Origin of the sequence: Ruegeria sp. R13_0 (assembly GCF_017743995.1) — a bacterium.
Lineage (GTDB): Bacteria > Pseudomonadota > Alphaproteobacteria > Rhodobacterales > Rhodobacteraceae > Ruegeria.
In genome coordinates, this window is the sequence record NZ_JAGHRB010000005.1 from 1 (window position 1) to 57,671 (window position 57,671).

The 57,671-nt window shown below is 59.8% G+C and carries 46 protein-coding genes and 2 tRNA genes (1 of these 48 running past the window's edge); 32 read left to right on the plus strand and 16 right to left on the minus strand.

The window, feature by feature from the left end; genetic code table 11:
• Positions 1-50 precede the first annotated feature (50 nt).
• Positions 51-127 (plus strand) — tRNA-Met (locus J7394_RS07675).
• Positions 128-631: 504 nt separating this feature from the next.
• Positions 632-721 (plus strand) — tRNA-Ser (locus J7394_RS07680).
• 34 nt (positions 722-755) lie between these two features.
• Here the strand turns inward: J7394_RS07680 and J7394_RS07685 are convergent.
• The 9 genes from J7394_RS07685 to J7394_RS07725 all read right to left on the minus strand — a co-directional run bounded on the left by J7394_RS07685 (position 756) and on the right by J7394_RS07725 (position 12,159).
• Complete coding sequence (locus J7394_RS07685) at positions 756-3,941, minus strand: AAA family ATPase (protein WP_209252090.1); 3,186 nt, start codon at positions 3,939-3,941, stop codon at positions 756-758.
• Between the two features lie 146 nt (positions 3,942-4,087).
• Positions 4,088-4,891, minus strand: a complete 804-nt coding sequence (locus J7394_RS07690; RefSeq protein ID WP_209252092.1) for a hypothetical protein — start codon at positions 4,889-4,891, stop codon at positions 4,088-4,090.
• 117 nt (positions 4,892-5,008) lie between these two features.
• Positions 5,009-5,902 (minus strand): RDD family protein, encoded by an 894-nt coding sequence (locus J7394_RS07695; RefSeq protein ID WP_209252095.1) that lies wholly within the window; start codon positions 5,900-5,902, stop codon positions 5,009-5,011.
• The gene (locus J7394_RS07700; protein ID WP_209252098.1) at positions 5,899-6,894 is read right to left on the minus strand and encodes a stage II sporulation protein M; all 996 of its coding nucleotides are present in this window, start codon (positions 6,892-6,894) and stop codon (positions 5,899-5,901) included. Before J7394_RS07700 ends, J7394_RS07695 begins: the two co-directional genes overlap by 4 nt.
• On the minus strand, positions 6,894-8,138 hold the full coding sequence (locus tag J7394_RS07705) for a DUF58 domain-containing protein (protein WP_371811986.1): 1,245 nt from the start codon (positions 8,136-8,138) through the stop codon (positions 6,894-6,896). The genes J7394_RS07700 and J7394_RS07705 overlap by 1 nt, the downstream gene beginning before the upstream one ends.
• Before the next feature lie 35 nt (positions 8,139-8,173).
• On the minus strand, positions 8,174-9,130 hold the full coding sequence (locus J7394_RS07710; protein ID WP_209252101.1) for a MoxR family ATPase: 957 nt from the start codon (positions 9,128-9,130) through the stop codon (positions 8,174-8,176).
• Positions 9,120-10,430, minus strand: coding sequence for a hypothetical protein (locus J7394_RS07715; protein WP_209252104.1), 1,311 nt, complete (start codon positions 10,428-10,430; stop codon positions 9,120-9,122). The genes J7394_RS07710 and J7394_RS07715 overlap by 11 nt, the downstream gene beginning before the upstream one ends.
• Positions 10,427-11,074, minus strand: a complete 648-nt coding sequence (locus J7394_RS07720; protein ID WP_209252106.1) for a DUF4129 domain-containing protein — start codon at positions 11,072-11,074, stop codon at positions 10,427-10,429. The genes J7394_RS07715 and J7394_RS07720 overlap by 4 nt, the downstream gene beginning before the upstream one ends.
• Positions 11,075-11,271: 197 nt before the next feature.
• The gene (locus J7394_RS07725; RefSeq protein WP_170379200.1) at positions 11,272-12,159 is read right to left on the minus strand and encodes a MurR/RpiR family transcriptional regulator; all 888 of its coding nucleotides are present in this window, start codon (positions 12,157-12,159) and stop codon (positions 11,272-11,274) included.
• 137 nt (positions 12,160-12,296) lie between these two features.
• Between J7394_RS07725 and J7394_RS07730 the strand changes: the two genes are divergently transcribed.
• From J7394_RS07730 to J7394_RS07755, 6 genes are read left to right on the plus strand one after another with little or no spacing between them, the layout of a single operon-like run.
• Positions 12,297-13,379 (plus strand): alcohol dehydrogenase family protein, encoded by a 1,083-nt coding sequence (locus J7394_RS07730; RefSeq protein ID WP_247748118.1) that lies wholly within the window; start codon positions 12,297-12,299, stop codon positions 13,377-13,379.
• Entirely contained in the window at positions 13,376-13,954 is a 579-nt protein-coding gene (locus J7394_RS07735) for a dimethylsulfonioproprionate lyase family protein (protein ID WP_209252112.1), read from the plus strand. Before J7394_RS07730 ends, J7394_RS07735 begins: the two co-directional genes overlap by 4 nt.
• Positions 13,951-15,057: a mandelate racemase/muconate lactonizing enzyme family protein gene (locus J7394_RS07740; protein ID WP_209252114.1), complete on the plus strand. Its 1,107-nt coding sequence runs from the start codon at positions 13,951-13,953 to the stop codon at positions 15,055-15,057. The genes J7394_RS07735 and J7394_RS07740 overlap by 4 nt, the downstream gene beginning before the upstream one ends.
• Positions 15,058-15,080: 23 nt before the next feature.
• Positions 15,081-15,338, plus strand: a complete 258-nt coding sequence (locus tag J7394_RS07745) for a cupin domain-containing protein (RefSeq protein WP_209252468.1) — start codon at positions 15,081-15,083, stop codon at positions 15,336-15,338.
• Positions 15,335-16,444 (plus strand): mandelate racemase/muconate lactonizing enzyme family protein, encoded by a 1,110-nt coding sequence (locus J7394_RS07750; protein WP_170707041.1) that lies wholly within the window; start codon positions 15,335-15,337, stop codon positions 16,442-16,444. Before J7394_RS07745 ends, J7394_RS07750 begins: the two co-directional genes overlap by 4 nt.
• A 27-nt stretch (positions 16,445-16,471) precedes the next feature.
• On the plus strand, positions 16,472-17,743 hold the full coding sequence (locus J7394_RS07755; protein ID WP_209252116.1) for an aspartate aminotransferase family protein: 1,272 nt from the start codon (positions 16,472-16,474) through the stop codon (positions 17,741-17,743).
• Between the two features lie 228 nt (positions 17,744-17,971).
• On the opposite strand, the gene hemC is transcribed toward J7394_RS07755, so the two are convergent.
• Positions 17,972-18,934, minus strand: a complete 963-nt coding sequence (gene hemC / locus J7394_RS07760) for a hydroxymethylbilane synthase (RefSeq protein ID WP_209252118.1) — start codon at positions 18,932-18,934, stop codon at positions 17,972-17,974.
• Positions 18,935-19,039: 105 nt separating this feature from the next.
• Here hemC and hemE point away from each other — a divergent pair, with 105 nt between their 5' ends.
• Positions 19,040-20,074 carry a uroporphyrinogen decarboxylase gene (gene hemE, locus J7394_RS07765; protein ID WP_209252120.1) on the plus strand — a complete coding sequence of 345 codons (1,035 nt, stop codon included), beginning with the start codon at positions 19,040-19,042 and terminating at the stop codon, positions 20,072-20,074.
• 56 nt (positions 20,075-20,130) lie between these two features.
• On the opposite strand, the gene J7394_RS07770 is transcribed toward hemE, so the two are convergent.
• Entirely contained in the window at positions 20,131-21,240 is a 1,110-nt protein-coding gene (locus J7394_RS07770; protein WP_209252122.1) for a CaiB/BaiF CoA-transferase family protein, read from the minus strand.
• A gap of 126 nt (positions 21,241-21,366) precedes the next feature.
• Here J7394_RS07770 and J7394_RS07775 point away from each other — a divergent pair, with 126 nt between their 5' ends.
• From J7394_RS07775 to uvrC, 7 genes are all read left to right on the plus strand, one after another.
• The gene (locus J7394_RS07775) at positions 21,367-22,296 is read left to right on the plus strand and encodes an ABC transporter ATP-binding protein (protein WP_209252124.1); all 930 of its coding nucleotides are present in this window, start codon (positions 21,367-21,369) and stop codon (positions 22,294-22,296) included.
• Positions 22,293-23,054, plus strand: a complete 762-nt coding sequence (locus J7394_RS07780; RefSeq protein WP_209252126.1) for an ABC transporter permease — start codon at positions 22,293-22,295, stop codon at positions 23,052-23,054. The genes J7394_RS07775 and J7394_RS07780 overlap by 4 nt, the downstream gene beginning before the upstream one ends.
• Before the next feature lie 104 nt (positions 23,055-23,158).
• Positions 23,159-23,956: a S49 family peptidase gene (locus J7394_RS07785; protein WP_170668301.1), complete on the plus strand. Its 798-nt coding sequence runs from the start codon at positions 23,159-23,161 to the stop codon at positions 23,954-23,956.
• Between the two features lies 1 nt (position 23,957).
• A complete protein-coding gene (locus tag J7394_RS07790) occupies positions 23,958-24,128 on the plus strand; it encodes a hypothetical protein (protein ID WP_209252128.1) in 171 nt (56 codons plus the stop codon).
• Entirely contained in the window at positions 24,125-25,096 is a 972-nt protein-coding gene (locus J7394_RS07795; protein ID WP_209252130.1) for a calcium/sodium antiporter, read from the plus strand. Before J7394_RS07790 ends, J7394_RS07795 begins: the two co-directional genes overlap by 4 nt.
• Before the next feature lie 20 nt (positions 25,097-25,116).
• Positions 25,117-25,896, plus strand: a complete 780-nt coding sequence (locus J7394_RS07800) for an SDR family oxidoreductase (RefSeq protein WP_209252132.1) — start codon at positions 25,117-25,119, stop codon at positions 25,894-25,896.
• A gap of 290 nt (positions 25,897-26,186) precedes the next feature.
• Positions 26,187-28,061 (plus strand): excinuclease ABC subunit UvrC, encoded by a 1,875-nt coding sequence (gene uvrC, locus J7394_RS07805; RefSeq protein ID WP_209252134.1) that lies wholly within the window; start codon positions 26,187-26,189, stop codon positions 28,059-28,061.
• Here the strand turns inward: uvrC and J7394_RS07810 are convergent.
• Complete coding sequence (locus J7394_RS07810; RefSeq protein ID WP_209252136.1) at positions 28,058-28,942, minus strand: DMT family transporter; 885 nt, start codon at positions 28,940-28,942, stop codon at positions 28,058-28,060. The two genes, uvrC and J7394_RS07810, sit on opposite strands and share 4 nt — an antisense overlap.
• A 183-nt stretch (positions 28,943-29,125) precedes the next feature.
• On the opposite strand from J7394_RS07810, the gene pgsA reads away from it, so the two are divergent.
• From pgsA to J7394_RS07825, 3 genes are read left to right on the plus strand one after another with little or no spacing between them, the layout of a single operon-like run.
• Entirely contained in the window at positions 29,126-29,794 is a 669-nt protein-coding gene (gene pgsA / locus J7394_RS07815) for a CDP-diacylglycerol--glycerol-3-phosphate 3-phosphatidyltransferase (RefSeq protein ID WP_170379168.1), read from the plus strand.
• 3 nt (positions 29,795-29,797) lie between these two features.
• Complete coding sequence (gene moaD, locus J7394_RS07820; RefSeq protein WP_170379166.1) at positions 29,798-30,043, plus strand: molybdopterin converting factor subunit 1; 246 nt, start codon at positions 29,798-29,800, stop codon at positions 30,041-30,043.
• 1 nt (position 30,044) lies between these two features.
• Positions 30,045-30,506 carry a molybdenum cofactor biosynthesis protein MoaE gene (locus tag J7394_RS07825; protein ID WP_209252138.1) on the plus strand — a complete coding sequence of 154 codons (462 nt, stop codon included), beginning with the start codon at positions 30,045-30,047 and terminating at the stop codon, positions 30,504-30,506.
• A gap of 167 nt (positions 30,507-30,673) precedes the next feature.
• Here the strand turns inward: J7394_RS07825 and J7394_RS07830 are convergent, their stop codons facing one another.
• The 4 genes from J7394_RS07830 to ubiA all read right to left on the minus strand — a co-directional run bounded on the left by J7394_RS07830 (position 30,674) and on the right by ubiA (position 35,179).
• Entirely contained in the window at positions 30,674-31,573 is a 900-nt protein-coding gene (locus J7394_RS07830; RefSeq protein WP_209252140.1) for a DUF2927 domain-containing protein, read from the minus strand.
• Between the two features lie 349 nt (positions 31,574-31,922).
• Positions 31,923-32,243 (minus strand): hypothetical protein, encoded by a 321-nt coding sequence (locus J7394_RS07835; RefSeq protein WP_209252142.1) that lies wholly within the window; start codon positions 32,241-32,243, stop codon positions 31,923-31,925.
• Between the two features lies 1 nt (position 32,244).
• Complete coding sequence (locus J7394_RS07840) at positions 32,245-34,152, minus strand: OmpA family protein (protein WP_209252144.1); 1,908 nt, start codon at positions 34,150-34,152, stop codon at positions 32,245-32,247.
• 64 nt (positions 34,153-34,216) lie between these two features.
• Positions 34,217-35,179 carry a 4-hydroxybenzoate octaprenyltransferase gene (gene ubiA, locus J7394_RS07845; RefSeq protein ID WP_209252146.1) on the minus strand — a complete coding sequence of 321 codons (963 nt, stop codon included), beginning with the start codon at positions 35,177-35,179 and terminating at the stop codon, positions 34,217-34,219.
• Positions 35,180-35,191: 12 nt separating this feature from the next.
• On the opposite strand from ubiA, the gene J7394_RS07850 reads away from it, so the two are divergent.
• From J7394_RS07850 to pheT, 13 genes are all read left to right on the plus strand, one after another.
• A complete protein-coding gene (locus tag J7394_RS07850) occupies positions 35,192-35,917 on the plus strand; it encodes a 16S rRNA (uracil(1498)-N(3))-methyltransferase (protein ID WP_209252148.1) in 726 nt (241 codons plus the stop codon).
• A gap of 325 nt (positions 35,918-36,242) precedes the next feature.
• The gene (locus tag J7394_RS07855; RefSeq protein ID WP_209252149.1) at positions 36,243-36,977 is read left to right on the plus strand and encodes a helix-turn-helix transcriptional regulator; all 735 of its coding nucleotides are present in this window, start codon (positions 36,243-36,245) and stop codon (positions 36,975-36,977) included.
• Positions 36,978-37,109: 132 nt separating this feature from the next.
• Positions 37,110-46,916 (plus strand): S-layer family protein, encoded by a 9,807-nt coding sequence (locus J7394_RS07860; RefSeq protein WP_209252150.1) that lies wholly within the window; start codon positions 37,110-37,112, stop codon positions 46,914-46,916.
• 17 nt (positions 46,917-46,933) lie between these two features.
• Positions 46,934-47,692: a SapC family protein gene (locus J7394_RS07865; protein ID WP_209252151.1), complete on the plus strand. Its 759-nt coding sequence runs from the start codon at positions 46,934-46,936 to the stop codon at positions 47,690-47,692.
• A complete protein-coding gene (locus J7394_RS07870; protein ID WP_209252152.1) occupies positions 47,689-49,005 on the plus strand; it encodes a TolC family protein in 1,317 nt (438 codons plus the stop codon). Before J7394_RS07865 ends, J7394_RS07870 begins: the two co-directional genes overlap by 4 nt.
• Before the next feature lie 7 nt (positions 49,006-49,012).
• A complete protein-coding gene (locus tag J7394_RS07875; RefSeq protein ID WP_209252153.1) occupies positions 49,013-51,133 on the plus strand; it encodes a type I secretion system permease/ATPase in 2,121 nt (706 codons plus the stop codon).
• Positions 51,134-51,135: 2 nt separating this feature from the next.
• The gene (locus J7394_RS07880) at positions 51,136-52,437 is read left to right on the plus strand and encodes an HlyD family type I secretion periplasmic adaptor subunit (protein WP_209252154.1); all 1,302 of its coding nucleotides are present in this window, start codon (positions 51,136-51,138) and stop codon (positions 52,435-52,437) included.
• A 103-nt stretch (positions 52,438-52,540) separates the two neighbouring features.
• Complete coding sequence (locus J7394_RS07885; RefSeq protein ID WP_209252157.1) at positions 52,541-53,068, plus strand: hypothetical protein; 528 nt, start codon at positions 52,541-52,543, stop codon at positions 53,066-53,068.
• Between the two features lie 65 nt (positions 53,069-53,133).
• On the plus strand, positions 53,134-54,504 hold the full coding sequence (locus tag J7394_RS07890; protein ID WP_209252159.1) for a glutamate--cysteine ligase: 1,371 nt from the start codon (positions 53,134-53,136) through the stop codon (positions 54,502-54,504).
• A 70-nt stretch (positions 54,505-54,574) separates the two neighbouring features.
• The gene (gene pheS, locus J7394_RS07895) at positions 54,575-55,648 is read left to right on the plus strand and encodes a phenylalanine--tRNA ligase subunit alpha (protein WP_170480999.1); all 1,074 of its coding nucleotides are present in this window, start codon (positions 54,575-54,577) and stop codon (positions 55,646-55,648) included.
• Positions 55,645-56,169 carry a hypothetical protein gene (locus tag J7394_RS07900; RefSeq protein ID WP_209252160.1) on the plus strand — a complete coding sequence of 175 codons (525 nt, stop codon included), beginning with the start codon at positions 55,645-55,647 and terminating at the stop codon, positions 56,167-56,169. Before pheS ends, J7394_RS07900 begins: the two co-directional genes overlap by 4 nt.
• A gap of 340 nt (positions 56,170-56,509) precedes the next feature.
• Entirely contained in the window at positions 56,510-57,304 is a 795-nt protein-coding gene (locus J7394_RS07905; RefSeq protein ID WP_209252162.1) for a PHB depolymerase family esterase, read from the plus strand.
• A 78-nt stretch (positions 57,305-57,382) separates the two neighbouring features.
• Positions 57,383-57,671: the 5' portion of a phenylalanine--tRNA ligase subunit beta gene (gene pheT, locus J7394_RS07910; RefSeq protein ID WP_209252164.1), read on the plus strand. It continues 2,108 nt past the right edge of the window; 289 of the gene's 2,397 nt are visible here — the first part of the coding sequence; the start codon lies at positions 57,383-57,385; its stop codon lies off the right edge, out of view.

The following is a 57,671-nucleotide window of genomic DNA, read 5'->3' on the forward strand; positions in this document are numbered from 1 at the left end:
CAACAATCGGTCTCAAGTAGCCGAATAGGCGGTAGACCAAACCAAAGTGTCGCGGGATGGAGCAGCCCGGTAGCTCGTCAGGCTCATAACCTGAAGGTCGTAGGTTCAAATCCTACTCCCGCAACCAGTGCTAGAAAATCCAAACAGCCCGCTCAGACTTCAATTGATCCACTGGATCAATCGCTAAACATTGCCACCTCGTCAGGCTCACAACCTCAAGGTCGGACGTTCAATTCCTAACCCCGAAACCAAACACAATACCAAATAGCTTAAACGCCGCCTCCGGGCGGTGTTCCTATTTGCGCCATCCCCTCTGAAAGCACCGTGGAAGCAATCGGAGTCCAATTGGGCCAGTGGCAACGCTTAAGATAGCTTCGCTATTCTGGCTGCATGCTACCACCGCCGCGTGACCCATAGTCTTAGAGCTGTGCTACATGCAACCGTTTCGCCCAAAAGCTTCAATCCTATTGTTGTTTCGTCATGATCGTGAACAGTACTGCGCAGGTTGAATGTGTCCGTGCTCGTAGCCAAACAACGCTTTTTCAATGGTTTCACGTGGGCCTGCAAAAAATTTCAATCCCTGAAGAAATGGCCTTGTACTTCCATCGCTTGCACGGATATACCCGTCGGCGGAGACGTGGCCGAGTGGTCGAAGGCGCTCCCCTGCTAAGGGAGTAGGCGGGAAACCGTCTCGAGGGTTCGAATCCCTTCGTCTCCGCCATTACCTCAAATTCTGGCGCTTTTCGACCAGATTGCTAGGCCAGCTCAGCCAGTGCCGTGTCGATCCGCGATAGCATCGGGGATTGGCCCGCGGTTTCAACGATGACGCGGGCTTTGCTCAGGTGTTGCACGGCCAATTGCTTCTTCTTGCGCGCTTTGTAGAGCAACCCAAGGATCATGTCGCAGCGGGCGATATAGTGCCCTTTCTCGTCGAATTGGGGGTTGCTGCGGACCTCGTCCAGCATCGCAACCAGTTTCCTTTCGCCAAAGAACAGCACCCAAAGGATCGAGCGGAAGTTCCGAAGAAAGACGCCAGCCGACGCTCCGCCCTCACCGGTCAGGATGGCAAGATACATTTCGCATAGGAACAGACGCGCCCAATCGGCTGACACTTTGGTGCCTTCGTCCGTGCGCTTTTGAACGGCGCGCTCGATCTGCCGCAGCCCGTCTGCGATGCGTCCCTTGAGGGCATAGGCAACCCCCAGCATCGTTGCCGGGCCCATGGTGAACAGGGTCCAGCCGTGTTCGTTGCAATTGTCGATATGGGCCTCGATGATCTCGATCGCGCCTGGTGTTTCCGTGGGCACCATGGCTGATACGCGGGCGGCCTCGGCGATGGCGCGCTCGAACTCGACTTTTGAAGCCTTGTGCGCCTCTTCCGCGATGGCCAGCGCCTTTTCGTGGTCATCGGCGACCATGGCGATCAGGGCTTTCATCGCCGTGCCATAGCCCAAAGCCCTTGGGTCGTTGGTCTTTTTGCCCAGTGCTATCATCTTGTCTGCGGTGGCGTGCGCGCGAGCGACGCGGCCGCGAGTCAGTTCGTTCCAACCGATGGTGGCGAGGTAGAAGTTCTGGATATAGGCGTCGTCGATCTTTTCCAGTTCGGCCTCGATCACGCGCGCTTTGGCTTCGAATTCGGCGTTTGAAATCGGCGAGAAATAGATCGACACCGAAAGCTCATTCACCATGGCATAGGCGCGAGAGGCCGGGTCGCCCAGACGTTCGGCCATGGCTGTCAGATCCTGTTGCACCCAGTGGGCCTCACGGTATTTGCCATTACAGACAAGGCAGGACACGTAGTGGTGCAGGAACAGAGCGTGATGAGAGCTGTCGCCCACCTGCTCCAGAATGGGACGCACGGACCCGGCAAGGTCAATGATCGTTTTGACTCTGAGTGATATGTTCGAACACAGCGCAAAGCTGGCCAGAAACGCGGCGAACTCGGTCTTTGAAGCGCAGTCCGGGTCGCTTTCGTATAGAGCATAGGCCGCCGTGTAGTAATTGTTGGCCTCATCCAGCGAATAGACACCCAGAGACTTGTCCCCGGCCATCGCCGTATACCGGAACGCTTTGTCGGTCTGGTCCGTTTGGCCGTAGTGATACGCCAACATTTCGGCCACTTCCTGCAGGCGGTTCGCGTTGCGCTGGACCAGACACTCGGCGACTTCTAGATGCAGACCCGCGCGGCGGGTGGCCACAAGACTCTGATACACCGCATCGCGCAATAGAACGTGCTTGAACACGTAGTCCGAGGAGTTTTCGTCGCGATACAACACGTCCTGAGCCTGAAGTCGCTGTAGGGCGTCACCGGTTTCAGCAGGGTCTTTGGCCAGTTGTGAGAGCAGACCCGGATCAAACCGCCGCCCAATGACGGCGGCGGCTTGCAGCAGGTCCCGATCCTCGGTCGACAGGCGATCAACGCGGGCGGTCAGCAGGTTCAGCATGCTGGCCGGCAGATCGGCCTGCGCCATGTCGATATCCAGATGCGCTTCGGCCGCGTCGACCCGAAGGCTGCCTTGTTCCAACAAGTAGGTCAGGATTTCTTCGCCAAACAGCGGATTGCCACCGGCACGTTCGGCCAGTTGCCTGTCCAGCCCCACAGGCAGAGTGGTTACGCCCAGCCGGTTGCGCGCCAGGTTGGCGAAATCCTCGGTCACCAGTGGTTTCAGTGCGATGGTCCGAACCTTGTCGTCGTCGCGCCACGCAGGTGTGTATTCCGGGCGGTGCGTCTGGATCAGCAGCAGGTTGGTCAGGTCCGACCGGTTGACGATGCCCTGCAGCAGCTCTTCCGAGGCGCTATCGATCCAGTGGCTGTCTTCGATGAACAGGATCACAGGCTGCTTGGCGCATCGCGCTTTCAGCAATTCCGGCAGCAATTCACGGGTGCGCAGGCCGATCAGAACACCGTCAAGCCCGTCCAATGCGTCCGGAGGGGGCGTCAGGCCAAGCAGGTTCATCAGCAGGCCCAGATTCTGCTGAGAAAAGCACTCCCAAGCCTTCAGGCCGGTCTCGATCTTGTAGGCGATGCGGGTCGGGTTGTCCTGATCCTTGATGCGGAACGCGGTTCGAACAATCTCGAGGATCGGCAGGAAAGGAACCTGCTGCCGATCCGCAAAACAATAGCCGGTCAGGACGTCAATCTGATCGCGCGGCAGGCGGTTGAGGAATTCGAACACAAGCCGGGTTTTGCCCAAGCCCGGCTCGGCCACCAGATCCACCACGGCAACACCGTTGCGCGCCTGCGCCAGCGCATCTGCCAATTGGGTCAGTTCGCTATCACGTCCGACATAAGTGCTGAGGCCGCGCGCGACCGAGGCATCGAACCGAGACGCTCCGGCGCGTACGGATTGCAGTTGCCACAGTTTCTGAGGGGCGGCGAGACCTTTGAGCTGATGCTCTCCGGCAAAGCGCAGCTCACTCACCCATTCGACCAGGCTGCGGGTCTTGTCGCAGATCAGCGTCCCCCCCGAGGGGGCCAGATTTTCGATCCGTGAAGCCATGTTGACCGTGCTGCCCACCGCCGTGGCAGGCCCGTCCGCGCCCTGCACGGCGGCCATCAGAACGGTGCCGGAACTGATGCCGACCCGCATCTGAGGGCGCACGCCAAAGCGGGCCTCGATCTTTTGGGCGGAGGCGTGGAACGCGTGATGGATAGCGTCGGCGGCGCGGCAGGCGCGCTCGGCCGGATCTTCAAGCGCGTCGGGGATGCCGAACAGCGCCATGATGCTGTCCCCGGCAAAATCGCGGACCGTGCCGCCATGCTGTGATACCGCACCCGAGAGGGTGTCGTAGACCAGACGCACAAACTCCAGCGCTTGTTCTTCGTCCAGTTTCGAGACGATCGACGTATAGCCCACCATATCCGCAAACAGGACCGAGACCTGACGCCGCTGCCCCAGATCGCCTTGTTCTTGTGTAGATATGACCCCGCCGTCCTGCATTACCACCGGAGTGATACAGCAGCAAAGCGTGCGCCGCCAGCCGTTGCGGACATGTTGGCGCGATTGGCCTGTCAAATGTACGCGAAAATGTCACGCAGAGACGTGCGGATGCCCGCAGCCCCGTAGTTGGGCTGCGGGTCGTGGGCTTACTTGAACACGTCCACCAAATCCGAAACGCTGACGCCTTCTTTGATCTCTTTCAAGCGGGCAAAGATCAGCGCGATGGTGATGCTGAGCCAACCATAGGCAATCGCGTTGAGTGCGGCCTCGAAGAAGGCCCATGGACCCAAAGATGCCGTTGGATCAGCAATTCCGGAGAACCCGAACGCAGCCGCGAAAACAAATGTGACTACCATGACGACCAGCACAATACATAGACCCATCAGGATCAGCGCGCCGATGATGGGCCAACGGTAGTTCTTGGTCAGAGTCGCGCTGCGTCCCATCGCGCCGAACCCGGCCCTGTCGATCACAATGGCCGGTACGATGACGGAAAACACGGCGTAGATCCAGATACCCGGCACGACCAGAAATACAAGGCCGATAAAATACAAGATCGTAGTCACGATCGACAAAACTGCAATGGCGGGCAGGTTGACGACAGCCGCCGAGAAATAGCTTCCAATGCGCGCAGCGCGCGCCAATTTTGCGTCATAGGCGAACTGTATTATCACGGCCGTGGTGACGGCATATGCGAGCAATGTGATCAGAGCCGACACGATCACGCCAGAATAGAAGGCGGTATTGTCAAAACCGGCGGTGCCAATGTCATCGAAAGATTGCCCCACCGTATAGTTGTTCACAATGACCTCGATCAGCGCCGGAATGAATCCCAGCAGAAGCACAAGGTGGATCTTTTTGAAAAAGATCGAAAACGTCTCGCCGACAATGGCGCCGACGCCAAGAGGCATGTGAGCCTCGGGGTATTCGGGGTTGCCTGTATCTGTCATCTTTTTATCCAAACCATTCTAATGTTCTGTCTCTGATAGAGCCTTGAGAACGGGTTCATCCTCAAGACGAGTTTCAGTTTTCTGCTTCTCGCTTGGGTAAATCTGCAACAGGCGTGGTTAGCCTTGCTTGTCTGCCTCGGCGTGGAATTTATCGGCGCGTTTGTCGCCGAACAACTGGCGCTGTTCCAGAAAAGCGCGTTGTGCTTTGTAGAAGGCCTTGAGAAAGGCAAGCTGGTCTTCGGGGCGGACCGCATCGGCATAGTCGATCTTGCGCCGGACCTGCTCGACAATTGCGGCCATGGTTTCCTTTTTCCGCTTGTGTGCCTCGGGCCCGGTCGAACGCGCTGCGCCGCGCAGAAACCCTTCGAGGGTCTGCAATTCGAACGCGCCGTAGTGTTCTAGTTGATGGGTCAGAAACTGGAACCGGGGCTGGGTGGCGGTGGCGGGTTTGATCGCTTTGGACATATCCGGGAGCAGGATCGGTTTGGGAAGGTGGATCACATAGGTGCCAGCGATAATGTCCCCCAGCCGTTGGCTGCGCTTGTTGAACACCGGCACCGCAATCACGCCCAGTATCCAGGCCAGCGAGATCAGAGACGGGATCAGAGCATCGGCAGTCAGGGTCAGAACCAGCGTACCGGGCAGAAAAATCTCGGCCTCTTTCATCAGGTTGCGCACGACGAGGGATTGCGTTGTCAGCGCTTGACCATCGGCTGAGACCACCTTGATCTTCATCATGCGCTTGCCGATGGTCTGGCCGTTCCACACCAACTCGGACGCAGCGTAGTAGGGGATGCGGATGATGAAGAACAACATCGCAGCAACGGCCACAAGCGCCTCGGGCGGGACAACGTCGATGGCCAGCAAAAGCAGGAAGAGCGCAATGGCACCCACCCCGGTGATCAGGATGTCGGCGAATTGGGCGGCCATGCGCACGCCCACACCCGCAACCCGGAAATAGAGTGGCACACCCTCGGGTGGCAGCAGACGGTCGAGCTTGGGTTGCGTCATGACCGTTTCCTTCCGCCCATGCAGAACCACAGCAACCACAGCGCGCCGATCCCCCAGCCGATGGCGATGCGCGTGGTGCGGTCCTGTACCAACTGCCGGCCGAAGCCTTCCAGCAGCGCGGCAACCACCAGCATCATCGCGGCGATCAGTGCAAGTTTGACGGCATCATGCCCGGCGTCCCGCAATGCCGCGCGGCGTGTGAGCTGGCCGGGGAACAGTACGGCAAGGCCCAGTTTCAACCCGCCCGCGCCTGCGATGCAGATCGCGGACAGCTCGGTCACGCCGTGGATCGACAGCCAGCCGAACAGGTCCCAGCCCAAGCCCCGATCAATGTGCAGCGCGTAAAACACGCCCAAAATGAGGCCGTTATAGAACAGCAAAAGAACCGTTGGCGCGCAGAGGAACGCCCCTAATCCGAACACAAAGATCGCGATGCGTGTGTTGTGCGAGAACAGGTAGGTGGCAAAAGCCCCCAGCCCGGACCCGTCCTCCTCTCCGTAGATGACCGAGCGCAGATAGTCCGTACTGGCGTCCGGCCCGCGCCCTCCGGCCAGTTCGGTGGGCATGAAGACAAAGAACCATTCGGGATTGTCGAAGTAGAAGAAATACCCGGCGATAGCGCCAGCCGCCATGCACAGAAACCCCAGAAGGGTGACGCGCCAGGAGGACCGCATCGCTTGCGGCCCACCGCTGGTCAGGAACTTACGGATGATCCCGCCCAGCCGTTGTTGCGGAGCATAGACACTCAGATAGGCGCGGCTTGTCAGCGCTTCGAGATATTCCAGCAACCCGCGGTCCAATGAGATTTCGCGCGCGATGGACAGGGACGTTGTGGCCTGCCGGTAGAGGTCGGCCAGATCGCGCGCCTCTTGAAAGCTCATGCGGTGCAGGCCCTGACCTTCGGCCTTGTCGACCAGATCGGACAAGCGTCTCCAGTCGCTTTCGCGTTCCTGCCGGAACCGGGCCGAGCGGATCAGATCAGCGTCAGACATCAGATCATCTCTCGCGCTTTGATTTCCAAATAGGTCGAGATCAGCCGCGCCGTGATCTCGCCCGGTTCGGCGTCAATCACGGTCACGCCGATCTGTTGCAGCCGTTCCAGCACGAGGTGACGTTCGCGCAGAAGCTGCCCGGTCGAGACGGTCTCGGCCACCTCATTCATGTCCTGCGGGGCCGTGTTGACCTGTGCTTCGAGGATCGGATCACGCAGGGTGACGAAAACGATAAGGTGCCGCTTGGCCAGCGCGTTGATGTTCTCGACCATCAACTCGGCCGAGGTGGTATCGACGAAATCCGAGAACACGATGATCAGGCTGCGTTTCGGGGTGCGCCCGTTCAGCTCGGTCATGGCGAGGGTGTGGTTGGTCTCGACGCTTTCATATTGCAGCTCGGCGGTGCGACTGCGTAGACGTGTGAACGCCGCGCGGCCCGGTTCGGGGGGCAGAAACATGCGTGGCTTGGCATCATAGGCGTAGAGCCCGACCAGATCGCCACCGATGGCGGCGGCCCAGGCGGTAGCCAGCGCGGCGGTAATCGCGTGGTCGATCTTGGGCAGGCCCGCAATCTCCTCGCGCATTTGGTAGCCATTGTCCAAGGCGATGATGACATGGTGATTGCGCTCGGCCCGGACCTCTTTGGCGACCAAAGACCGATGCCGCGCTGACCGCTTCCAGTCGATCGAGTTCGCATCCATGCCGGGGACGAAATCCCGCAATTGGTGAAACTCGGTACCCTCGCCAATGGCGCGGTTTTCCTTTACGCCGAAAAGGCGAGATTGAACCGTTGTCGAAATCTCACCTGATTGCACGCGGCGGATGTTGGGTACGACCGCTATCTCAAGACCAAAAGCGATTTTCGGGACGAATTCGAATAGTTTGAACCGGGACGACCAGCTGAGCCATAGATGCGAGAGACTCCATGTCCCCCGGCGAATGGCGCGAAACGGAACGCGCACCTGACCGCTGGACAGGTCGAATTTCGCTGGCCCTTCTATCCCTTCGGGCCAGTGTACCTGCCCGGTCATGCCCGAGGTCGCAGGAGTGACGGTCAAGGCGACCTCATCCTGTTCGCCAACGAAGATATCACCCAGCGGCTCTACCGAGACAGAACGGCGGCGCGGCCAGGACAGCAGCAGGTCACCTATGGCAAGCACGCACAGAACCACCCATGGCACTCCGGCCACGGTGCGGGTTGCATCGCCCATGACAACGGCGACCAGTGACAGTCCAAGCGCCACGCAGGCCGCCACCAGCAATATGCGCGAGGGACGGATCAGCGGGGGGCCTCGATCTGGTTGAGGATGTTCTCCAACACCTGCTGTGGCCCGCGCCCTTCGATTTCGGCGGCGGGAGACAGAACGATGCGATGTTGCAGTGCGTGGATGATCAGGGTTTTGACGTCATCAGGAATGGCAAAATCGCGCCCGTTCAAGGCTGCCGTTGCGCGGGTCGCCCCGGCGATGGCATCCGCAGCGCGGGTCGAGGCGCCAAAGGCGATATCCGCGCTTTCCCGTGTGGCGCGCACCAGACGCAGGATATAGGCCAGAATATCGTCATCCAGCACGATCTCATCAATCAACTTCCGGGCCGCTGCCATCGTTGGGGCATCCAGCAGAGGGCGCACAGTTTGCGTCGCACTCAAGGGGTCCAGAGGCGCATTGGCGTGCTGGCGCAGGATCGACAGTTCAACATCCTCGGGCGGGAAAGTCAGGTTCACCTTGAACAGGAAACGGTCCAGCTGCGCCTCGGGCAGCGGGTAGGTGCCTTGTTGTTCAATCGGGTTTTGGGTGGCGACAACGATGAACTCGGACCCTAGCGAATGGTCGGTGCCGTCGATGGTCACCATGCGTTCGTTCATCGCCTGCAGCAAGGCGGCTTGGGTCTTGGGCGGCGCGCGGTTGATCTCATCGGCCAGCAGGATCTGGCTGAAGACGGGGCCTTTGGTCAGAACAAACTCGCTGGTTTGGAAATTGTAGATCGAGGTGCCCAGAACGTCGCCGGGCATAAGGTCAGGCGTGAACTGAATGCGCCCGAACTCAAGGTTCAGTGCCCCTGCAAAGCTGCGCGCCAGCAGCGTCTTGGCGGTACCCGGAGGCCCTTCAAGCAGCACGTGACCGCGCGCAAACAGCGCCGTCAGCAGCAGATCAACCGCCTCTTCCTGGCCTTGCACAACTTTGCCGATCTCAGCCCTGAGGCTTTCGGCATGGGAAAACAATTCATCAAGCGTCATCGGCAAGTTGCTCCAGTATCAACTCAAATTGGTCCACATAGGGAATGGCATGTTCCGGCCCCAGATACGGGGGGAGGGCGCGGATGGATGCGATCAGATCTTCCAGTTTTGCGGTCAGGTCCGGTTTTCGGGCGCGAATATAGGTGAGGTACGCCTCCCCCGGTGTGCCGCGCAGGGCGTGCGAGGTGCCAAAGACCGATGCCGCGCGGGCGCGCAGGCGGGTGTCGATGAAGTCCGAAAGCAGCGCGCCGTCCTGGTCGGTCATCCGCATCAGCCGCGCACGGACCCGATTGGCGGTTCGTTTGCCTGACCCGAGACCCAACGACAGATCCGCAACCGGCCCGCTGCGCACCCCGCCGCGCCAGATCGCGAGGGCCAGCAGAAGCCCCGCGCCGATCCAGAGCGTCAGGAAGGGCGGTTCGAACAGGCGTTTCAGATCGTCCCAGGTGCGTTCGCGCGCGACATGCTGTTGCGGGTCGGTCAGCCAGTTGCGATCGCTATAGTCGATGATGATCCGCTTCTCGCCTGCGATCTCGGGCAGCACCTGCGCCGCGATCCGGGCGTTGTCGCCCAGAACCAGCCCATGGTTGTTCATCAAATCCGGGTCGGACAGAACATGGACCTTCTGCTGCTCACCATCGCCGGGCAGCGGGCAAAGACCGAGAACCATAGCGCCCTGACGGCCCACCAGCGGCTCGCAGCCTTGCCCGTCAAAGACCTGCGCCGCGTAGAGGCGGGCGGTCAGCGCATCGTCAGAGGCCACGTCAAAATCGGTGAACGGAACGCGGGCCGAGCGGATTTTGCCGACATCCGAGCCAACGATCCCATGCAACACGCCCTCGATCCCCTCTTCGGGGGACAACAGGATGGGATGCCCCAACCCGGTCAACCTCAGGCCCGAGCGCCATTTGGGCAAGATCACAAGGCTGGGGGTCGAGAGCGCCTTTTCGCGGATCACATCCAGAGTCTGATCGAACTCATCCGGTTGCAGTAGCAGTTCGTCTTTGGTCTGCGCGCGCGCCCGATCTTTGCCCGGCTGAGTGTCATAGATGGGCTGGATCAAAAGGCCGATGGTGCTGCGGTCCAGCGGCCAGCCTCCGGTAAAGGTTTGCGCGGTGTGGCCTTGATCGCGCAGCCACAGCTCTAGCCCGTCGAACCCAGTCGAGGAGTCGCGCAGCGCATATTGTCGACCGGCCATCACATAAAGGAATATGCCGATGCACAGTGCGCCGATGATGCCAAAGATGATCCAGTCGACCCGGACCCGCTCGGTTGCTGCAATATTGGCCGTATCGCTCATGCGCGAACCTCGCGCAGGATGGGGCGGATGCGCGCCAGCAGCGCGTTGAAGTCGGGGTCGCTGATGGAGCGATGGCCGAAATGCACCCGTTCACTTTCCAGCACCAGCGCGCGCAAGTCGGCGATGTACCAGAGGCTCTGCGGCAGGCTGCGCAGCGCCTCGCGATGGGTCCAGCTTCGCTTGAACAGAACCTCATTGGCCGTCAGGCAGCGGGTCAGGACCAGTTGCGCCAGCCCGACGACGGCCTGGTTGCGATCCTCCTGCCTCAGGATGGCGTCCAGATCGGGCAATTCCTCATACGTCTCGGGTGTGTCCACTGACGGCTTTCCGGCGCGCTTTGCGTTGCCTGCCCCCGACCCGAAAGAAACCGACGTGCGGCCAACGCTGAGGTACAGGATCCAGGCCAACAGGGCCAGAACCAGCGCCGAGACAATCCCCATCGTCCAGTTGGTATCAAGCGAGACGGTCTGAGACTCTTCGTCAGGTGTGGGTGAGAATTTGGTGTCCAGCGGAGGGGCCGGTTGGGTGGGATCGAAATACACCACATCCGTGTCGATCCCGCGATAGCGAACGGCCTTTAGATAGTCCTGTCCCGAAGGGCTAAGTTCAGTCGGCGAAAGCGCTTTTTCTTGCGCTGTCACCATTATGGGAGCGCAGAAAAGAAACGATAGAAATAAGGCCGTCAAAAAACGCATTGGGCTATCGTTAGTTCACTCTCGTCATGCATGCAATCGGCAGAATGCGCTTCGCGCATGGATTGACCATGGCGGGCACGCGACCCGTGTTTGTCGCGCCCATGTGGCGATTTCATGACAGGTTTTTAGAGCGGGGTCGGGTGTGACTATTCGGGCTCTTCCGCATAGAGGCCAAGCTCATGCCTGCGCTGGTGGAACCGCGCGACGCGATCGACAATCTCATCGCTGGAAACAGCGATCACGAAGGACAAAAGCGTCTCAAGCAATGCAATGGTCGATACTGACGAAGGGAAGAACTGCGGCGTGTCCGCAGACAGAACAAACCCGTGCTGCGCGTTCAGGATCACCGGACTGGCCGGGCTGTCCGAGATGCCAACGACCGTCATACCTTGCTGGCGCGCCAGCTTGATCGCCTCGATCACTTCGGTCCGATAGGGATGGCAGGTGATTGCGATCAGGACGTCCTGTTCGTCCGCCCAGGCCAGATCGTCCACAGGGGTCGAGCCGGACCGGGGGATGGCGTGAAACTGCTTCATGCCGGTCGAGGCGAGATAGGTGAAGTTGCGGGCGTTCGAATTGTTCACCCCGACACCAAGAGTAAAGATCTGGCGGCAGTTCCAGATATCCTCGGCGGCGGCCTGCAGTTGTTTGGCGTCGATCCTGGCAAAGGTCTCTTCGATATTGCGGATCGCCGCGCCGATCATATCGGCATAAAGCCCGCCCAGCTCACCGGACTTGCCGATATCCTGAAGCCACCGGGCGCGGTCAGGAAATGAGACCGATCCCTGTCGGATCGCCTGTCGGAACGGGGCGCGAAAATCCTCGTAGCCTTCAAAGCCGACTTGTCGGGCCATGCGGACAAAGGTGTTTGGTTTGACATTGGCAGCTTCGGCAATTTCACGCACGGTCGAAACGCCGACATCAGTGGGGTTCTCCAACACATAGCGCGCGGCCTTTTGGGCCTCGGGCGTCAGAGCCTCCCACTCCTCGGCCAGACGGTCGAGAACGATTGATGATACATTTGTGTCATTCATTGTTGACCGTGGTACACTTGTGAAATTAGCCTGTCGAGCAGATTCGCACACTGGGAGCAGCAAGCTGATCGAAAACGCCGGTATGTGGCCCCCGAAACACCTCTGCCGACCTGCGGCGCATTTGAGGAGACTACTGGATGAGTTTGCCTGACACAATGAAGGCGATGGTGACCATGGGTCACGGCGGGTTGGAGCAAATGGTGCTGCATGAAAACTGGCCCCGCCCCGAGCCTGCTGCGGGTGAAGTGTTGATCAAGGTTGCCGCTTGCGGGTTGAACAACACGGACGTGAACACGCGCTCGGGCTGGTACTCCAAGACCGTCACAGATGCGACCACGGGCGGTGCGTTTGAAGAGGTGGGTGAGGATGACCCGACCTGGGGCGGCGCGCCGATTACCTTTCCTCGCATTCAGGGTGCCGATATCTGCGGTGAAATCGTTGCCGTCGGTGCAGGCGTGGATGCAGCGCGGATTGGCCAAAGGGTGATCACCGATGGCTGGCTGCGCGACCCGGACGATCCCGAAAACATGGACAAAACGGGTTACTACGGGTCCGAACGGGATGGCGGTTTTGCTGAATACGCAACGACGCTGGCCGTCAACGCGGTGCCGATCACATCGAACCTGTCGGATGCCGAACTGGCGACCTTCTCGTGCTCCTATTCCACGGCCGAAGGCATGCTGACCCGCGCAAATGTCACGGACAAAGACACGGTTCTGGTGCCGGGGGCCTCGGGTGGTGTTGGTGGCGCGCTTGTGCAGTTGGCCAAGCGGCGTGGTGCGCGGGTGATCGCTTTGGCGTCCGAGGCCAAACACGCCGATGTTGCCGCTCTGGGTCCAGACATGATCCTGCCGCGCGCGCCAGAAAACTTGCGTGCTGCGCTGGGCGATGAGAAGATCACTGTGGTGGCCGACGTGGTCGGTGGGCCCTACTGGGCGAAGCTGATCGACATTCTGGAACGGGGCGGGCGTTATACCTGTTCAGGTGCCATCGCTGGCCCCATGGTCGAGTTTGACCTGCGAACCTTCTACCTGCGCGATCTGACCTTCACAGGCTCGACTGTGATTGACCCGCAGGTCATGCAGAACCTCGTGAAGTACATTGAAGCGGGTGAGATCAAACCCGCACTTGCAGCCACCTATCCGCTTGAGGAGCTTCGGGAAGCGCAAGCTGCGTTCATTGCCAAACAACACACCGGCAATATCGTGGTGATCCCATGACCTTGGATGATGTGCTGCGGGCCGCACAGTTGGTGCATCAAACGCACCACGATCTGTCCGCCTTTGGCGAATGGCCGTCGGACCTGTCGGCGGTAGAACTGGAACCGAACCATATCCCTGCTGCGGATCAGGTGCGCGAGTTGACCCTCTCAGGAAGTGCCGGGACGCAGGCCTTGGTCGAGGCGATCAAGGCGACCACGCATTTGGCCCAGTGGAAACACACCTACACGGAAGAGGAGGTCGGTGCCGAGTTCCTCAGCCGCTATGGCTATTACGAACTATTCGTCCCGACCGGTCATTTTCATTCGACCCAGCTGCGTGGTTATGTCGGCTATTGGGGGCCGGGTCTGGCCTATGACTGGCACAGCCATCAGGCGGAGGAGCTTTACCTGACGCTGGCCGGGGGGGCTCTGTTCAAGGTCGACGGAGAGGAGGCGTTTGTCGGTCAAGGCCAGACACGCAGTCATGAAAGTTGGCAAAGTCATGCGATGACGACAACGGATCAGCCGATCCTGACATTTGTGCTTTGGCGTGGCGAAGGGATGGGCGATCTGCCCAGAATGGACGCGGCATGAAGATCACTCGGATCCGTGTATATCAGACCGGGCTGCCCTATGTTGGTGGCGCCTATGTCTGGGGCGCGGGGAACGCCATCGAAACGGCCACAGCCTCGGTCGTGGTCCTAGACACGGATGCAGGCTTACAAGGTTGTGGCGAGTTCACACCCTGTGGCGAGAACTACATGGTCGCACATTCCGAAGGCGTCGTCGCGCTGGCGCGGCTGGTCGCGCCACACTTGCTGGGAGAAGACCCGCGTCAGGTTAGCCGGATCGAGCAGTTGATGGACCATTTGGTGCAGGGTCACGGCTACGCGAAGGCTCCGTTTGATGCGGCCTGCTGGGATATCTTGGGGCAGGCCTGTGATCAGCCAGTCTGGATGCTGCTGGGTGGAAAGCTGACCGATGGCGCGCCCATGTACCGGGTCGCGCCGCAAAAGGCGGTAGATGAGACCGTGGCCGAGATGAACGCCTATCGCGATCAAGGCTACCGGCAGTTTCAGATCAAGGTTGGTGGTGACTGGGCCACCGATATTGACCGTATCCGCAGCACGGTTCCCTTGCTGCAGCCGGGCGAAAAGGCGATGGCGGATGCCAATCAGGGTTGGCGGGTCGACAATGCGATCCGGGTGGCGAGGGCCACGCGAGATCTGGATTTCATCCTCGAACAGCCCTGCCGCACCTATGAGGAATGCCAGCAAGTTCGCCGTGTAGCAGAACAGCCGATGAAGCTGGACGAGTGCGTGACGGGCATCCACATGGCGCAACGCATTGTCGCGGATCGTGGGGCCGAGATCTGCTGTCTGAAAATCTCGAACCTCGGTGGGCTCAGCAAGGCGCGGCGCGTGCGGGACTATCTGGTGGAAAACCGCATTCCCGTGGTCAGTGAAGACACCTGGGGAGGTGAAATCACTAGTTCGGTCGTGGCGCATTTTGCAGCCTCGACTCCGCCCGAGTATCTTCAGAACACAACCGATCTGATGAACTACAACACCCGGTCGACCGGAATCGGCGGCCCGGTGTCGCGGAATGGCAAGCTTTATGCCTCGGATGCGCCCGGGTTGGGGGTCGTGCCAGATTTCGAAAGCCTCGGGGCGCCGGTAGAGGAGTTCCGCCTGTGAGAGACCAAGCCAAAGCAACCCAGATGATTGACGACGCGCGCGTACGAGTGACGCGGTTTAACTTTGCCCCGGGTGCCGAAACCGGCTGGCACCGCCACGCGATGGACTATGTGATCACCGCCGTCACCGATTGCCACATGCGTTTGGAATTGCCTGATGGAACCGTCAATGAGGTGACAGTGCCTGCCGGAACATCATATCGCCGGGACCAAGGGGTCGAGCACAATGTGATCAATGCAGGGGACCACCCCATGTCTTTCGTGGAAGTGGAACTGAAATGAAGATCACTCGACTAACGGTCTTTCAGGTCGATCTGCCGCTGGAGCATCCCTACTGGCTGTCTGGTGGGCGGCTGAAGTTCGAAAACCTCGACGCAACGATTGTGAAGGTTGAAACGGATGCGGGCGTTACGGGATGGGGCGAAGGTACCCCTTGGGGCCATACTTATGTGCCGGCACATGGGCCGGGTATCCGGGCCGGGATCGAAACCATGGCTCCGTTCATTCTGGGTCTTGACCCCCGCAAGGTGCTGGAGGTTGAGCGCGCGATGGACCTCGCGCTGCCCGGTCACCTATATGCCAAAAGCCCGATCGATATGGCTTGCTGGGATATCGCCGGTCAGGCGGCGGGCCTGCCCATCGCCGATCTGATGGGCGGAGGCTCCCGAACGCCGCGCCCGATTGCCTCGTCCGTCGGGGCGAAGACCGTTGAAGAAACCCGCGAAGTCATCGAACGCTATCGTAGCCGGGGTTACATCGCGCATTCGGTTAAGATCGGCGGCGATGTGGAGAGAGACATCGCTCGTGTTCGGGATGTGGAAAGCCTCCGCCGACCAGGTGAGATTGTCCTCTATGACGTTAACCGGGGCTGGACCCGGCAACAGGCCCTGCGGGTGATGAGCGCATGTGAGGACCTGAACGTCATGTTCGAGCAGCCGGGAGAGACGCTGGACGACATCGCAGCGATATCGGCGAAACATGCCTCGCCCGTCTCGGTGGATGAATCGCTTGTCACATTGCAGGACGCGGCCCGGATCGCGCGGGATGGTTTGGCCGAAATATTCGGGATCAAGCTGAACCGGGTCGGTGGGCTGACCAAGGCTGCGCGGATGCGGGACATTGCGTTGGCTCATGGGATCGACATGTTTGTCATGGCGACAGGAGGGTCCGTGCTGGCCGATACCGAAGCGCTGCATCTGGCCGCCACCATACCCGATGACAATTGCCACGCCGTCTGGGCCTGTCAGGACATGATCACCGTCGACATCGCAGGCGGGCGCGGCCCGCGCAACGTGGACGGCCATCTGCATCTGCCCGACACGCCCGGCCTTGGTGTGCATCCCGACGAAGACGCTCTGGGCGCCCCGGCGGCCGTTTACAGACTCTGATTTTCTTGACGATGGAGATCGCGTGATATGCTCAAGATCAACACTCAATCCGAATGGATCGACCGCGCCAAGGCGGCTCTGCCTGCGGGTGGCTTCGGCAATTTCGACCCCGGCATCATGATCTCACGCGGCGAAGGCAGCCGCGTCTGGGATGAGGATGGCAACGAATACATCGACTACCTGATCGGCTCCGGCCCGATGCTTTTGGGTCATGGCCACCCCGAAGTGCTTGAGGCCGTTCTGGAGCAACTGCCCAAGGGCATGACCTTCTTTGCCAATAACAGCAAAGGTGTCGAACTGGCCGAGGCGATCATCGACGCCGTGCCCTGCTGTGAACAGGTGCGCTTTGTCGCCTCGGGTGGCGAAGCGGATATGTACGCGATCCGTCTGGCGCGCGCCTATACCGGTCGGGATAAGATCCTGAAATTTGAAGGCGGCTATCACGGCATGAGCGCCGAGGCGCAGATGAGTCTCGCTCCAAGCCGTGAGGTGAATTTCCCGCAAGCCGTGCCGGACAGTGCGGGCATCCCCTCAGGCGTCGCCGACCAGATGCTGATCGCGCCTTTCAATGACCTTGAGGCCGTTGAGACGCTGCTGAACGAACATGACGAAATCGCGGCTATCATGGCCGAGCCGTTGCAGCGCATCATCCCTCCGCTGCCGGGATATCTGCAGGGCCTGCGCGCGCTGTGTGACAAATACAATGTGCTGCTAATCTTTGATGAGATCGTCACAGGGTTCCGTCTGGCCTATGGCGGAGCACAGGAACGGTACGGCGTGACGCCCGATATCTGCACGTTGGGCAAAATCACCGGTGGGGGCTTCCCTCTGGCCGCGCTGGGCGCAAGCGCTGAGATCATGAAACATTTCGACAAATCGCAGGTGGGTGAGGCCGGATGGCTGATGCAACTGGGCACTCTGTCAGGTAACCCAGTGGCCTCGGTCGCCGGGTTGAAAACGATGGAGATTCTGCGACGCGAGGGGACATATGACCAGCTGCGCGCGACCGGCGCGGCCTTGCAGCAGATGCAGGTGGATGAGCTGACCAAGGCGGGCATTCCCCATCAGATCTGCGGCGATGAAACGCTGTTTGATGTCTATTTCACGGCAAACCCCTGCCGCGATTACCGCAGCGCGCGGCATGACGACCCCAAACGGAATGCACTTTACAATGATGTCCTGCGGGCGAACGGGATTTTCAAATCTCCGGGCAAACTCTACCCGTCTCTGGCGGTGACTGAGGCCGATCTGGAGCAAACGCGAGACGCCGTGAAACAAGCGGTCGCGGCACTGGGCTGATCAAAACAGTGTTGCACAAAAGAAAACGGGCCGCTGTCATTTCTAACAGCGACCCGTTCACCTATTGCAGTCCGGGCGTAGCCTCGCCCCCTCGAATACTGATTAAAACACCAACAATCTGAAAACTTTCGATACTTTCGAGGCTGTCCAGTCTTGCAACCGGTATGGCCTATTACTGCCACATCTTTGCAAAGGCCACAGTGAAGAAGTTCACTTAAGGTAAATTTATCATATTTTTTTCCAATCGAAGAAACCGGGGCCTGCCTGGCGCAGCAGAGTGTCGGCCATTGCCCGGCCCATCTCGGTGGCGTCTTCGATTGCGCCTGTGGTGTTTTCCGCGATGGACTCGGACCCGTCGGGGCGCAGAACCTCACCCCGCAGCCGCATTTGGCCGTTCTCGATTTCGCAAAGCCCGGCGATAGGGGTCTCGCAAGACCCGTCCAGACCGGCCAGCAGCGCACGTTCCGCCGCCAGACGTTGGCCTGTTTCCGAATGGTGAATCGCCTCAAGCAGTTCGGCGGCCCGGCTGTCTGTTTCGCGGCGCTCAATGCCGATCGCGCCTTGTGCGATGGCGGGCAGCATATCGTCGGTTGAAATCGCGGTGGCAGGGACGTCCTCCATCCCCAGTCTGCGGATGCCGGCCATGGCGAGAAAGGTGCAATCGGCCACACCGTCCGCCAGTTTCTTCAGGCGGGTCTGAACGTTGCCGCGAAATTCGACCACATTCAGGTCAGGACGGCGGTTCAGCAATTGCGCCCGACGGCGCAGGGAAGAGGTGCCGACGACGGCGCCTTCAGGCAGGTCGTGGATCGAGGTGAAGTGCGGGGAAATGAACGCATCGCGCACATCCTCGCGCGGCAGGAACGTATCCAGCACCAGCCCAGCGGGTTGTTCGACCGGCATATCCTTGGTCGAATGGACGGCGATGTCGATATCGCTGCGCAGCATTGCCTCTTCGATTTCCTTGGTGAAGAGGCCTTTGTTGCCGATCTCTTTCAACGGGCGATCCGCGTCGATCATGGCGCGGTTGTCGCCGGTGGTTTTGATCACCACGATCTCAAACGCCTCATCGCTCAGCCCGAACGCATCGCGCAGCCTTTGGCGGGTCTCATAGGCTTGTGCCAAAGCCAGCGGAGAGCCTCGGGTGCCAATTTTCAGCGGCGATGCGGGGGTGGGCAGAGTCAGTGTCATGGGCACAGCTTTAGTCGCGTCACATTGCCCTGACAATGGGGGCAGTGCTTGACAAATTGCCACTGAGCGCCGACCCGTGGGCGAAACGCAAGATTGAGGGCGATGATGGCTGAGACGAAGAAATTGCTGCGGGAACTGGCCGGAGAGGTTCAGGAGATTCCGCCGATCTGGATGATGCGTCAGGCCGGGCGGTATCTGCCGGAATACCGCGCAACCCGCGCGCAGGCCGGGGATTTCCTGTCGCTGTGCTACAATCCCGAACTGGCGGCCGAGGTCACGTTGCAGCCCATTCGCCGCTATGGGTTTGACGCCGCGATCCTGTTTGCTGACATCCTTCTGGTTCCCCAAGCGCTCGGGGCGGATTTGTGGTTTGTCACAGGCGAAGGCCCGCGCCTTTCGACGATCACGCAGCAATCCGATTTTGACGTGTTGAAGCCGGTTGAGGACATTCATGAGACCCTGTCCCCGGTCTATGAAACTGTGCGTATCCTGTCGAAGGAATTGCCCGCCGAGACGACGTTGATCGGATTCGCAGGCGCGCCGTGGACTGTCGCGACCTATATGATCGCAGGGCGCGGCACGCCTGATCAGGGTCCTGCGCATGCGCTGCGCGAGGAGAATAACGTTCTGTTCGAGGCTCTGTTGGAGCGGATTACATTGGCGACGATCGAGTATCTTTCGGCTCAGATCGAAGCCGGGGCTGAGGTGGTCAAGATATTTGACAGCTGGGCCGGGTCGCTGAAAGGCGACGCGTTCCAGAAATACGCGGTTGAGCCATGTCGCGTGATCACGCAGGCCATTAAGGCGCGTCATCCCGGTATTCCAGTCATTGGTTTCCCGCGCGAGGCGGGCGAGGGCTATGTCGGGTTTGCCAAGGCAACCGGTGTGGATTGTGTGGCGCTGGACAACTCGGTCGCGCCTGACTGGGCGGCGGCGCATGTGCAGGTGGATGGCTGTGTGCAGGGGAATTTGGCCTCGTCCCATATGGTGACGGGCGGTCAGGCGCTGGTGGATGAGACGCGGCGGATTGTTGAGGCGTTCTCGAAAGGGCCGCATATCTTCAACCTCGGCCACGGCATTACGCCGGATGCGGATCCTGAGAACGTGCAGTTGATGATCGACACGGTGCGCGGGCGGTAAAGGAAGGGGGCCAGCCCCCTTCTTGGCCTTTGGCCAATTCATCCCCCGGGATATTTTTAGCCAGATGAAGGGGCGGATCGGTCTTGGCCGGAGAGTTCGTCCAGAATGTCTTGGGTGTGTTCGCCTCGGGCCGGGCTGGGTTTGGCGCTCCAGTGCGTGGTCGAGAAACGGGGCGCTGCGGCGGCTTGCAAGGTGCCATCCACGGTTTGCCAGGTTTGGCGGGCGGTGTTCATGGGGTGGTTTTGTGCCTCGACCGGATCAAGGACTGGGGCGACGCAGGCATTGGTTTCGTGAAACAGCGCGGCCCAGTGGTCTCGAGGTTTGCTCAGAAATAGGTCTGTCAGTTTCTTCGTTTGGTCCGGCCAGAGCTTGGGGTTGAATTGCTCCTGCAAGTCGGGGTTTTGTGACAGGCCCAGAATGTTCAGGAGTTCGGCGTAGAATTTTGGCTCAAGGCATTGGACTGTGACAAAGCCATCATCGGCGCAGCGGTAGGTGCGGCTCCAATGTGGGCCGTCGAGCAGGCTTTGGCCGCGGGTCTCGGACAGGTTGCCGGTTTGGCGCATGCTCATCAGCAGGTTCATCATATGCGCCGAACCATCGTAGATGGCCGCGTCGACGACGGTGCCCTGACCGGTGCGCTGGGCGTTGAGCAAACCGGCGAGGAGGCCGGTGACCAGATACATCGCGCCTCCGCCAATGTCTCCGACGAGGGTTGCTGGGGTTTGCGGAGGTGTTTCAGGTTGTGCCGCGTACCAGAGCGCGCCCGAAAGGGCGATGTAGTTCAGGTCATGCCCGGCGGTTTTGGACAAAGGGCTCTCCTGTCCCCAGCCGGTCATGCGGCCGTAGACCAGTTTGGGGTTCATTGCGTGGCAGATGTCAGGCCCTAGTCCCAGTTTCTCCATCACGCCGGGGCGGAAGCCTTCGATCAGTGCGTCGGCGGTGGTGATGAGGTCCTTGGCGGTGTTCAAGTCGGTTGCATCCTTGAGATCAAGCGCAATTGACCGTTTGCCGCGGTCCAGCACCGAGCGTTCCGGCATGCCGGGTGTCACACTGCCGCCCTTGCGGTGGATGGTGATCACATCCGCGCCGAGATCAGCCAGCAGCATGGCCGCGAAAGGGCCGGGGCCCAAGCCTTCGATCTCGATAATGCGTATTCCGTTCAGCATGGATATCTCCGGTAAGTGCAGCGTTCCCCGGACCCTACAGCAATTCCGCGCAGAGCTCTGTGCGAAATTGGCCTGTTCCACCGGGAGGCGAAACGATAGGGTCTCTGCCAGAACGGGGAAACAGGCATGGCTACCATTTTGTCGATCAAGGACTTGCGCAAATCCTATGCTGACGGGTTCGAGGCGCTGAAAGGCGTGTCGCTGGACATCGAGGAAGGCGAAATCCTTGCTCTGCTCGGGCCGAACGGGGCGGGGAAGACGACGCTGATCTCGACCATTTGCGGGATCACCACGCCGACCTCGGGCAGTGTTTCGGTCGGTGGGCACGATATCCAGGCCGAGTTCCGCGCCGCCCGCAAAATGATCGGGCTGGTGCCGCAGGAGATTGCGCTGGAGCCGTTCGAGAAGGTCTATAACACGGTCCGTTTTTCCCGAGGGTTGTTTGGCTATGGCAATGACAGCGCGCGGATCGAAGAGATCCTGCGCAAACTGTCGTTGTGGGATAAACGCAAGAACGCGATCAAGGAACTGTCCGGGGGCATGAAGCGTCGCGTTCTGATCGCCAAAGCCTTGGCTCATGAACCGCGCATTCTGTTTCTGGATGAGCCCACCGCCGGTGTCGATGTCGAGCTGCGCAAGGATATGTGGGAGATCGTCGCCGAGCTGAAGCAGGCGGGCGTCACCATCATTTTGACCACGCATTACATCGAAGAAGCCGAAGCCATCGCTGACCGTGTGGGCGTCATCGACAAGGGTGAGCTGCTGCTGGTTCAGGACAAGGATACCCTGATGGCGCAGATGGGTAAGAAACAGATCGAGGTCATGCTGACCGAGCCAATCTCGGCCATCCCGGACGGTTTGGCCGCGCATAATCTGGTGCTGAACGGAAATGGCGATGCGCTGATCTATACCTATGACACCAATGCGGATCGGACCGGGATCACAACGCTGCTGAATGACGTGGCCCAATCGGGGTTGGTCCTGCGGGATGTGCAGACGAAGCAATCCAGTCTGGAAGAGATCTTCGTCAATCTGGTATCGGGAGAGGCTGCATGAACTGGACCGCCATTGCCGCCATCTACCGGTTTGAGATGGCCCGGTTCTTCCGCACCTTGGCGCAGAGCTTTCTGTCGCCGGTCCTGTCGACCTCGCTGTATTTCGTGGTCTTTGGCACGGCCATCGGCAGCCGTATTCAAGAGGTTGAGGGCGTCTCATACGGGGCGTTCATCGTACCAGGGCTGATCATGTTGTCGGTAGTCACGCTGGCGATCTCGAACGCCTCGTTCGGGATCTATTTTCCCAAGTTTCTGGGCACGATCTATGAGTTGCTCTCCGCCCCAGTCAATTTCATCGAGATTGTCATAGGTTACGTAGGCGCGGCCGCCACCAAGGCGCTGTTCGTCGGTCTGGTGATCCTTGCGACCGCGACATTCTTCGTCGACATCCGGATCGAGCATCCGCTGGCGATGGCCGCGTTTCTGGTGCTGTCCTGCCTAAGCTTCTCGCTGTTGGGGTTCATAATCGGGATATGGGCCAGTAACTTTGAGCAGATGTCGTTGGTGCCGCAGTTGGTTGTCACACCGCTGATCTTTCTAGGGGGCACGTTCTATTCGATCTCGATGCTGCCGCCGCTATGGCAGACGATCACCTTGTTCAACCCGGTGGTTTACCTGATTTCGGGCTTCCGCTGGTCGTTTTATGGGCTGGCAGATGTACCGATCGTGTTCAGCCTTTTGGCCATCGTGGCCTTCACCGCACTGTGCCTTGCGATCATCTGGTGGATCTTCAAAACAGGCTGGCGCATCCGCAGCTAGTGCGTTGCATTTTTGCCCATCGGTGTGAGGAAATTGTCTAACGCCGCGTTTTGCATTCGGCGAGTCCCTTGTTTAGCCGATGGGGGCACTCTACATCGGCACCCATGAAACTCAGCCTGCCTTTTATCAAAAAACCGCCCGTTGTGGCCGTCGTTCGCCTGTCCGGTGCCATCGGTATGGCCGGGCGTGGCGCGTTGAATGATACTTCGCTGGCACCTGTGCTGGAAAAGGCCTTTCGCAAAGGCAAGCCTGCGGCCGTCGCGCTCGAGGTCAACTCGCCCGGCGGGTCGCCTGTGCAAAGCTCTCTGATCGGCGCGCGTATCCGGCGGCTGTCGGAAGAGCTTGAGATACCGGTCGTGGCCTTTGTCGAAGACGTTGCGGCCTCGGGCGGGTATTGGCTGGCGGCGGCAGCGGATGAGATCTGGGCTGATGACAGCTCGGTCCTTGGGTCGATCGGGGTGATCTCGGCCGGGTTCGGCGCACATGAGTTTCTGGTGAAACAGGGTTTTGAGCGGCGCGTTCATACGGCCGGGAAATCTAAATCCATGCTCGACCCGTTCCGTCCGGAAAAGGAAGAGGATGTCGCGCGGCTGGAACGCCTGCTCGAAGACATCCACGAGAATTTCATCACCCATGTCAAAACCCGTCGTGGGGACAAGCTGGACGCAGATGCTGATCTGTTCACTGGTGAAATCTGGCTGGCGCGACGCGCGCAGGAGCTGGGCTTGATCGAAGGCATCGCCCATCTGAAACCCAAGATGCAGGAGCGTTTCGGCGACAAGGTGAAGTTCCGCCGTTACGGCGTGCGTAAACCACTTTGGTCACGTTTCGGGGCCGCGCTGGCGCAGGACGCCGTAGCGGGGCTAGAGGAGCGGGCGGCCTTCGCGCGTTTCGGTCTGTAGCGTGATCATCAAGATCGTCACTCTGTTTCTGGTCGCCATGGGTGTTTTGGCGATGTTCGGCAAGCTGCGCTTTCCGGGGCAAAACCGGCTGAGTTCTGCCAAATGTCCGCGTTGCGGGCGGTTCAGGATCGGCAAAGGCCCCTGCGCCTGTGAAAAAGGAGGCCGGACATGACGGCATGGCTGCTCTCCGGCCTTGGATTGCTGATCTTGCTGCTGGCAGGTGATGCGCTGGTGCGCGGCGCGGTGAACCTGAGCCTGCGGCTGGGTGTGCCCGCCCTGATCGTCAGCCTGACCATTGTGGCGTTTGGCACATCGGCACCCGAGCTGCTGATTGCGATCAGCGCGCTGCAGGAAAACGCGCCGGGCATTGCGCTGGGCAACGTTGTCGGATCGAACACGGCGAATATCCTTCTGGTTCTTGGCCTGCCTGCCTTGTTGGCGACCCTGCACACCAGCGAATGTGATAGTCGCAAGAACTATGTCTTCATGCTGCTGGCAACGGTTCTTTTCATCGGATTGGCCTTCTGCGGGGTGTTCAATCTGATCAGCGGCGCCATTTTGCTGGCCGCCCTTGGGCTGGTGTTGTGGAACGCGTTTCGCGAAGCCAAGGCGCATCGCAAAGCCTGCGCTGATGCAGCCGGGGCATGTGCCGACGACGAAGAGCTGGACGGTCTGGAAGAGGCCGATCCGAACATGCCCTATTGGAAGATCTCGATCTACGTGATCCTTGGCCTGATTGGCCTGCCCATGGGCGCGCATCTGCTGGTCGAAAACGCCACTGAAATCGCCCTGATGTACGGGATCACCGAGACGGTGATCGGTTTGACACTTGTGGCGGTCGGGACCTCTCTGCCCGAATTGGCAACGACCGTTATGGCGGCGCTACGGCGTCAGGCGGATGTGGCGCTTGGCAATGTGATCGGATCGAACATGTTCAATCTGCTGGCCATCGTCGGTATTGCCACGTGGTTCGGCAACATCCCGGTCGATCCGGAATTCCTTGAATTCGACCTGTGGGTCATGCTGGGCGCATCGCTTCTGCTGATCCCGTTTGTGTTCTTCAAACAGGATATTTCGCGGATCTGGGGTCTGGTGTTGACTTTCCTTTATGCGCTTTATGTCACCACATTGCTGATGTGATCTGACGGAAAGAGGTATCCATGTCCCGAGCGCTAGTAACCGGAGCCGGCATCCGCTTGGGCCGAGCCATGGCCCTTTATCTGGCAGGGCGCGGGTATGATGTAGCCGTACATTATGCGACCTCGGAACAACCTGCGGCTGAGACGGTTGCAGAAGTTCGGGCGCTGGGCCGCAAAGCTGTGGCGCTACAGGCCGACCTGCTGGATGAGGAACAGGTGACCGCCCTGCTGCCTCGCGCGGCTGAGGCTCTGGGTGGGCCGATCACTTGTCTGGTCAACAATGCGTCGGTTTTTGAGTATGACAATATCCACACGGCCACGCGCAAAAGTTGGGACCGGCATCTCGACAGCAACCTGCGCGCGCCTTTCGTTCTGACACAGGCCATGGCCGAGCAGGGTTTACAGCCCGAGACGGATGCGCAGGGAGAGCCGCAGGCCTCTGGCTTGATCGTCAACATGGTCGATATGCGAGTGCGGAAACTGACGCCTGAATTCATGAGCTACACCATCGCCAAGATGGGCCTGTGGGCGCTGACGCGCACGGCTGCTCAGGCGCTGACACCCGCTATCCGCGTCAACGCCATCGGCCCCGGACCGACCATGCAGGGCCATCGTCAGAGCGAACAGCACTTCAAAGCGCAACGCGCTAATACAGTGCTGGAGCGGGGCTCGAACCCTTCAGATATCACCGCAGCTTTGGGTTATTTTCTGGACGCGCATGCCGTCACGGGGCAGCTTTTGTGTGTGGATGGCGGGCAGCATCTGGGGTGGCAAACGCCTGACGTGCTGGGCGTAGAATAAGTAAATCTGCTGCAAGTTTTGCACCGCTCTCATTTGCGTTACTTAGTCGTTACAAAAACGTCTTATTTTTCATACACTTGCTAAGTGCATAAAAAAATAAATATAAAAAACAAACACTTAAACATGTGCCTGTTTTTTGTGCAAATTAACGAACAAGCAAGGAAACAAGGAAGAATCCGCGCTCACGGAAACTTATCTTCATACTTATCCACAGAAACCGTGGATTTGTTTTCTCTTGAACTGAAGCGCCCAAGATTGCAGCCATAGACAGAGAATCATATCTCAGGCCCATGACAACCCAGGACGAATCGACACCCGAGCTTCAGCCCACCGGCTATGCCTGCATTCAGCGCTATGTGAAAACGCTGGACAGCTCGCCCGGTGTGTATCGGATGTTGGATGCGGACAGTCGGGTTCTGTACGTTGGCAAGGCGCGGAACCTTAAGGCGCGGGTGTCGAACTATACGCGGCCTGGGCACTCGGGACGGATCGAGAAGATGATCGCCTCGACCGCCTCAATGATGTTCCTGACCACGCGGACTGAGACCGAGGCGCTGCTGCTGGAGCAGAACCTGATCAAGCAGCTCAAGCCCAAGTACAACGTGCTTCTGCGCGACGATAAGAGTTTCCCGAACATTCTGGTCGCCAAGGATCATGCTTATCCTCAGATCAAAAAGCATCGTGGCGCCAAGAAAGAGAAGGGCGCATATTTCGGCCCGTTTGCCAGCGCGGGTGCAGTGAACCGGACGTTGAACCAACTGCAGAAGGCATTCCTTCTGCGCAACTGCTCGGACTCTATGTTCGACAGCCGCACGCGCCCCTGCTTGCTCTATCAGATCAAGCGGTGTTCGGGGCCATGCGTCGGGCTGATCTCGGAAGCCGACTACCGCGAAAGCGTCAAGGATGCCGAACGCTTCCTTTCGGGCCGGTCCACTAAGGTGCAAGAGGAGTTGGCCGAACAGATGATGGCCGCCTCCGAGGCAATGGAGTTCGAACGCGCCGCCGGTCTGCGGGATCGTATTCGTGCGCTGACGCAGGTGCAGACCAGCCAAGGCATTAACCCGCGCGGCGTGACTGAGGCGGATGTGATTGGCCTCTATATGGATAGCGGGCAGGCCTGTGTGCAGGTGTTCTTCATCCGCGCGAACCAGAACTGGGGGAACAAGGATTTCTACCCTCGTGTCGGCGCGGATGTGTCCCCGGCTGAGGTGATGGAGGCGTTCCTCGGCCAGTTCTACGACAACAAGGAACCACCGCGTCAGCTGATCCTGTCGGACGGAATCGAAAACGCCGACCTGATGGAACAAGCGCTGACTGAAAAAGCCGGACGCAAGGTGGAAATCCTCATCCCGCAGCGCGGTGAGAAACAGGAACTGGTCGCTGGAGCCCTACGCAACGCGCGCGAGTCGCTTGCCCGCCGCATGTCGGAAAGTGCCACACAGGCCAAACTGCTGCGCGGTGTGGCTGAGGCATTTGATCTGGATAACCCGCCGGGTCGAATTGAGGTCTACGACAACTCGCATATTCAGGGCACCAATGCGGTTGGCGGCATGATTGTCGCTGGCCCCGAGGGGTTCATGAAAAACGCCTATCGCAAGTTCAATATTCGCGGCGATGACCTCACGCCCGGCGATGACTTCGGGATGATGAAAGAGGTGCTGACCCGCCGCTTCACCCGTCTGCAAAAGGAAGATCCGGATCGCGAAAAGGGCATGTGGCCCGATCTCCTGCTGATCGACGGCGGGGCCGGGCAGGTGAGTGCCGTGCATGAGATCATGGTCGAGCATGGCGTTGAAGACATCCCAATGGTCGGCGTCGCCAAGGGCGTTGATCGGGATCACGGCAAAGAGGAATTCCACCGGATCGGTCAGCGTGCTTTTGCCCTGAAGCGCAACGACCCCGTGCTGTATTTCATCCAGCGCTTGAGGGATGAGGCGCACCGATTTGCCATCGGAACCCACCGTGCAAAACGGGCTAAGGCCGTGGGCGCGACACCACTGGATGAAATCCCCGGTGTAGGGGCCGCTCGCAAACGTGCGCTGCTCACTCATTTCGGCAGTGCCAAGGCGGTCAGCCGGGCCAATCTGGCGGATCTGAAAGCGGTCGAGGGGATCTCGGCCGGGTTGGCGCAGAAGGTCTATGATTTCTTCCACGACAAGGGCTAGGCCTTTCGGCCGCGCCACAGGATATACAGCCCCGAGGCCACGATCAGTGCGCTGCCGATCCACATGGTCTGATCCAGTGTTTCGCCAAACATCACTACGCCCAGCCCGACGCCAAACAGCAGGCGAGAATAGCGGAACGGTGTAACGGCCGAGACCTCACCCGTTCGCATGGCTTTCATGAGCGAGGCATAGGCGGCAGTGCCCATCAGGATCGCTCCGCCTACGTGCAGGCTCGTGTTCAGGTCCAGCGGAGCCATCGGCACCCCTTCCCAGAACTGATAGGCCAGACCAGCCACGATGATGCAGAGGAAGCCGTAAAAGCCCAAGACCTCGGTCCCCAGTGTCGCGGGTGCGGCGCGGCTGGCCAGATCACGCCCGGCGAAGCCAAGCATACCCAGAACAGCCAGGATCGACAGGGCCGAGAAGCTGTCTCCGGTCGGTTGAATGATGACCACCACGCCGATCAGACCGACCAGAATGGCGCTCCACCGTCGCCAACCGACGGTTTCGCCGAAGAACAGCGCGGCACCTGCCACCACGACCAGAGGGGTCGCCTGCAGGATCACGGTTGCCGCTGACAAAGGCGTCAGCGTGATCGCCAGCACATAGAACATCCGTCCCAGAATCTCGAACAGAACACGCACTTTCATGGGCCGTGACAGCACATCCCGATGCAACAAGCTGGCGCCACGCAGCAGGGCGACGGCGGCAAAGATGATCGCGCCACCGGAACCGAACAGGATCAGGATCTGCCAGATCGGCAAATGCGCCGAGGCGCCTTTCAACAGCGCATCCTCGAGCGCGAACAGTGCCATGCCCGCGATCATCCACGCGCTTCCGATCAGGTTCGATCGGGGGTCGGTTCGAATATGTGCGGTCATGGTCTTCCGTCGCTGCTGAGCCGTGCGCCAATCTGACCGCAAAGCCGCCGCGGGCCAAGCTGTAACTGGCCGAGAGTTCCTGGTTGCGACCCTTTGACTTTTTGCCCCACAACCCTCTGTGAACCGGTCAGTTTTTCATTTGTCTGTCTTTTCTGTCCTTGGGTGGCGATGTAGGGTCGTTTCATGAAGTGGAACTTGCCCAATATTCTGACCTTGCTCCGCCTGCTGGCCGCGCCCGGTCTGGCTGTGATGTTTTTGTATTTCACCCGCCCTTATGCCGACTGGTTTGCCCTCATCCTGTTCATGTCCGCCGCGATCACTGACTGGTTCGATGGCTATCTGGCGCGGGCGTGGAAGCAGGAAACCAAGATGGGCGCGATGCTGGATCCGATTGCCGACAAAGCCATGGTGGTGATCGCGCTGATGATCCTTGTTGGCTATTCGACCGAGCATTGGACCCCGTGGCTAGTGCTGCCGGCCACCGTGATCCTGTTTCGCGAAGTGTTCGTCTCGGGCCTGCGTGAATATCTGGGTGATGTCGCCGGAACGCTCAAAGTGACCAAACTGGCCAAGTGGAAGACGACGGCCCAGATGTTTGCCATCGCCATCCTGTTCTCGCAGGGGATTTTTGAGCATAACTTCGTCATGGCCACCTTCGGCATGGACCCTACGATCATAGATCAGGTCCTGACCGGAGAGGCTGAAGATATCAACAACATCCGCTGGCACCTTGAAGGGATGTTCTGGTCAGGGCGCATTGGCCTGTGGCTGCTGTGGATTGCCGCCACGCTGACATTGATCAGCGGCTATGACTACCTACGTAAAGCCATGCCGCATCTGAAGGAGAGCTAACCGATGGACGTGCTGTATTTCGCCTGGGTCCGCGAACGCATCGGCCTGCCGAAAGAAAAGGTCGAAACACAAGCTGCGACCGTGTCTGATCTGGTGGCCGAACTCAGCGCGCGTGAGGACCGCTATGCTGCGGCCTTTGCCGATCTCTCTGCGCTTCGAGTGGCCTTGGATCAGGAGCTGTCGGATTTTGATGCCCCCTTGGCCGGAGTGCGTGAGGTTGCGTTCTTTCCACCGATGACGGGCGGCTGAGATGCGGATCGCGGTTCAGGAAGAGGCGTTTGATCTGGGGGCCGAGGCCAACGCCTTTGCAGCGGGCGACGACGCCAACGGGGCGATCGTGACCTTCACGGGTGTCGTGCGCGATCTGGCCTCCGGCGATCTGGATGTGATGGAGATCGAGCACTATCCCGGCATGACCGAACGCGCGCTGACCAAGATCGCGCAGGAGGCGCAGGAGCGTTGGTCGTTGGGTGATGTTCTGGTGATCCACCGCCACGGCAGGCTGGCTCCGGGCGATCGGATCATGATGGTCGCGACAGCCGCACCGCATCGCAAGGACGCGTTCGAGGCGGCAGAATATCTGATGGACTACCTGAAATCCCGCGCTCCGTTCTGGAAGAAAGAGATCACCAAATCGGGTGCCGAATGGGTGGCCGCGAAGGACGAAGACGAAGACGCCCTGACGCGGTGGGATGGAAAATCGCAATTCTAGGCTTCTTGATGCGGTTTTTCTGAACAAAAGCATCTTACCCCAACACGCACCATCGACCCAAGCGTCAAGTATTTCTAGCCCAATACCGGCTGTGCGGGACAAAGCTACTTTAGAAGAATTGACCTAAGCCCCGGAGTAGTTGGCATCTCAAGGATGCAAACGGCATACTAAGATTTTTCCGGACAACTGCTACCTATAAGCTCTTCGACGCTACTCTTAGTTTCCTCAATCAAAGTGCCAACGCCAAATTCATCCCGATATAGAATTTTTAGTAGTAGTAAGTCAAAATCCGACAATTCAACATCTCCCTGACTATGCGAAAACTCGTAGTCAAAGATGCTGCCGACCTCCACACCTTCAGAAATCCCAAAAGTATTGTAGAATTCCTCAGATATGCACCGCCTCATTGTCACTTCGTCAATGTCTGTCCGGATCCATATTTGAGCTCTTTCAATGCGACCGTGCGTCGTAAGATGATTTATTGCGACGCAACTTTGATCTGTTTTGAGAAACTCCCTAAAAAGTGCCTCTAGCTGACCTTTTTCTTCCGAGTTTGCCGCCACACTCGGTGGAGCTATCCACGCATTTAGATGTTCTTGAAACCGACGGGATGCAAAATCTTTGTCAACAAAGACCAAGAAGATAAAGTTATCAGCGTTCTTCGGCTTTTCAAAAATGGCACGGACACCGGTCACGGAACTTATTTCTTCCAGCGTCTTCAACAAAGCGTCTTCCGCGACAAAGGCTATTTCCGTTGACGGAAATCGCTTCTCACCCCTTACGACCAAAAAATAGTCTTCCGTTCTTTTGTGCAACTTAGCACTGCACACTCCCCCTTCCGAAAAACAAAATTCGCGCTGATGCACCATCATTGAGAATCTATCGGCGAACGTCATGTCTTCGCTTTTCTGATAGTTATCAATTATTTCACATTCACGCGGACTCAGTAGTTCAACCGCATTCGCGTTGTTTGCCAGCAACGCAAAACACAGAGTGAATATCTGGCTAGCCCCCAAACACGGCAACAGGCGACGTTTGACTCTCTTCAAAGCTGCCTCCAGCGTCAAAAAAATACCCCATTCTGGATGTACAAAATAACGAGACGAAAGCAACCTGAGACGATGCAGGCGGGCGAACTGACATCGGAATAGTCTTTAAAGGCAGTCTGACGCCGCGAGCAGGGACATGCAGTTTTGCCCTTGCGGAATTGCCGGCAAGCGGCCTTAGTCGACATTCTCTAAAGTGCTTCGGACTGATCGGCACCTCTGCGTCTAGTTCGTGCTCCAAAGGTGTTTGACTGGCGCGCGTTGCGATGTCGAGAGATCACCTAGTTGCTGATCCATCTATGAAGGTTGGGTGAGATTCGTATGACATTCAACAACCGGTCAGCGCGAAGATCTCAACCGAGTGGAATTTCTAGTCCGCGTTGTTGATGCGTCCGCGTAGTTCTTCGGCTTCTTGCCGGGCGGCGCGGAGGCCGTCCATGGCGGCGGCCAGTTCTGCCTCGGTCTGGGTCAGCTGGTTGGTCAGCTCAGCCTCGCGCTGCTGCAGATAGGTGATGGCCTGGTCGCGGGTTTCCTCGGCCTCGTGCAGTTCCTGGCTCATACGGTCCAGATCGGCCACGTCGCTTTGGCGCACGCGGGACAGGCGATGGGCCAGCCAATTGGCAAACCATCCCATACAGAAAGCCGCGAACAGGATGACGGCGGTGGCGATGATGAATTCTACTCTGTTCAACTTACTGGTCCTCTGCTTCCGCATCCGGCGCGGTCGTCTCGGTCTGGTCTTCCGCCCCGGCCTCAAGCGCCTCGAGGCCGGTTTCCGAGGCCTCGGTGGGTTCCGGCCGGATCAGGCGGAACTCAATCCTCCGGTTTTCTTCGCGGCCCTCTTCGGTGTCATTGTCGGCGATGGGCTGTGTTTCGCCATAACCGACGGCCGTATAGCTTGAGGTCGGAATGCGCCGTCCGCGCAGCTCGTTCAGGATTGACTGCGCCCGCGCCTGGCTGAGTTGCTGGTTCATCTCTTCCCGGCCCTGACTGTCGGTATGCCCCTGAATCTCCATCCGGATCGGGCCGCAATCACGCAAGATATCGGCGATCTGATTGACCGTATCGCGCGATTCCGCAGCGATGGTGGCCGAGCCCGGCTCGAATGCGATTTTGCTGGCGGCCTGAATTTCGGCGATACCTTCTTCACAGAGTTCAGGATCGGGCAGCGCGTCTTCGGGTTCGGGCGGGGCGACATAGGTGATCGACAGGGTGAAGTTCTGCGCATCACCCAGCTTGTCTGACAACAGACCCGCGATCCGGGCCTTGGTCTCTTCATCATGGCTGATGCCGTTCAGGTCTACCAGCTCAGGCGTTACGGTCAGTGCGCCGTTATGCAGTTGTGACAGGGCCTCAAGCCCGGCCAGAACGCGCACGGGCCAATCCATAGGAAGGTCCGACGTGATGCGGGTCGCGGTATAAACATTGTCGGACCCAAACGCCGCGCGGGCGTAGCTGTCGACCATGTCGCGCAGGACGTCGTCACCAACGCGGCCGCGTAATTGGATCAGGCCCTCGGGGCTGCGGGTGGCAGAGAACTCGATGGGTCCGGTCTCATCCGCTACTTCGGGTTCGGGCAGAACGGCATGCAGGGCGAACACCTCGGGTAGGGCGTTTTCCAGCTCACCCACGACGCGGTCGAACAGCGCCGGGTTCGTGCCTTGAGCTGCGACCAGAGTGATATCCGCATCCGACATCGTCACCGATCCTTGCCCGATTTCGGCAAGCGCGTTGATGCTCTGTTCTGCGGCTTCCGCCCAGCGGGGTGAGGGCACACCCAGACCAATGGTGCAGAAGGAGGGTCCGGCAAGACCGGCCTCCTCCGCCGCTGCGATGATCTGATCGCGGGCGTCTTCATCCTGGGCAGAACAGGCGTCGAACTGCCCTCCGGCCTCGTCAATCAGGTAGCGTAGGGTAAAGGGCGTGATCACCGGACGCGGGGCTGATATGGATAGACCAATCCGCACGCTTGGCGGCGCGGCGCGCGTCAGATCTTGCTCCAGCCGCTCTTTTTCCTGCTGGCTGTTGGCAATCGCGGTGATCCGGACAAGGCCGGGGCTGGCCGAGATCTTGGCGCGCGGCAGGTCGGACAGGGCCAGCACGGCATAGGCCAGCGCATCATCCCAGCCGTCGGGTTTCGGATAGTCGGCGGTCTCGACCAGATCCGAGACGGAATGGCGGCTGTCCAGCGCCTGCAACCCGTCCATAAGGGACTCGCGGTCCTCGCTGGCCGGGATCAGGCCGATCACCGAGACACCGCTGTCATTGCGCAGGATTTCCACGGAAAACCTGGGGGCGGCCAGCGCCGATGTGGCGGCCACATCCATTTCATCAATGACCCTGGAGGTGTCGACCTCGGTTCCGGCGGCGGTCAGGGCATTGAAGCGGATCGCCTCATCCGGCGCTGTGCCAGTGAGGATAACGCGCAGGCCGTCGGATTCGACCTCGGCCCAGTTGTGACCTTTCAGGTCCAGCGCGCGCCGGACGGCGAATTCCGAGGCGTCCTCGACCTTTGTCACGGCAAAGCCCGCAGCCAAAAGGGACAGACCGGCAGAGACGAGAAAGATCAGGCAAACAGCTACAAAATAGGGCAGACGCATATGCGGGCTTCAGACTCCTCGGGCGTTTGGGCGGGGTTGTACAGGCCCCGGCGCGCAGGTGCAATCAGAGCAGCAGCGCGACGCAGAGGAAGATCAGCGGAATTAGGCCGGTATCCCGGTTCGACCGGAAAAGCATCAGCAATTTGGCATTGTCCTCGATGTTCAGATTGCGCAGCTGCCATAGCATATGCCAGCCCATGGCCCATGGTCCGCCCAACGCAATCGTGACAATCCAGAACGGCGACTCCGGCACGCCTGCGTCAATGATCGCCAGCCCCATCAGAGAGATTGTGGCGATCAGAAAGTACTTTAGCCATCTGGCCGTATCCGCCCCGAACAACCGCGCGGTGGATTTGACACCGATCAGCGCGTCGTCCTCGGTATCCTGATGCGCATAGATCGTGTCGTAGAACAGCGTCCACGCGATGCCCGCCAGATACAGCGTCACCGCAGGCCAGCCCAGCGATCCGGTATGGGCCACCCAGGCCAGCAACGCCCCCCAGTTGAAGGCCAGCCCCAGAAACACCTGCGGCCACCACGTAAAGCGTTTGGCAAAGGGATAGAGGGCAACTGGCACCAGCGACAGAACGCCCATGAGGATAGCTGCAGTATTGAAGCTGAGCAGAATGCCCAGCGATATAAGAGCCTGCAGACCCATCCAGATCACGGCTTGCCGCACGCTGACCTGACCCGAGGGGAGCGGACGGGATTTTGTGCGTTCGACCTGCGCGTCGAAATGGCGGTCGGTGATGTCATTCCACGTGCATCCCGCGCCGCGCATCAAAAATGCTCCAATAGCACAGCCGATCGCAATCCATGCATCCTCCAGCCGTGGCGTGCCATCGCTGAGGATTGCCAGCGCCAGCCCCCACCAGCAGGGGATCAGCAACAGCCACGTTCCGATTGGCCGGTCCGCCCGGCTCAGCCGCAGGTAGGGGCGGGTGAAGGCGGGCGCGCGGGTGTCCACCCAATTGCCGGTGACAGCATCAGCGACCTGACCGTCTGGTGTTGGAGCATTGCCTTGCATATGTAGGGTCTCATGAGTGCGAAGATCAGACTGTATGTAGAGCAGCCCTTGGGTCAGGGGCAATCGGTTCCTTTGACGCGTGAGCAGGCGCATTACCTGTTTGGAGTGATGCGGCAATCCGTCGGCGCGCAGATTGCCCTGTTCAATGGTCGGGATGGCGAATGGCTGGCCGAAGTCTCTGAGGCGGGCAAGCGCGGCGGCGTTCTGTCCTGCTTGCAGCAGACCAAGCCTTTGCAACTTCCGCCGGATTTGTGGTTCCTGTTTGCCCCGATCAAGAAAGCGCGGACGGATTTTATTGTCGAGAAAGCCGCAGAAATGGGGGCCGCGCGCATTTTGCCTATGCAGACGGAGTACACAAACTCCGAGCGTATCCGGCAGGACCGGCTTCAGGCGCATGCGGTCGAGGCCGCGGAACAATGCGGCGGTACTTTTGTGCCCGAGGTCGCGGAGCTGCAAAAGCTGGACCGCGTGCTGGATAGTTGGCCTCAGGATCGGCAATTGATGTTCTGCAATGAGGCTGAGGTCGGTTCAGCCCTACGATTGGCCGCGCAGGAAAAAGGCCAGCCCTGGGCCATTCTGATTGGCCCCGAAGGCGGGTTCTCGGACCAAGAGCGCGCCCGTTTGACCGCACTGCCTTTTTCGCACGTGGTCAGCCTCGGCCCGCGAATTCTGCGTGCGGATACGGCGGCGGTAGCCGCGCTGACCATGTGGCAGCAGGCCTTGGGGGATTGGTTTTAGTGTGAGTTCAATTTAGGCAGGCCCTGGCTGCTCGCGGACAGTGAGGGTAATTTGACGAGTCTGTATCGCAAGCAAATACAGTCCGAGAAAAACATCGACCACGTGATCAAAATTATTTGTCGTGGCATATTTCGAGAAATTGGCAGCTTCTCTCAAAACGATACAAATTATATGAATGTTTGCAAGCCTGCATTTCTGGTCAAGTCTTTGAAAATAAACTGCCTCTTCCCGATCTGAAAAGCACCAAAATGTTGACTAAATTTTAATTTCTCTATTTGTTGATCAAACGTGAATTTAACAAGTGAAGTGGACGCCGCTGGCCGTCATGAAAAACGCGCTGATTGACTTTGTTGATGCTTTGGCCGGACTTACCTCCGCAGAAGACCGATGGAATGAAGCAGTCGCGCAATCTCAAAAGCAGGGTATTGAGGCGATCCTGGTTGGTGAGGCTGACGGGATCAAAAAGCAGATCTTCTGGATGAACACCAACATGCCGGATGACTGGATCACCGAGTATCTCGAAGAAGACTACATGTCGGTGGATGCCATGCTCGAGACATTGGCCTGGCAAAACGAATACCACATTGTCGAATCCGGCCAGATGAAACGCGTGGATGCGCGATCCGACAAGGAATATGCGCTGGATCACGGGTTGAAATCCGCCGGGCTGGCCTCATTGATCGGGTCTCGATTTGGCGAGCCCGGGCGGCGTGGGGTCTATGTGACGCTGTGTTCCGGCGACACAATGCAGGCCGCACACAACAACAGCGACGTCGATTTGACGATGCTGGCGGCCTTGTTGGCCACGTCTATTACCGACCCCATTCATTCCCAAGCAAATCTGAAGTTGAAAGCAATGACCCAGGTCCTTTCACAACGTCAGCAAGAAGTATTGGAGTTGCTGGCCAACGGGTGTCAGACGGCCCGCATCGCCGAACGTCTCAACATCAGCGAAGCGGCGGTGAACAAGCATTTCTCACTGGCGCGCAAGGCGTTGGGCGCGTCGACCCGGGAGCAGGCGCTCGCCATCGCCTTGAAAGACAACTTAATTAACCTGTGAAGGTATAAATATCTCTACCTTGGGCGAAGCCCGCCTGTTTCCTAAGGTGCAGTAGCAAATTTTCGCCGACGAATAGTCGGGGTCCGTTTTTGGCCCCGCTTTACCAGTATTTTCGATGGAGCCACCTCTCACATGAATATGCAGTCGCAACTGAAAGGCCGCCTGGCCCGCACGCCTTCGTTCTCCCTATCTACCGTTGAGCTGCGCGGTGTCTCCGCCGAATTCGATCAGTCCATCAAAGCACTGCCTCCGTCGCTGGCGCAACCCGTGCGCGTTCCCACCGATACCAAGGGGCGGGGGGATTTCCTCAAGCAATTGGCGGCGAAATCTGCGGCCAAGCTGGCCGCAGGTGGTACCGCGCTGATCCTTGTACTGCTAAGCGCCGAGACCGCTCAGGCTCAGTCATCAGACGTGTCCTTGCGCACATTGGACGGGGTGAAGTCCATTGAGGTTCTGCCCGATGGTACCGCCGAGGTCACGCTGGAGAACGGAGCCGTCATGCGCCTGCCTGCGGGCAGCTTCACCGTGTCAGGCAGCGAGGTTCTGGTCTCGGAGGCGGTCGCGCTGCAGATGACAGAGGCCGCAGCCGCGGGCGGAGGTGTGTCCGGGGGAACGCTGGCCGCCGTGGGTGGCGGGCTTGCCTTGGCCGGAGCCGCCGGTGGCGGCGGAGGTGGCGGCAGCGACGGAGGTGGCTCGGGATCGACGACCGCCCCTACCACGGGGACGGTTGTAGATGGCTATCTGGTCAACGCCACCGTATTTCAGGATTTGAACGGCAACGCGATTTTTGACGCGGGGGAGCCGAATACGACCACCGACGCGCAGGGCAACTATTCGATCGCTCTGGACCCGTCCAACCCGACAGCCAAGATCGTGTCGATTGGCGGCACGGACTCTTCGACGGGTCAGGCGTTTACCGGCACCCTGACCGCTCCGGCAGGGTCGACCGTCATCACTCCTCTGACCACACTTGTTCAGAGCCTTGTCGAAGCCAGCGCCGATAGCGACACGCCGCTGACCGCAGCCGAAGCAAATGAACAACTGGCCGCCGCGCTGGGTCTGGGCAGCGGTACCAACCTGTTGGAGCTTGACCCGGTCGAGGCCATCACAAGTGCAAGTGATCCTGCGGCTTTTGCAGCCGCCGCGCAGGTTGCGTCCGTTATTTCTGCAGCAGCCGCGGCGCAGGATACTGCCGAAGCCGGATCAGAAGCGTCCGAAGCCGCGGCGGCGTCGCTTGCGCAACAATTGCTGGACGCGAGCTCTCCATCGGATGTGCTGAGCGATCCGGATGCGATTGCCGAAGCGCTGGAAAGCGCGAATGTAGACGCGGCCGAAGCAAGCGCTATTGCATCGGATGTTCAGGAAACAAACACGCTTATCGCGGACGCAGATGGCTCGGCCGAAGAAATTCAGCGGGATATCGAAGCTGCGCAAGAAGTGTTTCAGGGCAGCGTTGTAGAGTCGATTCAGGACGATGAGGCTGGCACCGTTGACGTCGCGGGAGAAGCCAGCACTATTGTTTCGCTCAGACCAGTCGTTCTGTCTGAAAACTTTGCGGACACTTACGGTCCGTCAAACCTGGATAGCGCTCCGGTCATGTCGGGCACCGGTCGTCCGGGTAGTATCGTCCGCGTGACTTTCAGCGATGCCGACGACGCGACGACCGATACCAGCCAGACCACCATCGTTGATGGCAGTGGTAATTGGCGAATCACCTTTGACGCCGCCGATTTCCCCACAGCAAGCGGGGCTTATACGGTTGAGGTCGCAGCCGCGCCCTCGGGTTCGTCTGTGTTCACCGTTCCGGCCGTCTCGGGCGGCAGCTTTGATGTTGACCTGACGCCACCGGCGGCACCTGTTCTGGATTCCGTGTCCAGCGACGGCACCTTGACGTTGGAAGAGCGAGAGTCGGAGTTGACGGTATCCGGCACCGCCGAGGCGGGCGCCACTGTCGCTGTCACAATCGGTAGTGTGACTCTGACGGATACTGCTGCCGCAGATGGCGCGTTCAGTGTCACGTTCGATGAGGCTGACATTCCGACCTCGGGTTTCTCCATCAGCGCTGTTGCGTCGGATGATCTGGGCAATGCTAGCGGCTCGGCGACACAGGCGATCTCGGTCGAGCCGGAATCGGCTCTGACTCCGACTGTTGATCCGGTCTCGGGCACGCTGGGGTCCGCGGAATTGGCAGCGGGCCTGACCGTCACTGGCACGGGTCGCGCGGGCAGCACCATCACCGTCTCCATCGATGGCGCGGATCAGAATGCGGTCGTCGGAGGCGACGGCACGTGGAGCGTGACCTTTGCCGAAGATGATCTGCCTGACGCGAGCGGTGACTATTCGGTTTCTGCGGTAGCGACCTTGCCAAGCACCGCTTTCACCAGCGGTTCGGTTGATGGCGGCGGGTTCTCGGTTGACCTGACCGCTCCCGATGCACCGTCGCTCGACACCATCGCAGGCAACAACGCGCTGGAGCTTGAGGAGCAGGGCGCTGACCTGACCATCACCGGCACCGCCGAGGCGGGCGCGACGGTTGAGGTCACCCTCAACGGCGTGGTTGAAACGGTTGTTGCGGATGCGGGTGGCGCGTTCTCGGTCACTTTTGATGCGGCGGATGTGCCCGGAGATGACTTCTCGGTTAGCGCCACGGCCACGGACGCGCTGGGCAATGAAAGCAGCGCGGCCACACAGCCTGTCACGGTCGAGCCGGTCTCGGCCCTGACGCCCACAATCACGCCGGTTTCGGGTACGTTTGGCCCAAGCGAACTGGCCGCAGGGCTGGTGGTGTCCGGTACGGGCCGCGCGGGCAGCACCGTGACCGTGGATATTGACGGCGTCACGCAGGACGCAACCGTCGATGGCGACGGCAACTGGATAGCCACCTTTGCAGAGGCCGATTTGCCGGACGCGACGGGGGACTACACGGTCTCTGCCTCGGCGACATTGGCGGGCACGTCCGTCTCCAGCGGTTCAGTCTCGGGCGGAGGGTTCTCGGTCGATCTGGACGCCGCAGCCGCGCCTGTTCTGGATGCGGTCGCAGGCAATAACGCCATTGAACTGGAGGAAAGCGGCTCGGACCTGACCGTGACTGGCACCACCGATGAAGGCGCGACGGTTGAGGTCACAATCGGCAGCGTCACCCTGACAGACGTGGCCGGTGTTGGAGGCGTGTTCAGCGTCACATTCGATGCCGCTGACGTTCCGACCTCGGACTTCTCCATCAGCGCTGTGGCGTCGGATGATCTGGGCAATACCAGCGCTTCGGCAACGCAGGCGATCTCGGTCGAGCCGGTCTCAGCCTTGACCCCGACCGTTGATCCGGTCTCGGGCGTCCTGGGTGCGGACGATTTGGCGGCTGGCCTGACGGTCACTGGCACCGGCCGCACCGGCAGCACGGTTACCGTGACGATTGATGGCGAGGATCAACAGGCCGTCGTGGACGGCGACGGCAACTGGAGCGTGACCTTCGCTGAGGCAGACCTGCCTGCGACGACCGGCGACTACGCGGTGTCTGCCGTGGCAACCTTGCCTCCAACCGCGTTCACCAGCGGTTCGGTTGATGGCGGTGGGTTCTCGGTCGATGTGACCGCGCCCGATGCGCCGGTGATTGACAGCGTCGCGGGCGACAACGCTCTGGACCTGGAAGAGCAGGGCGCAGACCTGACCATCACCGGTTCCGCCGAGGCCTTCGCCTCCGTTGAAGTGGAGATCAATGGGGTCGTGGAAACCACCGTCGCCGATGATGGTGGCGTGTTCTCGGTAACCTTTGCAGCGGCGGATGTACCGGACGCGGATTTCTCAGTCAGCGCAACGGCCACGGACGCGGCAGGCAATACCGGTGACGAGGCCACTCAGGCCGTGACGGTTGAGCCGATTTCGACCCTGACGCCCACAATCACCCCGGTCTCGGGCACGTTTGGCCCGACCGAACTGGCCGCCGGGCTGGTGGTATCCGGCATGGGCCGTTTGGGCAGCACGGTTACTGTGACGATTGATGGTCAGGAACAGGAGGCCGTCGTTGCCCCCGATGGCAGCTGGAGCGTCACCTTCGCTGAGGCAGACCTGCCGGACGCCAGCGGTGACTATTCGGTGTCTGCCGTGGCGACCCTGCCGCCGACCTCTCTGTCCAGCGGATCGGTTGATGGTGGAGGATTCTCTGTCGATGTAACTGCGCCTGACGCGCCGCTTCTGGATGCGGTCGCCGGTGACAACTTCATAGACCCGTCCGAGCAAGCCGATGATCTTGTCATCTCGGGCACGGCCGAGGCGTTCAGCACCGTCACCGTCACGATCGGCGTAGAATCCCAGCAAGCAACGGCTGACGTGAATGGTGATTTCTCGGTCACTTTCGCGGCAGCAGATGTGCCGACCGAAAACTTCCAGGTGACTGCGGTCGCCGTAGATGCGCTGGGAAATACCAGCGCGACGACAGATCGCTCGGTTCTGGTGGGTGCGGTCGGCCAGGTCATCACCGGCACCAGCGGCGATGATGAGCTGTCGGGCACGCCCGGTGACGACACGATCAACCCCGAAGGCAATGATGATGGCCTCGACATCATCAACGGCTCTCAGGGGGATGACGAGATCGACCTGAGCACATCCGGTGGCACCAGCTTTGTGGAACTGAACTACGCCGCGCTGGATGGCCCGATCGATGTGACACTGGACTATGCCAGCAACACGGGTTCGGTAGATAAGGGTGCCGATGGTACCGACACGCTGACCAGCCCTGAAACCACGGGCGAGGCGTTCGGGATCGGCCTTGTCGGTACGCAGGGCGATGACACGTTTACCGTCGTTCAGGACGGTGTCGAGACATGGGCGGGCATCTTCTACGAAGGCGGCGATGACACGGTCAACGTGACGCTGAACACCGGCATCGTGCGTGTGAATGCAGTGACCCCCGGCGCCGTGGATGAAGATGTCACAGCGGATCTGACCACGGGCGACATCACCTTCGCCAGCGGCTCGATTGACCTGAACGTATCCGGCTCTGGTGGTCAGATCGAGCTGGAAACCGGCGACGGTGATGATAGTGTGACCGGCTCTGACGCGGATGAGCGCTTCATTCTGGGCGCCGGCACCGATACGCTGAATGCGGGCGGCGGCTTTGACACCGTGCGCTATGACCGAGGCGATGTGACGACCGGCGTGACGGTGAACCTTCAGACCGGGATTGCGACCGGTACATGGGACGGTCAGGCCTTCTTGCACAACTTGTCCAACGTCGAACGCGTGCGCGGATCACGCACCGGAGACGACACGCTGACAGCGGCCAACTCTGGCTCGCGGCTGGAGGGTCGAGGCGGCGACGATACGCTGATCGGTGGTGCCGGAGACGACCTTCTGATCGGTGGCGATGGTGCGGATACGTTCTTTGTCGGACGTGGCAACGACACCATTCAGGACTATCAGGGCGACTCCATCGACACGATCGAACTGGACCCTGCCTATACCGAGGCTGAAATCGACCAAGCGGTTGCAGATGCGGTTCAGGACGGCGACGCAGTGGTGGTCACCTTCGTGTCAACCGGCGCGACGCTCCGGCTGGAGGGCTGGACGGTTGCCGAGCTACAGGCCGAAAACGCCGGTGGGGATATCGTGGGGACATCTGGCAATGACTTGCTTGTTGGCACGGACGGCGACGACACAATTGATCCGCAAGGCAACGACGGGAATGACCCGGATCGGGTTATTGGGTCTCTGGGCGACGATACGATCGACCTGACCAATACTGGTGCCGATAGCTTTGTTACGTTGGAATATGGTGGTTTGGGGGGTCCAATCGATGTGACGCTGGACTACGCGCTCAATGAGGGGCGGGTAGTCAAAGGCGTCGGCGGAGTTGATGGAACGGATACGTTGATCAGCCCGAACACAACTGGCGAGGCCAACGGGATTGATATCTTTGGCACTGCTGAAGATGATACCTTCACCATCACTCAAAACGATGCGGGAACCTTTACGGCGATCGTATATGCCGGTGGTGATGACACCGTCAATCTGGAACTCGACACGGGTGTTGTACGTGTCACGTCTTCGGATTCTGAAGATGTCACAGCGGATCTTACCACAGGCGACATTACATTCCTTGGCGGTTCGATTGACCTCAATGTCACCGGTTCTGGTGGCCGGGTTGAGCTGGTGACCGGCAATGGTGATGACACTGTAACTGGCTCGGCCTTAGATGAGCGGTTCATCCTTGGGGCCGGAACCGACACGCTTAATGCAGGCGACGGAATTGACCTCGTGCGTTATGACCGTTCCGCCGTCTCGGATGGCGTGACCGTCAACCTCGAGGCTGGCACTGCAACCGGGACATGGGGCGGTCAGGCCTTCTCGCACAGCTTGTCGGGTGTCGAGCAGGTACGCGGCTCGCGGACTGGCGGTGACAATCTGACTGCAGCGGATAGTGGATCGTTCCTTGACGGTCGCGGTGGCGACGACACGCTGACCGGCGGTGCCGGAGATGACGTGCTGGTCGGTGGCAGCGGCGCTGATACGTTCGTTGTCGGACGTGGCAACGACACTATTCAGGACTATCAGGGCGAAGACATCGACACGATCGAGCTGGACCCTGCTTATACCGAAGCCGAGATCGACCAGGCGGTTGCAGATGCGGTGCAGGACGGAGACGCGGTGGTGGTCACATTCGTGTCCACGGGTGCGACGCTCCGGCTGGAGGGTTGGACGGTTGCCGAGCTGCAGGCTGAAAACGCCAGCAGCGGTTCCGACATCATCGGCACGTTTGGTGATGATGTTCTGAACGGCACCGATGGGGACGACTTCATCGACCCACAGGGCAATGACGATGGGTTTGACCTCATCAACGGCTCGACCGGAGATGATGAGATCGATTTCTCGAACTCCGGTGGCGAAAGCTTTGTCGAGCTGAACTATTCGGGTCTGGGAGGGCCGATCACGGCCTCGATCGACTATGCCAACAATACGGGCTTTGTCGACAAGGGGGCGGACGGGTTCGACTCGCTCACCGACCCCAACACGACCGGGGAATCGCTGGGTATCGGGCTTGTCGGCACCGCTGGCAATGACACCTATAACATCACGCAGGGCACTGGCTTCTCGTGGGCCGGGATTGTCTATGCCGGTGGCAATGATGTGATCAATGCCAGCCTGAACGAGGGTATCGTCCGGGTTGATACAAGCGGTGAGGCGACCACGGCCGATCTTTCGAGCGGCCTGATCAGCTTTGCCAGCGGAAGCATCCAGGTGAATGCGACAGGCTCTGGCGGTCGGATCGAGCTTCGGACATTTGACGAAGACGACTCAATTGTCGGTTCAGACGCGGATGAGCGCTTCATTTTGGGTGCAGGGACCGACACCCTGAATGCGGGCGGTGGCTTTGATACCGTGCGTTATGACCGTGGCGACGTGACGACCGGCGTGACGGTGAACCTACAGGATGGGACCGCAACCGGTACGTGGGATGGTCAGGCCTTCTTGCACAACCTGTCCAATGTCGAAGAGGTGCGCGGTTCCCGGAACGGAGACGACAGCCTGACGGCGGCGGATACGGGCTCTGTCCTGAATGGCCGCGGTGGCAATGACACGCTTATTGGTGGTGCCGGCAACGACACCCTGATCGGTGAGGCTGGCGATGACACGCTGCAGGGCAACGCTGGCGAAGACTTGTTTATCGTCGGACGCGGCAATGACATCATTCGCGACTTTGAGGCCGGGATCGACGACATCGAACTGGACAACGGTGCCACGGATGAAGAGATCGCTCTGGCGGTGCAAAATGCGGAGCAGATCGGCGATGATGTCCGGATTACCCTGCCAGATGGCGCGACGATCCTGTTCGAAGACTGGACGGTTGCGAACTTCCAGCAGGAATACGAAGATCGCTATGCAGTCAACGATATCATCGGAACAGACGGCCCGGATGTGATTGACGGGACAGATGGCAACGACTTTATCGACCCGCTGTCCAGCGGCGATGGCGATGACGTCATCAACGGCTCGCTTGGCGACGATGAGTTCGATCTGTCAAACGCAGATAGTGAGAGCTTTGTCGAGCTGCGTTATAGCAACCTGACCGGCCCGATCGAGGCCTTTGTTGACTATGCCAGCAATCAGGGTTCCGTAAACAAATTCGGCGATGGGTTCGATAACATCATCAGCCCGCTGACACCCGGCGAAGCCTTTGGTCTGGGGATCACAGGGACCTCTGGGGATGACACGATCAACATCACCCAGGGCAGCGGCTTCTCGTGGTTCGGCGCGTTTTATGCGGGCGGTGATGACACGATCAACGCCAACCTGAACTCGGGCATCATCCGCATCGACGCGGGCAGCGGTGCAACGACTGCCAACCTCGATACCGGCAGCATCGCCTTTGCAGGTGGGTCGATTGACCTGAACGTGACCGGCTCGGGTGGTCGGATTGAGCTGCGGACCTTTGACGAGGATGACAACGTAACCGGCTCGGACCGGGATGAGCGTTTCATTTTGGGCGCAGGTACCGATGTTCTGAATGCGGGCGGCGGGTATGACGTTGTGCGCTATGATCGCAGCGACGTGACAGATGGCGTCACGGTCAACCTTGCAACAGGCGTCGCAACGGGTACGTGGGACGGCCAAGCCTTTACCCACACCCTGTCGAATGTCGAAGAGGTTCGTGGCTCGCGCACCGGCAATGACACGCTGACGGCGGCGGATACCGGTTCGGTCCTTGAGGGGCGCGGCGGTGTCGACACCTATACGGGTGGTGCGTCCGAGGACATCTTCATCGTGGGTGAAGGTCATGACGTCGTCTATGACTTCGACATCGACGTGGATCAGCTGCAAACCCGTGACGGAGCCTTTGACTTCGGGCTTCCGGCTTACGAGGATGTCACCTTTGACGGTCAGCCGTCGCTGCGTTTCAACTTCAGCCCTGATGACTCGGTCACTTTGGTCGGTTGGAGCGGTCGGGACCTTGAGAATTCCATCGCAGAGGAGCTTCTGTCGCTGACACCGGGGCGGATGAACAATCCGGCCACGCTGACGATCACCGGCGCGGGGAACCTTGCCCTGATCGCGTCGGACATCACCGAGTTCCTGCAGACGCAATCGTCGACCGAGTTCACCTTCTTCGAAGATGGAGCTGCGGAAAACTATGCCTTTTCAATCACCGGCACTGGTTTGTCCCTTTCGGTTGGCCCAACGGGCGAGGAGTTGAATGGCACGGTCGAAGCGGCCACGCTGACCTTGGATGGCAACCCGGTCTGGTCACTGACGGATCTTGGAATTCCGTTTGCCGACTTTGCTGCGATGCTGGACAGCGCCACGAATGAAGGGGCGATCGACTATTCGCTCGGCCTTGCGGACCGCGATCTGATCGTTGTAGCTGATGATGCCGCGCAGGATATCCGTATCGAGGGCGTCGACCACTGGATCGAAGCGGGTGGCGGCGATGATGCCGTGACCTTCAACGGCGGCGGCAATGCGGCCATCATCGTCGGGGGCGGAGCCGATACGGTTGATATCGCAGAAAGTACCCCGGCAGAGGATCGTGCGTTCATCTATATCGACCCAGCCGACTCGGGCACCAATGTGATCAACGGCTTCCGCTTCACTGATAGCGAAGATTCCGGTGACCGCATTGTGGTCGAAGAAGATCTGGCGGTGTTCTCGATCGCTTGGGAGGTCACCGATGCGACCAATCAGGGGGATCTGGACTCGATCGCGGCAACCTTTGATCCGATTGGACCGGGCGAATACGCACTGTTCTTCGATCAAAGCGGCAACGCCGTGCTGCAGGATCTGATCGAAAGTGGCGCACCGGGGGTCAACTATACCCTGGGCGGCACAATCGCGAGCTTCACGAATGCGGATGTCAGCGGGCTTTCGGGTAGCAACCTTGGCGGGTACAATATCGACGGCTTCCTGCAATATTCCGAGATCGACCTGCCGCCCGCGTCCGAGTTGGTTTAACGCTCCGGAGGGTGCCCATGATTTCACCCGTCGCGATCACGCCGCGACCTCTGACACACAAGGACTGCGCCGGTTTACACTGGCGCAGTCCTTCCGATTTCGGTTTTACCGATCATGTGCCCTCGGTTCTGGTCGGGGCGTCGGAACTGTCATCGGTAACGCTTGAGATGCCCTGGTATTTTGCGCAGGCCAACGGCAAGTGGCACGCGCTTGCGCCCTTGCGTTCGGACGCCGGACTGAAATTCAACCATGTGCCGTTCTTGCTACGCATGTATCCGTTCACCCTTCTGCCGGACGCGGGCAGTTTTGTGCTTGGCATCTGGCAAGACCCTGACTGTATTGGCGAAACCGGGCATCCGATCTATGACGGCGCGCAATTGCACCCGAGGTTGGAGCCGGTTGCCAACGCGTTCTCTCGTTTTGTCAAAGGCTTGGACGCGCTGCATAAAATCGGTTCGGCTTTGCATGAGGCGGGTATTCTGCAACCGACTCCGCGGCAAGCCCGTGACACGGGCCAGCTGTTCCAAACGGATGAGGACGCACTACGCGCTCTGCCAGCAGATACCCTGTCTGAGCTTGCGAAATCAGGTGCGCTGGGGGCGGCATATGCGCAGTTATTGTCACGCAATCATTTAAAAAGAACGGCAAGGCCCAAGGTTGCTTCCCAACCGCAAAATACTCCTGTAACGCGAGAGGAAGACCGCGCCTTTCTGGATGCATTGACCGATGATCTTCTGGACGGCGCAGAACTAAAACCAGGAGCGTTGGCACCATGAAGACTTGGTTGTCGGTTGTGATGACCTCAATCGTTTTGGCGGGGTGCAGTGAGGATTTGCAGGGCACGCAGTCGTTCGATCCTGCGGCAGAACCCGCCGCGCAGCCTGCGGCGGCGCAAAGCAACCTGAAGGGTAGTGTTGCGCGCACGGAATTCGCCGAGCTGGTGCGCAGATCGGTTGCCACGTCGCCGACGACTGCGGCGGGAACCGCCAATGTTCTGGCCTCGCAATCCCGGATCGAGGCTGAAAGGGGCGCGTTCCGACCCCAGTTGAACGCCGAAACCTCACTGACGTCTGACGGGGATACGGTTCCGATCCTGCGGCTGAGTCAGATCATCTATGATGGTGGTAAGGTCTCTGGCCGTGTCGGGCTGCGTCAGATCGAGGCGCGTCAGACCTGGCTAAGCGAGCTGTCCGAGTTGAGCGCCCAAAGCTTCGAGGCGATTGAGGCCATCATCGACCTTGACCGCAATCGTCGTCTTGAAGATCAGGCCCGGCAGAACCTTGAACGCACCGAGGCGCTGGTCAACGATCTGCAATCCCGGTTCGATGCCGGTGCCGGATCGGTGGCGGATTTGCTCGCCGGTCAGGGCCGCCAGTCCAATGCCGAGACCGAGTTGGCGCAGGCCGAAACGGATGTCGAACTGGCGACAGCCACCTGGATCGAAGTGTTCGGCAGCCGCCCAGGTGCCATTCCAACCATCCCTCCGGCTCCGGTTCTGGCGGGTACAACCTCGCAGGCTATGGTCGAACGCAGCCCGCGTTTGCGCACACAGGTTGCTGTCAGTCAGGTACGACAGCAAGAGGTTGTCGTGGCCCAGCGTGCGACGCGCCCAACCCTGTCCGCGATCCTTGAGACCGATTTCAACGAAGGCAGTATCGACAATGGGGCGCAGGCGCGTCTGGGCGTGAATGTTCCGATCTATCAGGGTGGCTCGGCCCGCGCCAACGTGGAAACGGCAAGGGCCAACCTCCAGCAAAGTGAGGCTGATGCAGAAGAGCTGCGCCGCGAGTTGCAGCGCAGCCTGTCTCAGGCTCTGGAGGAAACGAACTCGATCCAGCGGCGCCTTGCGACGGCCCGGCGGGCGGTTGAGATTAACGAACAGGCGCTCGATGCGGCGCGGGGGCAGTTCGACATCGGACGGTCGACCATCGTGCAGATTCTGGACGCTCTGCGAGAGCTGAATCTGGCGCAGGTCCGGGTCATCCAGTTGGAGGCGCAGGCGCGCCGGGCTGAATATGCGGTGCTTGCGGTGACAGGCGATATTCTGGATGCGCTGGGCGTCGCGCAGCCGACTGACCCAACCTTGTGATATCCCCATGACCCCAACCGCCACAGACCCGCTGATCACACATCTTCAGCTTTTGACAGAGCGGTTGGGCCACGGGCTGTCCGAGGCGGATTTGTTTCGCGTTTTCAAAGGCAGCAGTGAGGCTTACGCGGTCAAGGACGCGGTCAGCGCGCTTGAGGCCGCAGGGTACAAGGCCGATTTCGGCAAGGCGCGGTTGACCAAGCTGGACCCGATCCTGTTCCCGGTTCTGGCCTTCGACGCGGATGGGGTGCCGTTTGTGGTTCTCGACCGTGAAGACAAGGGCCGTTTTCTGGTCGTTGACGCCAGTAGCGGATCGTCGGAGCCTCAGATCTGGCGACGCAAGGACCAGCGTATTGCGAAAGCGCGCTGGATCCTGCGCGCCTCACGCGCCCGCCGCTCGGTCGAGGATCGCACCACACCGCAAGGCCATTGGTTCTGGTCGGCGTTCAGCGATCTGCGTGGCGTGTATGTTCAGATCATCCTCGCGGCGATGGTGACCAGTATTCTGGGGCTGGCGACGTCGTTGTTCACCATGGTGGTCTATGACCGCATCCTGCCGAATGAGGCCGTGGACAGCCTGTTGGCGCTGGTCGCCGGGGTCGGGTTCGCGCTGCTGTTCGACTTTCTGATAAAGAACCTGCGGTCGCGTTTTATCGACACGGCGGGCAAGCGCGCGGATATGAAGATTGCCGAGCGTCTGTTCAACCAACTCATGGCGCTGAAGATGAAGGCGCGGGGCGGGCAGAACGGGCGGATGGCTTCGATCCTGCGGGATTTTGAGGTGGTGCGGGATTTCTTCACCTCGGCCTCGTTGGTGGCGCTGGTCGATCTGCCGTTCCTGCTGGTGTTCATCGGGGTGATCTGGGCCATCGGTGGCCCGCTGGCGCTGGTCCCGGCGATTGCAGTGCCGATTACTCTGCTGTCCGGCCTGCTGGCGCAGCCGTTCCTCAGCCGCTATGCGCGCGAATCCAGTGTTGATGGGCAGACCAAACAATCGGTTCTGATGGAAACCCTGACGGGGATGGAGACGCTCAAGACCACCGGGGCGGAACCGGTCATGCGCGCGCGCTGGGACGATACGGTGCGGGCGCAGGCGGATAGTTCCGGCAAGACGCGGCTGGTGTCTCAGGGCACGGTGAACCTGACGCTTCTGGTGCAGCAGATCGCGCAGGTTGCCATTGTATTCTACGGCGTATTCCTGATCCGGGACGGCGTGATCTCGATGGGCGCGCTGATCGCCTGCGTGATCCTGACGGGCAAGACGCTGGCCCCTCTGTCGCAATTGGCGCAGGTGCTGACGCGGCTGAATCAGGCGCGGGTCGCCTATGGCCAGATCGACGCGCTGATGCAGCAGGAGGTCGAGCGTGAGGCCGGTCGCCGCTATCTTTCGCGCCGCACGATTGCGGGACAGATCGAGTTCAAAGGCGTCAGCTTTGCCTATGATGAGGCGTTGGGCTCGATCCTCAAGGATATCGACCTGTCGATCAAACCCGGTGAGAAGGTCGCTATTCTCGGCCCTGTCGGATCGGGTAAAAGCACTCTGGCGCGCCTCATTCTGGGCCTCTACGAACCAGACGACGGAGCGGTTTTGCTGGACGGTCTGGATGCGCGCGCCGTGGATCCCGCGGACAAGACGCGCAATATCGGGGCGGTGTTGCAGGATTGCTGGCTGTTCTCGGGAACGCTGCGCGAAAACATCATCGCAGGACGCTTTGGCGTGACGGATGATGAGGTTCACAGCAAGGCCGCCATCTCTCTGGCCGACAGGATCGCGGCGGCGCATCCGCATGGCTATGACATGCAGGTGCATGAGGGCGGCGCAGGTGTATCTGGCGGGCAGCGTCAGGCGGTGGCCATTGCACGGGCGCTGATTGGTGATCCGCCGACGCTTGTGATGGACGAGCCGACCTCGGGCATGGATGTGCAGACGGAATCGCAGGTGATCGAGAACCTGAAAGGTTGGCTGTCGGAGGATCGGACGCTGGTGCTGGTGACGCACAGAACCAGCCTGTTGCAATTGGTGGATCGGGTGATTGTCCTGAATGGCGGCAAAGTCACTTATGACGGCAGCAAGGACGATATGCTGGTCCGCAACCGCCCGGCGGCACGCGCCGTGAAGGAGGCGTAAGGATGGCCGGGGCAGATTTCACCGCAACAGCACGCGAGCTGCGCGGCAGGCGTGGTGCCGCCGGTGGCCTGATCCTGCTGTCGGTCGTGACTTTGCTGGCCGTCGTGCTGACATGGGCCTATTTCACCGAGATCGACGACGTGACGCGAGCCGAGGCGCGTGTGGTGCCCTCGCAGCTTGTGCAGGTGGTTCAGGCGGCAGAAACCGGCACCATAACCGAGATCAACATCCGCGTTGGCGACACGGTTGAGGCCGGGGACGTCCTGATGCGCTTTGACCCCGCGCTGCTGCGGGCCGAGCTGGACACCGCCGTGTCCGAGGCCACCGCCCTGCGCCTGCGCCGCGCACGGCTTGAGGCGCAAATTGCCGGAGAGCCATTCGACATGCCTGATCGTGAGGGCGTCGAGGGGAAACTGCTCGACGCGGAACGGGATCTGTTCCTGGCCATGGCAGCCCATCTGACCGCCGATCTTGAGGTTCTGGACGCCCGGCGCGAGATCAAGCTGGCCGAGATCGAGGCCGCCCGGATCAGCAAGGATGTGAACAATGAGACCATCGGCCTGTTGGAGGAAGAGATCGGCGTGATCCAGCCTCTGGTCGAGCGTCGGATCGAAAGCCCCATCGCAATGATTGACCTGCGCCGGGAACTCAGCCGTCAGAACGGGCAGTTGAGTGACGCCGGAAACCGCATCCTGATGGCGCAGGCTGCCCTGACCGAGATCGACAGCCAGATCGTTGCCCGCAAGCGGGAGTTTCGCTCCATCGCGAATAGGGAATTGACCGAAACACAGGCCGGGCTCGCCGCGCTTGAAACGCGTATTCCCGCCCTTCAGGCCAGATTGGCGCGGGCGGAAATCCGTGCCCCGGCGCGCGGGGTGGTCAATCAGGTGCTGATCTCGACGCTGGGCGGCGTGGCGCAGCAGGGCCAGACAGTGGCCGAGATCGTGCCTTTCGGTGACACCGTCACGGTCGAGGCCTATGTGGCTCCCGATGACATTGCCTTCATCCGGCCCGATCAGGACGTGAAAGTGCGCATCACCGCCTATGATGCCTCGCGCTATGGTGCGCTGGATGGGCGGGTGACGCGGATCGGGGCGGATACGATTCTGGCCCCGGATGGGGAAACCTCGGTCTATGTGGTCGAGATTCAGCTGGACGGCTCGCTGACCGATGCGGATGGGCAGAAACTGGACGTGATCCCCGGCATGGTTGCGCAGGTCGATATGCTCTCCGAGCCGAAGACCGTGCTTGAGTATCTGACCAAACCGGTGATCCGCGTCAAAGAACGCGCTTTCCGGGACTAGTCCGAGATACGAAACCCCCTCTTGAACTCTGCGCCTCTCGGCCCGATTTTGAGGGGGTTGGGGATCGCCTATCACGTCCAAGCGCTGAGACAGGAACACTGATATGAGTTTCATTCGACCCGAAGCCAAAATGGTCCTGTGGCGCTGGCGCGAGGTCGTCGCGGCCGGTTTTGTGCTGGTTCTGGGCCTCAGCTGGGTCAGTGGACCCGGCGGTCTGCTGGGCGTTCTTGGTTGGGTGCTGGTGGCAGTCGCGGTCGCTCTGACAGTGATCGGCGTGCAGCGTGCCCGGTTTCGCACTGGCGCAGGCGGGCAGGGCGTCGTCAGCGTCGATGAGGGGCAGATCACCTATCTCGGCCCGCTGGATGGCGGCATGGTGGCAACGCGCGAGATCGAGCGACTCGCGCTTGATCCGACCTCAAGCCCGGCGCATTGGGTGTTGGACCAACCGGGTCAACCGACGCTTCACATTCCTGTGAATGCCGAAGGTGCCGAGGCGCTGTTCGATGTGTTCTCGGCGTTGCCGGGATTGAAAACGCAACAGATGCTGGCCGAACTCCACGGCGGGTCGCGCCATCCGGTGGTGATCTGGGAAAAAACCTCCTCGCGCCCGGCCCACCTTCGGCTGCATTGACACTGGCGCGGTTTGCGCTCAGGACTGACCGATAAGACAGACACATCAGGATCGGAGATCGGTTCATGTCCATCCCTCAGTCCGGCGGCGGTCCGATCGAGCGCCACGAGCAATTGGCCGAATATCTGGAATCGGGCTGCAAGCCCAAGGCCGATTGGCGTATCGGGACCGAGCATGAGAAGTTCGGCTATTGCAAAGACACCCTCAAACCGCTGCCTTTTGAAGGCAAACGGTCCATCGTTGCGGTGCTTGAAGGGCTGCGCGACCGCCATGGCTGGGCAGAAGTGCGCGAAGCGGGCCACCTTATCGGTCTTGAAAAAGACGGCGCAAATGTCAGCCTGGAACCCGGCGGTGCGCTGGAATTGTCGGGTGCCCCTCTCGAGACGATCCACGAGACCTGCGATGAGGTGAACACGCACCTGCGCGAAGTGAAGGATATCGCCGATGAGATCGGCGTAGGCTTCATCGGTCTGGGCGCGGCTCCGATCTGGACCCACGAAGAGATGCCGCTGATGCCCAAGGGGCGCTATCGGCTGATGAACGACTACATGGAAGAGGTTGGCACCATGGGCCGTGCCATGATGCGCCGGACCTGCACCGTTCAGGTTAATATCGACTTTGGGTCTGAGGCCGACATGGTGCAGAAACTGCGCGTGGCGCTGGCGCTGCAACCGGTGGCAACGGCGCTGTTCGCGAACTCTCCGTTCTTTGAGGGCAAGGTGAACGGCCAGAAAAGCTGGCGCAGCCATATCTGGCGGCATCTGGACGATGCGCGCACCGGCATGCTGCCTTTCGTCTTCGAAGAGGGCTTCGGGTTCGAGCGTTACGTGCAATACGCGCTCGATGTGCCGATGTATTTCGTCTATCGCGACGGCCAGTATATCAACGCTCTGGGCATGTCCTTCCGAGATTTCCTGAAGGGCGAACTGCCTGCTCTTCCAGGTGAGACTCCCACACTTTCCGATTGGGCCGACCATCTGACCACGGCCTTCCCCGAAGCACGGATCAAGAAATTCATGGAGATGCGCGGTGCCGATGGTGGTCCGTGGCGTCGCCTGTGCGCGCTGCCGGCCTTCTGGGTCGGCCTGACCTATGACCAAACCGCGCTGGATGAGGCGTGGGATCTGGTCAAAACCTGGGATGCTGAAACCCGCGAGGAACTGCGTGTTCAGGCCGCAGTCAAGGGCTTGCAGGCCCAGGTCGGGGACATCAACATGCATGATCTGGCGCGTGAGGTCGTGGCGATCTCTGAGGCTGGTCTGAAAGCCCGTGCTTTCCCCGGTGCTGGCGGTCTGGTCCCGGATGAGACGCATTTCCTGAACGCGCTGAAGGAAAGCATCGACACCGGCAAGGTGCCCGCCGATGAGTTGCTGGAACACTACAATGGCGACTGGAACGGCGACCTGACCCGGATTTTCCCCGAATACAGCTATTGATCCGCCCGGTCCCGCTTGCATTCGCGGGGCTGGCCCGATAGCAGGTTGGCGACCAAATTCAGAGGGCGTCATGGACGATCTTAAGGCAAAATATCTGGGCCAAATCGCCGAAGCAGGCGACGAGAACGCGCTTGAAGCGATCCGCGTCGCTGCCGTGGGCAAAAAAGGCGAGGTCGCGCTGAAGATGCGCGAGCTGGGCAAGATGACGCCCGAGGAACGTCAGGTCGCAGGCCCGGCGCTGAACGCCCTGAAGGACGAGATCAACTCGGCGCTCTCCGCGAAGAAGGCCGCTCTGGCCGATGCCGCGCTGGATGAGCGTCTGCGCACAGAATGGCTGGACGTCACCCTGCCGACCCGCGCGCGCCGTGAGGGCTCGATCCACCCGATCAGCCAGGCGACCGAGGAACTGACCGCGATTTTTGCCGAACTGGGCTTTGCCGTGGCTGAAGGTCCTCGGATCGAGGACGACTGGTATAATTTTGACGCGCTGAACATCCCCGGTCACCACCCCGCGCGGGCCGAGATGGACACGTTCTACATGCATCGCGGCGAGGGCGATGATCGCCCGCCCCATGTGCTGCGGACCCATACGTCTCCGGTGCAAATCCGCTCGATGGAGAAGCAAGGCGCGCCGATCCGCGTGATCTGTCCGGGTGGTGTGTACCGTGCCGATTATGACCAGACCCACACGCCGATGTTCCATCAGGTCGAGGGTCTGGCCATCGACAAGGACATCTCGATGGCGAACCTGAAATGGGTTCTGGAAGAGTTCGTGAAGGCGTTCTTCGAGGTCGACGACGTCGAACTGCGCTTTCGCGCCTCGCACTTCCCCTTCACCGAGCCGTCGGCCGAGGTCGATATCCGCTGTTCCTGGGACAATGGCCAGCTGAAGATCGGCGAGGGCGACGACTGGATGGAGATTCTGGGCTCGGGCATGGTCCACCCCAAGGTGATCGCCGCCGGTGGCATCGACCCCGAGGTCTATCAGGGCTTTGCCTTCGGCATCGGCATCGACCGTCTGGCGATGTTGAAATACGGCATTCCGGATTTGCGGGCGTTCTTTGACAGCGATCTGCGCTGGCTGCGGCATTATGGGTTTGCCGCGCTGGATATGCCGAACCTGCATGGTGGTTTATCGCGGTGAGTTCAGAACATCTAGAAATTCTGAAATCGCTGCTGCCAGTATTGGTTGCACTGCTGACGCTGACTGGCGGCGGGATAGTATACAATTGGCAAAAATCAATAGATCGTAAAAACCAGATTCTGCAAGAACGGAGAACTCTGTATCGGAACTTTATGGGCAAAGTTCAGCAACTGCTTTTGGATAAACAAATGGACAAGGCTGATAAAGCAGTTGAGCATTTTTTAGAGTTTAAGCTTCTGATAGCTGAGCTATTAGTCACTGCACCTGACAAGGTTATTGCGCCGTTGAAATCAACTGATGCAGCGATGAAAAACCTAATGAGGGTAACGTTCACAAGTAATAGTGGCACTCCTTTTGATGATGACGATACCGCCAGCGCCGAGCGTGATTTTTTTGACGCTTATGAAAAAACTCTGATCGAAATGAGACGTGATAGCTTTGGCGATACTGAAGTAACTGACAAGTTTGCGAAAGCATTGGTTGATGCAATGTCTGCATCATTGATAATTGGAAAACGCTAACCGATTTTCGTCACTGAGCTTTTGATTTTGTCAAAGAATAATCGGTGTATGGGTTATTTTTAGTTTTCAATTTTAGGCGCAGAGCAAAGGCCGATAGGCTGCCGCGCCATCTCCAGACCGCCCGGACGGGCTGGCGATTTGTCTCCACCCGCGCAACGCTCGAACAGGGCTCGGATTTGGCTGGCATAAAGTGCCGAATACAGACCAAGGATCGCCATCCCGCAGTCTGGCGACAGCGCGGCTCGTGATCTGATATGACCAATGGCGATAGCGCGGCTTGTTACAGGTTCCCACAGGTTTGTGACGTGACTTGGCGCTCAGGCTGGCTAGGCTCCGGCCTATGATCTATCGACTACTTTGTCCGCTTCTGCTCCTCGCCACCCAAGCCGCTGCTGTGGACACCTGCCACGGCGATTCCGCCTGCGAACTCGGCGATCGCTCGTATCACGTACTTGAACCAGATGGCTGGGATGGTGAATCGCCTCTGCCGGTGTTGCTGCATTTCCACGGCTGGGCGCGGCAGGGCACTGTGGTGGTGAACCATGAACGCATTGCCGGGGCGACCAAGCTGCGGGGCGTGTTGCTGGTGGCCCCGAACGGGCTGGGCAAAAGCTGGGATTTCTGGACCTCGGGCACGGGCGATGTGCCCTTTGCCGACCGCGTGTTGGAGGATGTCGCCAAGCGCTATCCGGTTGATCCGGAGCGTATATATGTTTCGGGCTATTCCTTCGGCGGCGCGATGGCGTGGCGCTATGTGTGCCAGTCGGGCAATGATATTGCCGCCTTGCTGGCCGTTGCAGGCAGTATTCGCCAGACCGAGGATTGCCCCGAAGCCCCGCTTGAGGCGCGCCATGTCCACGGCCTCAGCGATACGGTGATGGATTTTCCCTATGGCGCGAATGGTGACACGACCTATCCGGTGGCCCTGTGGCGCGCGAAATACGACTGCCACGACGCGACCCCGCGTGGCGATTGGAGCGTGGTGCCGATCCTGACCCTCAGCCGGGTGGAATGGACCGATTGCGCGCAGGGGCAGGTGGTGCTGGATACCCATCCAGGTGGCCATTTCATCCCCCATGGCTGGATCGGGCGGCAATTGGACGAGCTTTTGGGCCGCACCCCTACCTATCCGTAGCCCGCAGCGCTTGCACCTTGGCGCAATCTTTGCCATTGCCTGTGCCGACTGGATATCTGCCAAAAAAGGCCCCGAGCAATGAAATTCACTCTGTCCTGGCTGAAAGACCACCTCGACACCGATGCGTCGGTTGAAGAGATCACTGAGGCGCTGACCGATCTTGGCCTTGAGGTCGAAGAGGTCGTGAACCCGGCGGACCGTCTGGCGGGCTTTACCTTGGGCCATGTGAAACATGCCGAGAAACACCCCGACGCCGACAAGCTGCGTGTCTGCACTGTGGCGACGGATGAGGGCGATCTGCAAATCATCTGCGGCGCCCCAAACGCGCGCGAAGGCATCACCGTCGTTGTCTGCAAGCCAGGCATGT

Excerpts from the sequence above, each read along its gene's own strand:
- J7394_RS07710 (WP_209252101.1), bottom strand. The coding sequence starts at position 9,130 with ATGACGCTTGATGAATTGTTTTCCCATGCCGAAAGCCTCAGGGCTGAG.
- J7394_RS07685 (WP_209252090.1), bottom strand. The coding sequence starts at position 3,941 with ATGCAGGACGGCGGGGTCATATCTACACAAGAACAAGGCGATCTGGGG.
- J7394_RS07715 (WP_209252104.1), bottom strand. The coding sequence starts at position 10,430 with ATGAGCGATACGGCCAATATTGCAGCAACCGAGCGGGTCCGGGTCGAC.
- hemE (WP_209252120.1), top strand. The coding sequence starts at position 19,040 with ATGGCTGAGACGAAGAAATTGCTGCGGGAACTGGCCGGAGAGGTTCAG.
- J7394_RS07825 (WP_209252138.1), top strand. The coding sequence starts at position 30,045 with ATGCGGATCGCGGTTCAGGAAGAGGCGTTTGATCTGGGGGCCGAGGCC.
- J7394_RS07870 (WP_209252152.1), top strand. The coding sequence starts at position 47,689 with ATGAAGACTTGGTTGTCGGTTGTGATGACCTCAATCGTTTTGGCGGGG.
- J7394_RS07745 (WP_209252468.1), top strand. The coding sequence starts at position 15,081 with ATGATTGACGACGCGCGCGTACGAGTGACGCGGTTTAACTTTGCCCCG.
- J7394_RS07865 (WP_209252151.1), top strand. The coding sequence starts at position 46,934 with ATGATTTCACCCGTCGCGATCACGCCGCGACCTCTGACACACAAGGAC.
- hemC (WP_209252118.1), bottom strand. The coding sequence starts at position 18,934 with ATGACACTGACTCTGCCCACCCCCGCATCGCCGCTGAAAATTGGCACC.
- J7394_RS07720 (WP_209252106.1), bottom strand. The coding sequence starts at position 11,074 with ATGGTGACAGCGCAAGAAAAAGCGCTTTCGCCGACTGAACTTAGCCCT.
- J7394_RS07880 (WP_209252154.1), top strand. The coding sequence starts at position 51,136 with ATGGCCGGGGCAGATTTCACCGCAACAGCACGCGAGCTGCGCGGCAGG.
- J7394_RS07730 (WP_247748118.1), top strand. The coding sequence starts at position 12,297 with ATGAGTTTGCCTGACACAATGAAGGCGATGGTGACCATGGGTCACGGC.
- J7394_RS07785 (WP_170668301.1), top strand. The coding sequence starts at position 23,159 with ATGAAACTCAGCCTGCCTTTTATCAAAAAACCGCCCGTTGTGGCCGTC.
- pgsA (WP_170379168.1), top strand. The coding sequence starts at position 29,126 with ATGAAGTGGAACTTGCCCAATATTCTGACCTTGCTCCGCCTGCTGGCC.
- J7394_RS07780 (WP_209252126.1), top strand. The coding sequence starts at position 22,293 with ATGAACTGGACCGCCATTGCCGCCATCTACCGGTTTGAGATGGCCCGG.
- J7394_RS07695 (WP_209252095.1), bottom strand. The coding sequence starts at position 5,902 with ATGACGCAACCCAAGCTCGACCGTCTGCTGCCACCCGAGGGTGTGCCA.
- J7394_RS07750 (WP_170707041.1), top strand. The coding sequence starts at position 15,335 with ATGAAGATCACTCGACTAACGGTCTTTCAGGTCGATCTGCCGCTGGAG.
- J7394_RS07770 (WP_209252122.1), bottom strand. The coding sequence starts at position 21,240 with ATGCTGAACGGAATACGCATTATCGAGATCGAAGGCTTGGGCCCCGGC.
- J7394_RS07725 (WP_170379200.1), bottom strand. The coding sequence starts at position 12,159 with ATGAATGACACAAATGTATCATCAATCGTTCTCGACCGTCTGGCCGAG.
- J7394_RS07740 (WP_209252114.1), top strand. The coding sequence starts at position 13,951 with ATGAAGATCACTCGGATCCGTGTATATCAGACCGGGCTGCCCTATGTT.
- J7394_RS07755 (WP_209252116.1), top strand. The coding sequence starts at position 16,472 with ATGCTCAAGATCAACACTCAATCCGAATGGATCGACCGCGCCAAGGCG.
- J7394_RS07810 (WP_209252136.1), bottom strand. The coding sequence starts at position 28,942 with ATGACCGCACATATTCGAACCGACCCCCGATCGAACCTGATCGGAAGC.
- J7394_RS07840 (WP_209252144.1), bottom strand. The coding sequence starts at position 34,152 with ATGCGTCTGCCCTATTTTGTAGCTGTTTGCCTGATCTTTCTCGTCTCT.
- J7394_RS07875 (WP_209252153.1), top strand. The coding sequence starts at position 49,013 with ATGACCCCAACCGCCACAGACCCGCTGATCACACATCTTCAGCTTTTG.
- uvrC (WP_209252134.1), top strand. The coding sequence starts at position 26,187 with ATGACAACCCAGGACGAATCGACACCCGAGCTTCAGCCCACCGGCTAT.
- J7394_RS07800 (WP_209252132.1), top strand. The coding sequence starts at position 25,117 with ATGTCCCGAGCGCTAGTAACCGGAGCCGGCATCCGCTTGGGCCGAGCC.
- J7394_RS07690 (WP_209252092.1), bottom strand. The coding sequence starts at position 4,891 with ATGACAGATACAGGCAACCCCGAATACCCCGAGGCTCACATGCCTCTT.
- J7394_RS07890 (WP_209252159.1), top strand. The coding sequence starts at position 53,134 with ATGTCCATCCCTCAGTCCGGCGGCGGTCCGATCGAGCGCCACGAGCAA.
- J7394_RS07885 (WP_209252157.1), top strand. The coding sequence starts at position 52,541 with ATGAGTTTCATTCGACCCGAAGCCAAAATGGTCCTGTGGCGCTGGCGC.
- J7394_RS07775 (WP_209252124.1), top strand. The coding sequence starts at position 21,367 with ATGGCTACCATTTTGTCGATCAAGGACTTGCGCAAATCCTATGCTGAC.
- ubiA (WP_209252146.1), bottom strand. The coding sequence starts at position 35,179 with ATGCAAGGCAATGCTCCAACACCAGACGGTCAGGTCGCTGATGCTGTC.
- J7394_RS07700 (WP_209252098.1), bottom strand. The coding sequence starts at position 6,894 with ATGTCTGACGCTGATCTGATCCGCTCGGCCCGGTTCCGGCAGGAACGC.
- J7394_RS07905 (WP_209252162.1), top strand. The coding sequence starts at position 56,510 with ATGATCTATCGACTACTTTGTCCGCTTCTGCTCCTCGCCACCCAAGCC.
- J7394_RS07795 (WP_209252130.1), top strand. The coding sequence starts at position 24,125 with ATGACGGCATGGCTGCTCTCCGGCCTTGGATTGCTGATCTTGCTGCTG.
- J7394_RS07735 (WP_209252112.1), top strand. The coding sequence starts at position 13,376 with ATGACCTTGGATGATGTGCTGCGGGCCGCACAGTTGGTGCATCAAACG.
- pheS (WP_170480999.1), top strand. The coding sequence starts at position 54,575 with ATGGACGATCTTAAGGCAAAATATCTGGGCCAAATCGCCGAAGCAGGC.
- J7394_RS07850 (WP_209252148.1), top strand. The coding sequence starts at position 35,192 with ATGAGTGCGAAGATCAGACTGTATGTAGAGCAGCCCTTGGGTCAGGGG.
- J7394_RS07860 (WP_209252150.1), top strand. The coding sequence starts at position 37,110 with ATGAATATGCAGTCGCAACTGAAAGGCCGCCTGGCCCGCACGCCTTCG.
- moaD (WP_170379166.1), top strand. The coding sequence starts at position 29,798 with ATGGACGTGCTGTATTTCGCCTGGGTCCGCGAACGCATCGGCCTGCCG.
- J7394_RS07855 (WP_209252149.1), top strand. The coding sequence starts at position 36,243 with ATGAAAAACGCGCTGATTGACTTTGTTGATGCTTTGGCCGGACTTACC.